General features: G+C 55.2%; 47 protein-coding genes, 2 tRNA genes and 1 pseudogene (2 of these 50 running past the window's edge). 32 read left to right on the top strand and 18 right to left on the bottom strand.

Annotated features, from left to right (window positions below; genetic code table 11):
- Window positions 1-3249, bottom strand: the 5' portion of a protein-coding gene (locus tag AACY09_RS08270) for a hybrid sensor histidine kinase/response regulator (protein WP_339487221.1). The gene continues 228 nt to the left of window position 1, outside the view; only the first 3249 of its 3477 coding nucleotides appear in the window; it begins with the start codon at window positions 3247-3249; the stop codon falls past the left edge of the window.
- 272 nt (window positions 3250-3521) lie between these two features.
- On the opposite strand from AACY09_RS08270, the gene AACY09_RS08265 reads away from it, so the two are divergent.
- From AACY09_RS08265 to AACY09_RS08245, 5 genes are all read left to right on the top strand, one after another.
- Window positions 3522-4094 (top strand): GNAT family N-acetyltransferase, encoded by a 573-nt coding sequence (locus AACY09_RS08265; RefSeq protein ID WP_339487220.1) that lies wholly within the window; start codon window positions 3522-3524, stop codon window positions 4092-4094.
- A gap of 4 nt (window positions 4095-4098) precedes the next feature.
- A complete protein-coding gene (locus tag AACY09_RS08260; RefSeq protein ID WP_339487219.1) occupies window positions 4099-4938 on the top strand; it encodes a helix-turn-helix transcriptional regulator in 840 nt (279 codons plus the stop codon).
- A gap of 78 nt (window positions 4939-5016) precedes the next feature.
- On the top strand, window positions 5017-5727 hold the full coding sequence (locus AACY09_RS08255) for an AzlC family ABC transporter permease (RefSeq protein WP_339487218.1): 711 nt from the start codon (window positions 5017-5019) through the stop codon (window positions 5725-5727).
- Window positions 5727-6056 carry an AzlD domain-containing protein gene (locus tag AACY09_RS08250; protein ID WP_339487217.1) on the top strand — a complete coding sequence of 110 codons (330 nt, stop codon included), beginning with the start codon at window positions 5727-5729 and terminating at the stop codon, window positions 6054-6056. The genes AACY09_RS08255 and AACY09_RS08250 overlap by 1 nt, the downstream gene beginning before the upstream one ends.
- Window positions 6057-6245: 189 nt before the next feature.
- Window positions 6246-8120: an MFS transporter gene (locus AACY09_RS08245; protein WP_339487216.1), complete on the top strand. Its 1875-nt coding sequence runs from the start codon at window positions 6246-6248 to the stop codon at window positions 8118-8120.
- A gap of 56 nt (window positions 8121-8176) precedes the next feature.
- Here AACY09_RS08245 and sugE read toward each other — a convergent pair whose 3' ends face one another.
- The 3 genes from sugE to rdgC form a co-directional block, all read right to left on the bottom strand.
- Complete coding sequence (gene sugE, locus AACY09_RS08240) at window positions 8177-8491, bottom strand: quaternary ammonium compound efflux SMR transporter SugE (protein ID WP_339487215.1); 315 nt, start codon at window positions 8489-8491, stop codon at window positions 8177-8179.
- 152 nt (window positions 8492-8643) lie between these two features.
- Window positions 8644-9591 (bottom strand): bile acid:sodium symporter family protein, encoded by a 948-nt coding sequence (locus AACY09_RS08235; protein ID WP_339487214.1) that lies wholly within the window; start codon window positions 9589-9591, stop codon window positions 8644-8646.
- Window positions 9592-9726: 135 nt separating this feature from the next.
- Window positions 9727-10647: a recombination-associated protein RdgC gene (gene rdgC, locus AACY09_RS08230; protein ID WP_339487213.1), complete on the bottom strand. Its 921-nt coding sequence runs from the start codon at window positions 10645-10647 to the stop codon at window positions 9727-9729.
- 293 nt (window positions 10648-10940) lie between these two features.
- Between rdgC and AACY09_RS08225 the strand changes: the two genes are divergently transcribed.
- From AACY09_RS08225 to AACY09_RS08195, 7 genes are all read left to right on the top strand, one after another.
- Window positions 10941-11016: transfer RNA gene (locus AACY09_RS08225), tRNA-Val, on the top strand.
- A 22-nt stretch (window positions 11017-11038) separates the two neighbouring features.
- A tRNA-Asp gene (locus AACY09_RS08220) sits at window positions 11039-11115 on the top strand.
- A gap of 227 nt (window positions 11116-11342) precedes the next feature.
- Window positions 11343-12092 carry an FKBP-type peptidyl-prolyl cis-trans isomerase gene (locus tag AACY09_RS08215; RefSeq protein WP_339487212.1) on the top strand — a complete coding sequence of 250 codons (750 nt, stop codon included), beginning with the start codon at window positions 11343-11345 and terminating at the stop codon, window positions 12090-12092.
- 368 nt (window positions 12093-12460) lie between these two features.
- A complete protein-coding gene (locus AACY09_RS08210) occupies window positions 12461-12910 on the top strand; it encodes a YkvA family protein (protein ID WP_339487211.1) in 450 nt (149 codons plus the stop codon).
- A gap of 213 nt (window positions 12911-13123) precedes the next feature.
- The gene (locus tag AACY09_RS08205) at window positions 13124-13441 is read left to right on the top strand and encodes a helix-turn-helix domain-containing protein (protein ID WP_339487210.1); all 318 of its coding nucleotides are present in this window, start codon (window positions 13124-13126) and stop codon (window positions 13439-13441) included.
- Entirely contained in the window at window positions 13438-13803 is a 366-nt protein-coding gene (locus AACY09_RS08200; protein ID WP_339487209.1) for a hypothetical protein, read from the top strand. Before AACY09_RS08205 ends, AACY09_RS08200 begins: the two co-directional genes overlap by 4 nt.
- Window positions 13804-14271, top strand: a complete 468-nt coding sequence (locus AACY09_RS08195) for a sel1 repeat family protein (RefSeq protein ID WP_339487207.1) — start codon at window positions 13804-13806, stop codon at window positions 14269-14271.
- A 164-nt stretch (window positions 14272-14435) separates the two neighbouring features.
- Here AACY09_RS08195 and AACY09_RS08190 read toward each other — a convergent pair whose 3' ends face one another.
- The 3 genes from AACY09_RS08190 to AACY09_RS08180 all read right to left on the bottom strand — a co-directional run bounded on the left by AACY09_RS08190 (window position 14436) and on the right by AACY09_RS08180 (window position 19656).
- Entirely contained in the window at window positions 14436-15482 is a 1047-nt protein-coding gene (locus tag AACY09_RS08190; protein WP_339487853.1) for an FUSC family protein, read from the bottom strand.
- Window positions 15483-15659: 177 nt separating this feature from the next.
- Window positions 15660-17420: a bifunctional diguanylate cyclase/phosphodiesterase gene (locus AACY09_RS08185; RefSeq protein ID WP_339487206.1), complete on the bottom strand. Its 1761-nt coding sequence runs from the start codon at window positions 17418-17420 to the stop codon at window positions 15660-15662.
- A 154-nt stretch (window positions 17421-17574) separates the two neighbouring features.
- The gene (locus AACY09_RS08180) at window positions 17575-19656 is read right to left on the bottom strand and encodes a carboxy terminal-processing peptidase (protein WP_445323797.1); all 2082 of its coding nucleotides are present in this window, start codon (window positions 19654-19656) and stop codon (window positions 17575-17577) included.
- Window positions 19657-19783: 127 nt separating this feature from the next.
- On the opposite strand from AACY09_RS08180, the gene AACY09_RS08175 reads away from it, so the two are divergent.
- The 4 genes from AACY09_RS08175 to AACY09_RS08160 all read left to right on the top strand — a co-directional run bounded on the left by AACY09_RS08175 (window position 19784) and on the right by AACY09_RS08160 (window position 24472).
- Complete coding sequence (locus tag AACY09_RS08175) at window positions 19784-20749, top strand: zinc-binding dehydrogenase (RefSeq protein WP_339487204.1); 966 nt, start codon at window positions 19784-19786, stop codon at window positions 20747-20749.
- A 276-nt stretch (window positions 20750-21025) separates the two neighbouring features.
- Window positions 21026-21589 carry an alkyl hydroperoxide reductase subunit C gene (ahpC, locus tag AACY09_RS08170; protein ID WP_339487203.1) on the top strand — a complete coding sequence of 188 codons (564 nt, stop codon included), beginning with the start codon at window positions 21026-21028 and terminating at the stop codon, window positions 21587-21589.
- Between the two features lie 196 nt (window positions 21590-21785).
- Window positions 21786-23342, top strand: coding sequence for an alkyl hydroperoxide reductase subunit F (gene ahpF, locus AACY09_RS08165; protein ID WP_339487202.1), 1557 nt, complete (start codon window positions 21786-21788; stop codon window positions 23340-23342).
- A 335-nt stretch (window positions 23343-23677) separates the two neighbouring features.
- On the top strand, window positions 23678-24472 hold the full coding sequence (locus AACY09_RS08160) for an SDR family NAD(P)-dependent oxidoreductase (RefSeq protein WP_339487201.1): 795 nt from the start codon (window positions 23678-23680) through the stop codon (window positions 24470-24472).
- Between the two features lie 69 nt (window positions 24473-24541).
- On the opposite strand, the gene AACY09_RS08155 is transcribed toward AACY09_RS08160, so the two are convergent.
- Window positions 24542-25096, bottom strand: coding sequence for a TetR/AcrR family transcriptional regulator (locus tag AACY09_RS08155; RefSeq protein WP_339487200.1), 555 nt, complete (start codon window positions 25094-25096; stop codon window positions 24542-24544).
- Window positions 25097-25241: 145 nt separating this feature from the next.
- Window positions 25242-25781 carry a PaaI family thioesterase gene (locus AACY09_RS08150; RefSeq protein ID WP_339487199.1) on the bottom strand — a complete coding sequence of 180 codons (540 nt, stop codon included), beginning with the start codon at window positions 25779-25781 and terminating at the stop codon, window positions 25242-25244.
- Window positions 25782-25924: 143 nt separating this feature from the next.
- Between AACY09_RS08150 and AACY09_RS08145 the strand changes: the two genes are divergently transcribed.
- Complete coding sequence (locus AACY09_RS08145; RefSeq protein WP_339487198.1) at window positions 25925-27130, top strand: MFS transporter; 1206 nt, start codon at window positions 25925-25927, stop codon at window positions 27128-27130.
- 84 nt (window positions 27131-27214) lie between these two features.
- Here the strand turns inward: AACY09_RS08145 and AACY09_RS08140 are convergent, their stop codons facing one another.
- The gene (locus AACY09_RS08140) at window positions 27215-28648 is read right to left on the bottom strand and encodes a catalase (RefSeq protein ID WP_339487197.1); all 1434 of its coding nucleotides are present in this window, start codon (window positions 28646-28648) and stop codon (window positions 27215-27217) included.
- Window positions 28649-28914: 266 nt separating this feature from the next.
- Here AACY09_RS08140 and AACY09_RS08135 point away from each other — a divergent pair, with 266 nt between their 5' ends.
- From AACY09_RS08135 to AACY09_RS08115, 5 genes are all read left to right on the top strand, one after another.
- Window positions 28915-29595 carry a phosphatase domain-containing protein gene (locus AACY09_RS08135; RefSeq protein WP_339487196.1) on the top strand — a complete coding sequence of 227 codons (681 nt, stop codon included), beginning with the start codon at window positions 28915-28917 and terminating at the stop codon, window positions 29593-29595.
- 387 nt (window positions 29596-29982) lie between these two features.
- A complete protein-coding gene (locus AACY09_RS08130) occupies window positions 29983-30435 on the top strand; it encodes a (2Fe-2S)-binding protein (RefSeq protein WP_339487195.1) in 453 nt (150 codons plus the stop codon).
- Window positions 30436-30449: 14 nt separating this feature from the next.
- The gene (locus AACY09_RS08125; RefSeq protein WP_339487194.1) at window positions 30450-32633 is read left to right on the top strand and encodes a xanthine dehydrogenase family protein molybdopterin-binding subunit; all 2184 of its coding nucleotides are present in this window, start codon (window positions 30450-30452) and stop codon (window positions 32631-32633) included.
- A 10-nt stretch (window positions 32634-32643) separates the two neighbouring features.
- On the top strand, window positions 32644-33885 hold the full coding sequence (locus tag AACY09_RS08120; RefSeq protein ID WP_339487192.1) for a c-type cytochrome: 1242 nt from the start codon (window positions 32644-32646) through the stop codon (window positions 33883-33885).
- A 163-nt stretch (window positions 33886-34048) separates the two neighbouring features.
- The gene (locus tag AACY09_RS08115) at window positions 34049-35548 is read left to right on the top strand and encodes a flavin-containing monooxygenase (RefSeq protein ID WP_339487190.1); all 1500 of its coding nucleotides are present in this window, start codon (window positions 34049-34051) and stop codon (window positions 35546-35548) included.
- 36 nt (window positions 35549-35584) lie between these two features.
- Here AACY09_RS08115 and AACY09_RS08110 read toward each other — a convergent pair whose 3' ends face one another.
- Window positions 35585-36139, bottom strand: coding sequence for a UPF0149 family protein (locus tag AACY09_RS08110; RefSeq protein WP_339487189.1), 555 nt, complete (start codon window positions 36137-36139; stop codon window positions 35585-35587).
- Between the two features lie 377 nt (window positions 36140-36516).
- Between AACY09_RS08110 and AACY09_RS08105 the strand changes: the two genes are divergently transcribed.
- Window positions 36517-37185: a TIGR04211 family SH3 domain-containing protein gene (locus AACY09_RS08105; protein ID WP_339487187.1), complete on the top strand. Its 669-nt coding sequence runs from the start codon at window positions 36517-36519 to the stop codon at window positions 37183-37185.
- A gap of 97 nt (window positions 37186-37282) precedes the next feature.
- Here the strand turns inward: AACY09_RS08105 and AACY09_RS08100 are convergent, their stop codons facing one another.
- Window positions 37283-37741 carry a nuclear transport factor 2 family protein gene (locus tag AACY09_RS08100; RefSeq protein WP_339487185.1) on the bottom strand — a complete coding sequence of 153 codons (459 nt, stop codon included), beginning with the start codon at window positions 37739-37741 and terminating at the stop codon, window positions 37283-37285.
- 47 nt (window positions 37742-37788) lie between these two features.
- Window positions 37789-39342: a nitric oxide reductase transcriptional regulator NorR gene (gene norR / locus AACY09_RS08095; protein WP_339487852.1), complete on the bottom strand. Its 1554-nt coding sequence runs from the start codon at window positions 39340-39342 to the stop codon at window positions 37789-37791.
- 181 nt (window positions 39343-39523) lie between these two features.
- Here norR and hmpA point away from each other — a divergent pair, with 181 nt between their 5' ends.
- The gene (gene hmpA / locus AACY09_RS08090) at window positions 39524-40702 is read left to right on the top strand and encodes an NO-inducible flavohemoprotein (RefSeq protein WP_339487184.1); all 1179 of its coding nucleotides are present in this window, start codon (window positions 39524-39526) and stop codon (window positions 40700-40702) included.
- 81 nt (window positions 40703-40783) lie between these two features.
- Window positions 40784-41848 (top strand): NAD(P)H-dependent flavin oxidoreductase, encoded by a 1065-nt coding sequence (locus tag AACY09_RS08085; protein ID WP_339487183.1) that lies wholly within the window; start codon window positions 40784-40786, stop codon window positions 41846-41848.
- Window positions 41849-41944: 96 nt separating this feature from the next.
- Here AACY09_RS08085 and AACY09_RS08080 read toward each other — a convergent pair.
- Window positions 41945-42091, bottom strand: a pseudogene (locus AACY09_RS08080) (TolC family protein); the annotation flags it as partial.
- A 322-nt stretch (window positions 42092-42413) separates the two neighbouring features.
- Between AACY09_RS08080 and AACY09_RS08075 the strand changes: the two are divergent.
- The 6 genes from AACY09_RS08075 (at window position 42414) to AACY09_RS08045 (ending at window position 53860) form a co-directional block, all read left to right on the top strand.
- On the top strand, window positions 42414-44441 hold the full coding sequence (locus AACY09_RS08075; protein ID WP_339487182.1) for a mechanosensitive ion channel family protein: 2028 nt from the start codon (window positions 42414-42416) through the stop codon (window positions 44439-44441).
- Entirely contained in the window at window positions 44359-44826 is a 468-nt protein-coding gene (locus tag AACY09_RS08070) for a mechanosensitive ion channel family protein (RefSeq protein ID WP_339487181.1), read from the top strand. The genes AACY09_RS08075 and AACY09_RS08070 overlap by 83 nt, the downstream gene beginning before the upstream one ends.
- 510 nt (window positions 44827-45336) lie before the next feature.
- Window positions 45337-46461 carry a response regulator gene (locus tag AACY09_RS08060; protein WP_339487179.1) on the top strand — a complete coding sequence of 375 codons (1125 nt, stop codon included), beginning with the start codon at window positions 45337-45339 and terminating at the stop codon, window positions 46459-46461.
- Window positions 46462-46553: 92 nt separating this feature from the next.
- On the top strand, window positions 46554-48251 hold the full coding sequence (locus tag AACY09_RS08055; protein WP_339487177.1) for a two-component system response regulator: 1698 nt from the start codon (window positions 46554-46556) through the stop codon (window positions 48249-48251).
- 148 nt (window positions 48252-48399) lie between these two features.
- On the top strand, window positions 48400-52902 hold the full coding sequence (locus AACY09_RS08050) for a PAS domain S-box protein (RefSeq protein ID WP_445323810.1): 4503 nt from the start codon (window positions 48400-48402) through the stop codon (window positions 52900-52902).
- A gap of 10 nt (window positions 52903-52912) precedes the next feature.
- Window positions 52913-53860 (top strand): diguanylate cyclase domain-containing protein, encoded by a 948-nt coding sequence (locus AACY09_RS08045; protein ID WP_339487173.1) that lies wholly within the window; start codon window positions 52913-52915, stop codon window positions 53858-53860.
- Window positions 53861-54361: 501 nt separating this feature from the next.
- On the opposite strand, the gene AACY09_RS08040 is transcribed toward AACY09_RS08045, so the two are convergent.
- Entirely contained in the window at window positions 54362-54772 is a 411-nt protein-coding gene (locus tag AACY09_RS08040; protein WP_339487171.1) for a VOC family protein, read from the bottom strand.
- Between the two features lie 78 nt (window positions 54773-54850).
- Window positions 54851-55591, bottom strand: a complete 741-nt coding sequence (locus tag AACY09_RS08035; RefSeq protein ID WP_339487170.1) for an SDR family NAD(P)-dependent oxidoreductase — start codon at window positions 55589-55591, stop codon at window positions 54851-54853.
- 152 nt (window positions 55592-55743) lie between these two features.
- Between AACY09_RS08035 and AACY09_RS08030 the strand changes: the two genes are divergently transcribed.
- Window positions 55744-56346 carry a TetR/AcrR family transcriptional regulator gene (locus tag AACY09_RS08030; protein WP_339487168.1) on the top strand — a complete coding sequence of 201 codons (603 nt, stop codon included), beginning with the start codon at window positions 55744-55746 and terminating at the stop codon, window positions 56344-56346.
- A gap of 33 nt (window positions 56347-56379) precedes the next feature.
- Here the strand turns inward: AACY09_RS08030 and AACY09_RS08025 are convergent, their stop codons facing one another.
- On the bottom strand, window positions 56380-57357 hold the full coding sequence (locus tag AACY09_RS08025; protein ID WP_339487167.1) for a saccharopine dehydrogenase family protein: 978 nt from the start codon (window positions 57355-57357) through the stop codon (window positions 56380-56382).
- Window positions 57354-57671: the 3' portion of a VOC family protein gene (locus AACY09_RS08020; protein WP_339487166.1), read on the bottom strand. It continues 84 nt past the right edge of the window; the window shows 318 of its 402 coding nt (coding positions 85-402); its start codon lies off the right edge, out of view; its stop codon occupies window positions 57354-57356. Before AACY09_RS08020 ends, AACY09_RS08025 begins: the two co-directional genes overlap by 4 nt.

Genomic DNA, 57671 nt, shown 5'->3' with positions numbered 1-57671 from the left:
CGGATGCACATCTTCGCTCAGCAAGTGCTCACACTCCAGACGGTTGCGTGCCGTCCAAACCTGACAGCCCCAACGTGACAACAAGCTGTGCATGCCCACCAGAATGCTGTCTTCGTTATCGATGCACAGCACGTGGGAGCCTGGCAGCAATGCATTGTTCGGTTCAGCCCCATTGGCTGCGGGTTTGTGCAGCGGTGTCCGCGCCAGTGGAACGGTGACGCTGAATACGCTGCCTTTGCCGGGCCAGGAGCGCACTTCAAGCGAATGGTTAAGTACCCGACACAAGCCGTCGGCAATCGCCAAGCCCAAGCCCAAACCTTTTTCGGCACGGGTTTGGTGGCTGTCCAGGCGTTTGAACTCTTCGAATATCTCTTTGCGTTTGTTCTCGGGAATACCGGGGCCACGGTCCCAGACCTCAAGGCGTAAATGGCCCGGGATATGGCGCACGCCGAGAATCACCGGCCCTTGTGCGTATCGGAAGGCGTTGGTCAGGAAGTTCTGCAGCACCCGGCGTAACAAGCGGATGTCGCTGTCGATGCGCTGACGACTGCCGCGCAAGCGGAAATCGATGCCTTGCTCGGCGGCGAGCACCTTGAATTCGGCGCCCAGGGTGTCGAACAGGCTGCTGAGCGGGAATGGGTTGCAGTCCGGCGTAATGCGGCCGCTTTCCAGGCGCGAGATGTCCAGCAGGTCGGTGATCAACTCTTCTGCAGAGCGCAATGAGGTGTCGAGATGACGTACCAGTTCCTGCGCTTCTTGAGGCAGCGCCTCATCTTGATGGGACAGTGCAGCGGAAAACAAACGTGCGGCATTCAGGGGTTGCATCAAGTCATGACTCACCGCCGCGAGGAAGCGGGTTTTAGACTGATTGGCAGACTCGGCGTTGCCTTTTGCATCAGTCAGCGCAACATTGAGTTGCGACAATTCATGGGTGCGTTCGCTGACCCGTTGTTCGAGGCCTTCGTTAGCTTCTTTAAGAGCCTGCTCGGCTTCGCGGAATTCGGTAATGTCAGTGAAACTCATGACAAAGCCGCCGCCCGGCATTGGATTGCCGATCAACTCGATCACCCGGCCGTTGGGGAACATGCGCTCAGAGGTGTGCGGCGCGCCTTGGCGCATCCAGTACAAGCGTTTGCTGACGTTGGCTTCGATGCCGCCTTCGCGGAATAGGCCACGCTCCGCGTTGTAGCGGATAATATCGGCGATGGGCCGGCCAACGGAAATCAAATCCTCTGGGTATTCGAACAGCTCGATATAACGGTGATTCCACGCCACCAGCCGTAATGATTGATCGACTACGCTGATGCCTTGAGTAATGTTTTCAATCGCGCCCTGCAGCAAGGCACGGTTGAACTGCAGCACCTCAGAGGCTTCATCGACGATGCGCACCACATCTTCAACCTGCATGTCTCGGCCTTCAATGGCCGCTTTAACCACCGCACGGGTGGATGAGGCGCCGAGTACACCGGCCAACAAGCGCTCGGTGTGAGCGATCCATTCACTGTTGGCTTGGTGGTTGGGGTTGAACTCCAGTTCCTGGCGTGCCGCAAAGCGCATAAAGCTTTGCTTGGCACGCTCTTCGCCAACAAAGCGGCTGGCCAACAGCAGGAGATCGTTCACCTGCACGGCGAGGCTATTGCGCGCACCGAGTTTGCTGCCCAGGTCATGGCCAATAAAGCGACCGGCTTGCCAATGTTCGGATACCCGGGTTCGAGAGAAGTACGAGACCCACGCGAATAGCAACATATTGCCGGCCAGCGACAACACCACGCCACGGGTCAATGCATCAACTTCGAAGCCAATAGGTGCGTAGAGTAAAGTGTGCAGGCCGGGAACGCGCTCCAGCGACCAGCCCAGACTGCCAATGATCAGCGGGATGACCAAGGTGTAGAACCAAATGATAGCGCCAACCAGAAGCCCGGCGAACACGCCGCGGCGATTGGCTTGTTTCCACACTAAAGCGCCAAACATGGCCGGCGCCAACTGACCAATAGCGGCGAATGACACCTGGCCAATGGTTGCAAGACTTGCGTTAGACCCCAGTAGTCGATAGCAGACATAGGCAAGTAATAGAATGAGCACAATGCTTACGCGGCGCGCCGTCAGCATCCAATGACGGAATGCCTCGTAAGGCCGCTCGGTGCTGTTGCGGTGCAAAAGCCAAGGCAAGAGCATGTCATTTGAAATCATAGTCGACAAGGCAACCGAGGCAACAATAACCATGCCGGTTGCGGCCGAGGCGCCACCAATGAAGGCGAGCATTGCCAGCGCGGGATGAGCTTCTGCAAGCGGCAGGCTGATCACGAATGAGTCAGGGGTTACGCCCTGTGTCAGGAGCATCTGCCCGGCGAGCGCGATCGGCACCACGAACATTGCCGCAAGCACCAGATAGGCCGGGAATACCCAGCGTGCCAAGCGAATGTCCTGAGGCTCAATATTCTCAACCACGGTGACGTGGAATTGGCGTGGCAAGCAAACAATCGCGATCATCGCCAGACAGGTTTGCACCAGCATTGCTGGCCAGTTGACTGCTACTTGCCAGAAGTCAGTCAGCTCCGTGGAGTTCTTCGCCTGGGTGAAAACATCGGCAAAACCGTCGAACAGACCGAAGGTGACAAAGGCGCCCACCGAGAGAAAGGCCAGCAGCTTGATCAGTGATTCAAAGGCGATGGCCAGCACCATACCGCGGTGGTGCTCGGTGGCATCCAAATTGCGCGTACCGAACAAGATGGTGAACAGGGCCAATACCAGCGAAACAATCAGCGCGGTGTCTTGCGCCCGGGTGCCTGTGGAGTTGGGTACGGAGCCCACTAACAGGTTTACCCCGAGCACAATCCCTTTGAGCTGCAAGGCAATATAGGGCAGCACGCCGACCAGGCAGATGAGGGCAACCGCTATGGCTAGGCCTTGGGACTTGCCATAGCGCGCGGCAATGAAGTCAGCAATGGAGGTGATGTTTTCCTGCTTGCTGATCAACACCATTTTTTGCAGCACCCAAGGTGCGAACAGCAGCAGCAGGGTGGGGCCGATATAAATCGGCAAGAATGACCACAGTTGTTCGGCCGACTGGCCCACCGCGCCGAAGAAGGTCCAACTGGTGCAGTAGACTGTCAATGATAAGCTGTACACCCAGGCGCGAATTTTCGGCGACAAGGGTTTGCGGCGTCTGTCGCCATAAAAAGCGATCGCAAACAGGACAGCCATGTAAGTAAGGGCAACAGCAGCGATCAGCCCGCCAGACAACGACATGCAGACTCCAACAGCAAACTAAGTAGAAATAACTCGGTCTTATCTTTGCTAACCGATGTTTATAATATTTTTGGCGTTTCAGCACCCAGCACGCTACATCAATGCAGCAGTTGGCTGCAGTACTTCGAGCATACCGACAGTGTCGCAGCAAAGTCGGCAAACGTCAGTTGCGACCTTGGTCGCAGACAGCTTGCAAGGCGATAAATCAGCGCTTGAGGTGTGTGAAGTGGTTATGCTTGATTTGTTGCTGAATCAGCACGTAGAGGAGTCTTATGTTCAAGCCGCAATTAGTAACCCTGCAGCGGGGTGCCTTGCGCATCGAGCCAATGGTTGATGCGGATATTCCTGCGCTCGTCGAGCTGGCGGAAGCCAATCGCCGGGAGTTGGTGTACGTGGATGGTGCGCAGCGGCTTGACTGGTATCGTCAGGGTCTTGCCGATCAGCGTGAGGGCAGGGCCTTGCCCTTTGTCATTCGCCTCAGCGATCAATTGGTCGGCACCACGCGTTTTGCTGATTTTCTGCCCAAGTTGCCCGCAACCGAGATTGGTTGGACCTGGCTGGATCAAGCCCAGCACGGCACTGGTCTCAACAGCATGATCAAGTACCTGATGCTGCGCCATGCATTTGAAAGCTGGCGAATGGTCCGCGTGCAGCTCAAAACTGCGGCGAGTAACTTACGCTCGCAAGCGGCGATTGAAAAAATCGGCGCTGAGCGAGAAGGCATTCTGCATAATCATCGTCGTCTGGCAGATGGGCGATTGGATGACACCGTGCTCTACAGCATTACGGATCAACAGTGGCCCGCCATCAAGCAGCAGTTGGAGGCGCGATTCAGCGCAATGTGAAGGAATGGGTGAGGTCCGCGAGCAAACACGGTTTTGGCAGGCCAATGGCTTGGCTGATGTCGAACTTCTGCATGCGCGCTATGTGCAGCAGCGTTTTGCTCCCCATGTTCATGAAGGCTTTGTGTTTACCGTTATCCAAAACGGCGCGCAACAATTCAGGCACCGCGGCAGTGACCATTTAGCGCCACAAGGCAGTATGGTGCTGATCAACCCGGATGAAGTACACACCGGCTCCAAGGCCCATGACGATGGCTGGCGCTATCGAGCCTTTTATCCGGATAACCGGCAGGTGCTTGGTGTGCTGCGCGAACTTGATCTCGCCGGCGGTGGCCTGCCAAGCTTCGCCGTTAGCGTGCTCCAGGACCCGCAACTGCACAGTGCATTTACCAATCTGCATCGGCTGCTGGAAGGCGGCGCCGATGCATTGCAGCAACAAACCGTCTGGCGTGAAGCCGTCTTGTTGTTGTTCCAGCGTTACGCCAAAGTCGCCGAGCCTCGTGCTCCGGGGCGTGAAACCCGTGCGGTGGAGCAAGCCAAGGAATTGCTCAGCAGCCAGCTAGTTGCGCCGCCATCTCTTGAGGCATTGGCCGCCGCGGTAAACCTGTCCCCCTTTCATTTCGCCCGGGTCTTTCGCCGGGCAACTGGCTTGCCGCCCCATGCGTGGTTAAAGCAGCGGCGGTTGAGTCAGGCTCGCGTCCTGCTTAAAGAGGGGTGTATGCCGCTGCAAGTGGCCATGCAGTTGGGCTTTGCTGATCAAAGCCATTTGAGTCGCCAATTCAAACAGGTCTTTGGCGTTGCCCCCGGGGCGTATCGCATGGCAAACGGGCAGCAATCGCACTTTTAGCAAACCTTTTAACTGAGCAATATCGTTCAAGCTGCGCGTCGGTGGTTACGCTAGTCTGGCGGGTCAAGGAGATCGGTTATGACCCGTGTGCAGGAATTTTATCAAGGTGTTCGCGACATGCTGCCCATGCTGTTGGGCGCCATGCCGTTTGGCATTATCTATGGCAGCCTCGCGGCTACTGCAGGGTTGAGTCCATGGCAGACCGTGGCGATGTCGGTGTTTGTCTTCGCCGGCTCTGCGCAGTTTATTGCCATAAGCTTGCTCGGCAGCGGTGTGGGTATTGGCGTAATTCTGCTGACGACCTTTGTGGTTAACCTGCGCCATGCGCTGTACAGCGCCAGTTTGCAGCCATTTGTCCGCCACTTGCCGACGCGCTGGCGCATGAGTTTGGCCTTCTGGCTGACAGATGAAGCCTTTGCGGTGGTCCAGCACCGTTATGCGCTGGACGATGAATCATCCAACAAGCACTGGTATTTTCTTGGCGCGTCATTGGCGATGTACAGCAACTGGCTGCTGTGCACGGTGATTGGGTTGTTCTTTGGTCAGACCGTGCCGAACCTCGCTGATTGGGGGCTGGATTTCGCCATGCTCGCAACATTTATCGGTATCGTGGTGCCAATGCTGCGCAATAGCCCGCAAGTGGCCGCAGCCTTGGTGGCGGCGGCGGTTGCACTGGCCTGCCACGAACTCCCTTATAAATTGGGTTTGATGGCTGCAGCCTTTAGCGGAATTGTGGTCGGTGTATTGCTTGAGCGGCGCAATGCGGTGCTTGAAGAGGGGTTAGTCTGATGGACAATTGGTTGCTGATTTTCGGCATGTTGGTCATTACCTACAGTATCCGTTACAGCTTGTTTGCCATGCCCAACTTGAGCTTTCCGCCGTTGATACGCCAAGGCCTGCACTATGTGCCGACTGCGGTGCTGACTGCGATTGTGGTGCCCGGCATGCTGTTGCCTGATGGTCAGCATTGGCAGTTATCACTGAGCAATGTTTACCTGCTAGCGGGTGTGATCACCATCGCTATCGCCGCCTTGACCCGGCATCTTCTGGCGACTATCGGCGGTGGCCTGTTGGTATTTTTCCTGTTGCGATGGGCAATGGGGCAGTTGCCGATTTAGAACAGGTTCCCCTTGCCGGGCATGGGCAGTGCGAATATCCATGGCCGCAGCTGGGGTTGAAAAAGACGGCATCGACCCGATCAGGCTGAGTTTTTTTATTAATCGTCTGCAAATAACAGTTTTGGGTGTGGCTTTCGACGGATGTCTTGCAGTCAAATGCATAACGAATCCGCAACAGGTACATGGACGATGACCCAACAATCGCAGTTTGCGTTGCTCGGCACTAAGCGGTTCTTGCCGTTTTTTTTGACTCAGTTGCTCGGCGCTTTTAACGACAATATCTTCAAGCAGTCGTTGATTCTGGCCATTCTCTTCAAACTCACTGTCAGCGCTGACCGCGATTTACTGGTCAACCTGTGCGCGCTGCTGTTCATTCTGCCGTTTTTTCTGTTTTCTGCATTGGGTGGACAATTCGGTGAGAAATTCGATAAAGACTGGCTGATCCGCAAAATCAAGTTTGCTGAAATCATCATCATGCTCGCTGGCGCCGCCGGAGTGCTTGTGGGCAGTTTGCCGTTGATGTTGCTGGTGCTGTTTGCGATGGGCACGCAGTCCGCGCTATTTGGTCCGGTCAAGTACTCGATTCTGCCGCAGCACTTGCAGGAGCGTGAACTGATTGGCGGTAACGCGCTGGTTGAGATGGGCACCTTTCTGGCCATCTTGGCGGGTACCATCGGCGCCGGTGTAATCATGGCAAGCAGCAGCTACTCGAGCATTGTTGCAGGCTCAGTGGTGACTGTTGCAGTACTCGGCTATTTGACCAGCTGCAAGATTCCTAAAGGTCCGGCAGCCTTGCCTGACTTGAAGATGGACTGGAATATCTTCCGTCAGTCCTGGGCTACGATGAAAATCGGCCTGGGCCAAACCCCCGCCGTATCTCGCTCACTGCTGGGTAACTCTTGGTTCTGGTTTCTCGGCGCGGTGTACCTGACGCAAATTCCGGCCTACGCGAAAAACTGGCTGTACGGCGATGAAAGCGTGGTTACCCTGATTCTCACGGTGTTTTCACTGGGCATTGGCTTGGGCTCGATGCTCTGCGAGAAAATGTCGGGTGAGAAGGTTGAGATCGGTCTGGTGCCCTTCGGCTCAATTGGCCTGACCCTATTCGGCATTCTGCTCTGGTGGGTCTCGGGCGACTTCCCGCAAGGCGCACAGCCCCATGATTGGCTCGGCGTGATGAGCCACGCTCAAGCCTGGGCGATCATGGGTTCGATCATGGGTATTGGCCTTTTCGGCGGGTTTTATATTGTGCCGCTGTATGCGCTGATTCAGTCGCGCAGTGTTGAAAGCGAGCGGGCGCGGGTGATCGCCGCCAACAATATTCTCAATGCGCTGTTTATGGTGATTTCGGCGATTGTCTCCATTGCGTTTCTGACCTTGGCCAAGCTGTCGATCCCGCAGTTGTTTTTGGTCATTTCGCTGATGAACATTGCGGTCAACAGTTACATCTTCAAGATTGTTCCTGAGTTCAGCATGCGCTTCATGATCTGGCTGCTCAGTCATTCCATGTACCGGGTTGAGCACAAGAATCTGCAGGTGATTCCGGACGAAGGCGCGGCTTTGCTGGTCTGCAATCATGTGTCCTTTGTTGACGCCTTATTGGTTGGTGGCGCTATCCGCCGGCCCGTGCGCTTCGTGATGTACTACAAAATCTACAACCTGCCGGTGCTGAACTTTATATTCCGCACGGCGGGTACTGTGCCGATTGCCGGGCGAGGTGAAGACCTGCTGATCTACGACGCCGCGTTTAAGCAGATTGCCCAATACCTGCGTAATGGCGAGGTGGTGTGCATCTTTCCTGAAGGCAAGCTCACCACCGACGGTGAGATGAATGAGTTCAAGGCCGGTGTCGAGCACATACTAGAGCAAACCCCGGTGCCGGTGATTCCGATGGCGTTGCAAGGTTTGTGGGGCAGCTTTTTCAGTCGTGATCCGAGCAAGCGGCTGCTGCGGCGCTTGTGGTCGCGTGTGTGTCTGGTTGCCGGTGAGCCGATTGCTGCGGATGAGGCTCGCCGCGCTTACTTGCAGGAGCAAGTTGCCGGGCTACGAGGCGATATTCGCTAAAGCTAAAAAGGGCTGCCAGCGCGACGGGTGTCGGAGCGCTGGCAGCAGGGGCGGACCTAGTTGCTGAGTTTTAAACCGAGCAAGCCGCAGACGATCAAGGCTACGCTGATTAAGCGCATCGGGGCCATGGATTCACCGAACAGAATAATGCCGGCCACCACTGTGCCGATAGCGCCGATCCCGGTCCAGATCGCATAGGCGGTGCCGAGCGGCAGGTCTTTCATTGCCATGCCAAGTAGCGCAAGGCTTATAGCCATGGCGCCGATGGTGAGTGCGGTAGGCAGTGGGCGGGTAAAGCCATCGGTGTATTTCAGGCCGACAGCCCAGCCAACTTCGAATAAACCGGCGAAAAACAGAATGATCCAAGACATAGAAACCTCCAGACGATTAATAAGCGTCGCTGGGGCCGTCCCCGAACAATAGGCATTTGGTTTGAGGTCGTCCTCAATAGCCAGATAGTCTAACCCAGTTTACCCAGACAGTGCGGCGAGGCAAATCGCCGCAATATCCAAATGTTGCCAGATTACTGGCCTTTGTCAGGCGCGTCGTCTTTCATGCGTCGATAAATACTGGCGACCAGAGGACCGGACAGATTGTGCCACACGCTGAACAGCGCGCTCGGCACCGCTGCCAGGGGTGAAAAATGTGCGCTGGCCAGTGCAGCACCGAGTCCGGAGTTTTGCATGCCCACTTCAATCGACATGGTTTTGCGTTGGGCCAAAGGCATGCCCATCATGCGTCCGGCAAGGTAACCAAGCGCCAAGCCGATACCGTTGTGCAGGATCACCACCGCCATGATCAGCAAGCCAGACTCGGCTATTTTGGCCTGGCTGGCGGCTACCACTGCAGCCACAATCGCCACAATGCTGACCACCGAAATCAGCGGTAGGACATCCACCGCCAGTTTGACCCGGTCACCGAGCAGCCGCTGGACAACAATGCCGAGAATTATCGGCAGCAGAACCATTTTCAGGATTGAGACAAACATCGCTACAAAGGACACCGGCAGCCAAGCCGAGGCGAGTAGCCATATCAGGGCAGGGGTAACGAGTGGAGCGAGGAGGGTGGTCACCGCGGTGATCGCCACCGACAACGCGACATCGCCACGGGCGAACCAGGTCATGACATTTGAGGCGGTGCCGCCTGGGCAGCAGCCGACCAAAATCACCCCGACTGCGATTTCGGGGGGCAGGCTGAGCAGTTTGCACAGCAACCATGCCAGGCACGGCATGATCACGAATTGAGCGATGACGCCGGCAAACACACGCACTGGGCGGCGGGCGACTTCGCGAAAATCTTCGGTTTTCAGGGTCAGGCCCATGCCGAACATAATCAAACCAAGCAGTGGCACAATCCAGGCGGTGAGCGGTAAAAATACGCTTGGCAGCATAAAGGCCAAGACCGCGAATAACAGTACCCACAAGGCAAAGGTATTGCCGACAAAACGGCTCAGGCTGATTAGTGCACGCATGTTGTTGATCCATTAAAAGGCGGTGTGGTGGCCGATGCGCGAGGCATGGCCGCTCTTATTCATTGGAGACTGGCTGAATCGGATATTACTGTCGCTGGGATGGGTCCCTTGGACGCATCCCGGCGATCTGTTGCCTTAGAGACCTTGTGGGGTGTCTTCGCCGCCCAGCGCTTCAAACAGCGCGGGCAGGAACTCAACGAAGGTCAACATCATCAGGGTGAAGCTGGCGTCGAGTTGACCGAGGTTGTCGTCACCGCCGTCTTGTTCCGCTTGCTCTTGTAGCAGGTCCTCAAAGCGCAGGCGTTTAACTGTCAGCTTGTCATCGAGAACGAATGACAGCTTTTCCTGCCAGGCCAGCGACAACTGCGTCACCTGCTTGCCTGACTCCATGTGCAGCTGAATTTCATCGCTGGTCAGGTCCTGACGCTTGACCCGCACCACGCCGCCATCTTCATGGGTGTCGCGCAGTTCGCACTCATCCAGTACATAGAAGTCGTCGGCACTTTTCTGGGTTTTGACCCAGTCGGTCATGGTTGCAGTCGGAGCGATTTTGACTGCCAGTGGGCGAACAGGCAATGAGCCTATCGCTTCACGCAATGTCGATAGCAGGTCTTCAGCGCGCTTAGGGCTGGATGCATCAACCAGAATAAGGCCCTGGGCTGGAGCAATAGCGGCGAAGGTTGCAGACTTGCGAATAAAGGCGCGGGGCAGGAAGGCCTGAACGATCTCATCTTTAATCTGGTCGCGTTCCTTCTTGTAGACCTTGCGCATTTGCTCCGCTTCAATCTCATCGACCTTGTCCTTAACGGCGTCGCGGACAACGCTGCCAGGCAGGATACGTTCTTCTTTGCGTGCGGCAATCAGCAGGAAACCTTGGCTGCTGTGAACCAATGGCGCGTCGGCACCTTTGCCAAAGGGTGCAACAAAACCGTAAGTGGTCAGTTCCTGACTAGCACATGGGCGCGCCGGTTTGGCAGCCAATGCAGCTTCAAGCGCATCTGCGTCAAACGGCACATCTTGGGTGAGGCGATAAACCAGCAGGTTACGAAACCACATAGCAGGGTGACTCTCCATTAACGCAAAGCCGCCATTATTCCCGCCTAATCGTCTCAGGCCAACCCTGAGTCATGGATTCACTGCAAAAGAAGGGGGCGACAGTGCAAATCTAAAAAGTGAAAGGGTAACGTCGGTAAAGCAGTCCCTTGGGCAACGTTTTAACGCAGGAGTGCCTGTTGCGGTAGTTTTTCAGAGCATATCTAAGCCTTTGCTAAATAAATAAAATTTATTTAGCAAAGGGGCTTGCCAAGGTGCGATTGGCTCTCTAGAATGCGCCCCACTTCGAGAGTGAAGGGTGATTAGCTCAGCTGGGAGAGCATCTGCCTTACAAGCAGAGGGTCGGCGGTTCGATCCCGTCATCACCCACCAAACTCGCTTTTTGAAGTTACGCGCAGCGGTAGTTCAGTTGGTTAGAATACCGGCCTGTCACGCCGGGGGTCGCGGGTTCGAGTCCCGTCCGCTGCGCCATTTTTCCCCCCTCGCTTCATTCGCTACAAATACCCTCGCTGAAATACTTCTAATTGTTTTTCCTCTGTTCGCCCTCATATTGTTTGTTTTCGTCGAAATTCGAGCTAAATAGCTGAACTTATAGGCATTTTCCTACTCCTATCCTGGTAGCCAGTGATCGTCGTGGCCTGCTAAGCTCGCGCTTTCACTCGAATGCCCTTAGGGCGTGCACCGAACAAGGAATAAGCATGAAACAGCATCGTTTAGCAGCTGCGGTAGCCCTGGTCGGGCTGGTGCTCGCTGGTTGTGATTCGCAAACCAACAGCGTTGAACTGAAAACCCCAGCGCAAAAAGCTTCTTACGGCATCGGCCTGAACATGGGCAGAAGCCTGGCTCAAGAAGGTATGGACGATCTTGATTCGAAAGCAGTAGCCCAAGGCATTGAAGACGCAATCGGCAAGAAAGAGCCGCGTCTGAAAGATGACGAGTTGGTCAAGGCATTTGCCTCACTGCAAAAGCGTTCCGAAGAGCGCCTGGCGAAGCTCAGCGATGAGTCTAAAGCAGCCGGTAAGAAATTCCTCGACGAGAACGGCAAGCGCGACGGCGTCGTGACTACTGACTCTGGTCTGCAGTACGAAGTTATCAAGAAGTCTGACGGTGCCCAGCCGAAGCCAACCGATATCGTCACCGTTCACTACGAAGGCAAGCTGACTGACGGCACTGTTTTCGACAGCTCGATTGAGCGGGGTAGCCCGATTGATCTGCCCGTTAACGGCGTAATCCCTGGTTGGGTTGAAGGTTTGCAATTGATGCACGTTGGCGAGAAGGTCAAACTGTACATCCCTAGCGATCTTGCTTACGGCGCGCAAAGCCCAAGCCCGGCCATTCCAGCGAATTCGGTATTGGTATTCGATCTGGAACTGATCGCGATCAAAGATCCGAAAGCGGCTGCAGATGCACCGGCTGAGGCAGCTCCTGAGGCTGATAAAGCCGAGTAATTCATACTCGCTTGACCAACGCCCCGTTTCGACGGGGCGTTGTCGTTTCTGCAGGTCATAAACAGAACCAAAAAGCGACTCTCCGGTCTGAAAATGAGGAAGATCTGCATTGACTGTTACGGTTATGCACAAATGCGGAAAGATTCTTCTTTAGCAATTTTACAGCGCTTTAAAAAAACCTTTGATTTATATAACTTATTGAATTTAAAGGAATATATTTGCTGAGCAAAAAATGCCCGATCTGTAGAGAAACCGCATGAGCTGGGCGTTTGGTAAGCTAATCCAGTATTTGTTCACAAGGTTATCCACAGCTTTGGTGGATAACCCGTGCCAGCCCTTATTCGACGCGGGCTAGCGAGGGAGTCCCGATGAAAACACCACGCAATTTTTCACGCTACCTGAAGCTTGCGCAAAATTTTTTAGGCAACGGAAGGCTGCCAGCACTCTTGGCTGCCACGACTAAAAAAATTGCCAAAAGAGGTCCGGCGCTGAGCGGTTTGAAGGACGATCTAGCCCTGCTGCAGAGTCTCTGCATTGCTTGGTGGCGTGGTGAATATCGCGCTATCAGTCATGAGGCGTTACTGGCGTTTGTGGGGGCATTGTTATACTTCGTAACACCGATTGATGCGTTACCGGATTGGATTCTCGGTATCGGATTTGTTGATGACATCGCGGTACTGGCTTGGGTGATGCGCAAATGGTCAGACGAGTTGCGCATGTTCCGCCTCTGGCAATCCCAGCAACCTGCCGAAAAGCTCAAGCGCATTGAGCAAATACCTGAAACCACAGTGTTGGAAATGGAAGAGCTCAAGCCTTGAGTTGCCTAATCTTTTCAGACTAATCAATGGACTGCCGGCGATTCAATCGCTGCAAACTTGCGCTGATCACGCTTATTCCACCCGTGGACTGCTAAGCTATTGATAAGCAGATGCAAATAAGAGACAGATGCCGCGCTTTTGAATGAGCATCTGTACAGAGCATTTGTAGTCTGTACAGAGCATTTGTAGTAGTCACGGGGTGGAGAATTGAACATGAGTTTGCAAGTTATCTCACGTGACGGTGAGCCTGAGTACGCGGTCATCCCATGGGCGCAATATCAAGCGCTGTTGCAAGCAGCTGGAGCCGTGCAAAGCGTCGCTGAGCCTGAGTCTGATGAAGTCCCCGCTTTGAGTAGATTGAGCGCCCTGCGAGAAGCCAAGGGCCTGGATGTCGATGCTCTGGCGCGTGCGGTTGGAATCAGCCCGCATTACCTGAAAATGATTGAAGGTGGTGAACGTGAGCCTGATGCTGCGATTCAGCGGGCACTTGCTTGGAATCTGGGTGTTGAGGGCTGGGAGTCTGACTCTTGAGTGTGCGCATTACTCGACAACACTATGATGCTCTGTTGAGCGCTCTGGATGATGCTCGGCGCCAGCGCCACTTACTGACCTACCGTGCATTGATCGAGCGTTTGGCATTGCCTGCGCCCGCCATGCAAACACTGACTGCAGCCCTTGAGCATCTGGCCGCCCTCGATGCTCAGGCGGATCGTCCTCTGCGCAGCTCGCTGGTTATTAGCCAGGGTGCTAGTCGCCTTCCGCGCACCGGCTATTTCGATTGTGTCGCCCGCTTGGGTCGCTTCACTGGCCCTACCGATGGGGTTGCAGCTGCATCTTGGCATGCTGCTGAGGTGGTTCGGGTATTTGAGTTTGATTACCCCTCGGAGCAATAAATGCTGCATAAATTGCGTGCTCAACTGAGTTACTGGATTGCCCGACGCTTGTTTCACTGGCCTTGGCTGGTTAAACAGCCAAGGGGCTGGCAGTGGCTCGAAGGGCAGTTCGCGCGAATGGCCAATCTGGGTGATGTGCAAGCGCAGAGTTTCTATGGGCATATCCTGCTGTATCGTGGCCAAGGTCTTGGGGCGAGGGAAGAGGGCCTGCGCTTGCTGCGCTTAGCGGCCACTGCGGGCGATGCCAAGGCGGCTTATCAGGTCGGTGCGTTGGCGCTCAAGGGTGACACGCGCCAAGCCCCCGATGCGAGCCAGGCGGCACATTGGTGGGCATTGGCCGCAGCGGCCGGGCATCCGTTGGCTGCACAGCGTTTGTCCGAGTTATACCGAGATGGGGCTCCGGGTCTTCCGGCCGATTCAGTGCAAGCAGAACATTTCGCGATGCGCGCAGAGTCGCTCGGCCTTTAATATCGTCCCGCTGCCCGTGGGGCGATTTAGGCTCTTTTTATCCACCATTTGCCGCCGAAAAATCCCGCGGGACGTATGCCATCTCCAGCCTTTTGGCGTCTGATCCTTGGTGGCCAAGCTTCGCGTTGACCACCCGCCCGCATAAGCCTCCGGGTTTCGGCCTTTTAGTGGGCTTTCCAGCGCTTGGCCGTATCCGCAAGTTGTTGGCGCATGGTTTCCAAGGTGGCGGACATCTCAAATGTCAGCAGCACATATCCGCCCATGCCAGAGGCCGCAGCGGCTTCAAGTGCGAGCATTTTTTCCGGTTTGTGGCCGGGGTCCGCGAGCATCTTTGCTGAGCCAAGACGCAGGGCGCGAGCCATGCCGATCAACAGTCCCCTGATGCGTTTGTTTTCCGGTGCCAAGGTCGATTCAAGTAGCGCCAAGCCTTTGCTGTCATCGGCTTCTGGGCGAGTGTGCGCGAGGATCTCCAGGGTGCTAATGCACATGCGCAAGCTGCGCTGAATCGCGTCGAGCCGGGTCATCGATACATGCATTTCTTTTGATGCAGAAGGCATCAGCGAGCGCTGTTCAACCATGCGTTTATTCAAACGGCTAAGCAGTTTTTGGTGTTCGTCATCGGTTACCGACAGGCCGCTGATGATGCGCCGGTGTATGGTCGCGCAGTCGCGCAGGGCGCCCGATAGGTTGTAGCGCCACGAGTAGAAGGCATAAAGCGGTAGGGCAAATGAAAACACCAGCGCCAAGGCAATGCCGATAAGGATATTGATTCCGCGCCAGATACCATCGCTGACCGGGTTTTCGCCATGGCCCGCCACCACAAACAAGGTGATTGCCGCGAGCAGGGCGGTGTAGCCGCCTTTGCCAATGGCGTGATAGGCAAAGAAGCCGCAGCAGATCGACATCAAAACGTAGGTCAGGCCGGGCACATCCATATAGTTGTGCTGGAATACCAAGAGCAAGCCAAGCCCTGCGCCAATCAGTGTGCCGACGGCGCGCTCGGCCGCTTTTCTGCGGATATTGCCGTGGTGCTGCAGGCCGCCAATCACCACCAGCATGGTCACCGAGGCCCATTCGCCATGGGGTAGGTTGAAGCCGGTGGTCAGCAGGATCGACGTCAGCAACCCCACTGAAATGCGCGCTGAATGAATCAGTCGGGCATTGCGATAGCGTCTATAGGGGTCTGTTATGGGTCTGGCGATTTTGCGCATCAATGCGCTGATAAAGGATGTGCGCACGTTACCGGCCTTGGTAGAGAGTGTGTCGCTGGCCGCCGATACCGACAGTCAGGCTTGCTACGACAATCTTAACGCAAGGCGTGAATCTGGCGCAGCGAGCGTGTGACTAATTGCTCGGCCTAAGGTTCTCTGCGCACTGCATTTGAGGCTTCAGGCAGAGATTTTTTCTGCGTCTATCAGGTGCAAGCTGTAGCCGGGAATTGCCTTGGCGTGATGCTTGGCTTCTGAGGCCAGAGCCGCAAGTTGGCTGGCATCCATATCCGCGCTGTGTTGCGGGTTGATCTGCACAATGCCGATTGAGATCGACAGCAGTGCAAACTCCTGGCGTTTGCCGTGGCGGTCGTGGGACACAAAGCAGCCGGCATTTAAATCTTCTTCACGGTAAAAACGTCGGCATTGATTCTGGAAGGTTTCGAATACACGGCTTAGTTGGGCCCGCCAATGCTCTGAACTCAAGACCAGGAGAAAATCATCACCGCCGATGTGCCCCACAAAATCGCGCGTGGGGTCGACGCATTCGCTCAGGCACTGCGCAAGGTATAGCAGCACCTCATCGCCTTTGGCGTAGCCATAAAGATCGTTGAAGGGTTTGAAGTTATCGATATCTACGTAACACACCACGGCGGGTCTTGCTTGCTGCAGCAGGCGGGTCAGGCATTGTTGGATGGGGACGTTGCCGGGAAGCATGGTTAGTGGATTGGCGTGTTTGGCTTGTTGGATTTTTAACTCGGTAATTAACTTGAGCACATCGATAACCCGGCCCAGCCCTTGGTAGCGGCCGTTGAGGGTGATAATAAAATCCTCTTCGATACGTTGCCGCGCACGGCTGGTCAGCAGGCGGCTGACCTTTTGCAGTGACTGGCTAACTTCAACGCTGAGAAAATCGCTGCTCATCAGCCGGCTAATCGGTTTGCGGGCGAAGAGTTCGGCGGCAAAGGGTTTAAGCAGCGCATCGGCGAAGGCTTGGCGGTGGACTATCCCCACAGGTTGCTGCTCCTCATTGAGCACCGCAAGCGAATTGAGGTTGGGTTGCAGGCGGAAGGCTTCAAGCACTGTCGCTGTTGAAGTGTCCATTGTCACTGCCGGTTGTTCGTTGAGCAGGGCACAGAGGTCACCACCTTCCTCATTGAGCGTCGCTGGGGAGTTATGCAGCTTAGGCAGCAGGCTGCGGGTATCGCGCGGCGGCTGCTCTTGTGGGCGGCAAAGCAGATACCCCTGAAGCAGGTCGACGCCCATCTCGCACAGCACCGCGAGTTCTTCTTCGAGTTCGATGCCTTCGGCAATCACTGTTGCTCGGGAGGCCTGGGCCATTTTAAGGATCGAGCCCACGAACTCACGCTTGACTGAATCCAGGTGAATGCCGTCGATAAAATGGCGATCAATTTTTACGTAATCAGGTCGTAATTCGGACCATAAGCGCAGGCTTGAATAACCCGCGCCAAGGTCATCCAGGGCAATGGAAAAACCCATGGCACGATAGTGATGCAGCGCGGTATCGAGCAATGCAAAGTCATCGGTAGGGGTTTGCTCCGTGAGCTCGATCACCACGTTGTTGGGCGAGATGCCAAAGGCCTGGAGCAACTGCAGGGTGCGCCCAGGGCGATGGTTTGGTTCCAGCAATGAGTCAGGTGAGACGTTCAGGAACAGCTTGCCTTCAAGCTTCTGTTCGCTGAAATGCTGGCAGGCGCTTTTACGGCAAGCCATTTCCAGTTCGCTGAGGCGACCGGCTTGGCGCGCTACGCTGAACAGGTTTACCGGTGAATGCAGGACGCTATTGGACGGGCCGCGGGTCAGCGCCTCGTAACCGATAATGCGTCGTTCAGACAGCGAGACTATAGGCTGAAAAAGGCTATGTAGGTCGCCGTGAGCTAGGATGTTGTCCAAGGCGCTCAACTGCTCGGTGACGGTCATTTGGAATCTCAGAGTCAGAAAAAACAAAGGGCTGATAGTGATATCAGCCCTTTATTTTGCGACAAATTAATGACTCTTTAATGACAGCTCGACGTGCTGCTCAGTGCAGTCTCACACCTGCCCAGGCTCAGTATCGAGCCGGGGCAGGTGCAGATCACTTCTTGGCGACCGCTGAACTCAGGTTCAGGTAGTCGAGCAGGATCTGCCCGGCTTCGCTGAGGAAGGCATCATCTTCGGGCTTGGTTTTCTTGTCCGGGTCCGGAGTGGCGTCTTCATCAACCTCTTTGAGTTTGGTCAGCAGCTCTTCGCCTTTAGCTTTGCGCAGGCTGTTTTCGATGGACAATTGCTCGCCCTCGATTTGCTTGTGCTGAGCGCGGCGAGTGACTTCATTGAGGCTGACTTCGGTTTCTTTCATGAGCTTTTGCGCAAGTGCCAAGTTATCCCGGGCGAAGGTGAAGTCAGGATTGTGCGCCGTCCGCGCTTCATAGTGCTCCTTGAGGCGCGCCAGGTAAGGCTTGAACGGATCACGCTCTGGTTTGATCGCCGGGCTGATGGTGTCCCAAGGCATGGCTTCTGGCAGGGCGCTTTCGCCAATTTCTTTGGTGTCCATCACGTCAGGATAGGCAATGTCAGGCAGTACACCTTGATGCTGGGTGCTTTGGCCTGAAACCCGGTAGAACTTGGCCAGGGTCAGCTTCAATTCGCCGTGGTTGAGCGGCTGAATGGTTTGCACTGTGCCTTTGCCGAAGGTCTGGCCACCGATGATCAGGGCGCGGTGATAATCCTGCATGGCGCCGGCGAAAATCTCCGAGGCCGAAGCGGACAGGCGATTTACGAGCAGTACCATTGGCCCTTTGTAGAAGATGCCAGGGTTTTCATCATTGAGTACATCAACCCGGCCGTCGCTGTTACGCACCAGCACCGTTGGGCCCTGGTCGATAAACAGGCCGGTCAGTTCGGTGGCTTCTTGCAGAGAACCGCCGCCGTTGTTGCGCAGGTCCATGACCACACCATCGACTTTCTCTTTCTTCAGCTCGGTCAGGATGCGCTTGACGTCGCGGGTCGTGCTCTTGTAGTTCGGGTCACCGGCGCGGAAGGCTTTGAAGTCGAGGTAAAACGCAGGGACTTCAATGACACCGAGCTTGTAGTCACGACCGTCATGCTTGAGCTTGAGAATCGACTTTTGCACCGCTTGATCTTCAAGTTTCACCGCTTCACGGGTGATAGTGACGACTTTGCTGGTCTGGTCATTCGGTGCATTGCTTGCCGGAATCACGTCGAGGCGCACCTTCGAGCCTTTCGGGCCGCGAATCAGCTTGACCACTTCGTCCAAACGCCAGCCGATGACATCAACCATTTCGTCATCGCCCTGGGCGACGCCGATGATTTTGTCAGCAGGCTTGATTTGCTTGCTCTTCTCGGCCGGACCTGCAGGGACCAGTCGCACGACCTTGACGTTGTCGTTATCGCTTTGCAGTACAGCACCAATGCCTTCGAGTGACAGGCTCATATTGATGTCGAAGTTTTCCGCGTTATCCGGTGACAGATAAGAGGTGTGCGGATCATAGGACATCGCAAAGGCGTTGATGTAAGTCTGGAAGATATCTTCGCTGCGGGTCTGATCAAGGCGGGACAACTGGCGCTTGTAGCGTTTGACCAGCGTTTCCTGGATCGTCTTGGTGTCTTTGCCGGCAATCTTCTGGCGCAACACTTCGTCTTTGACTTGGCGACGCCACAAGTCTTCAAGCGCGGCTTCGTCTTTAACCCACGGCGACTTTTCACGGTCGAGGGTGAGTTCTTCATTGACGCTGAAGTCGATCTTGTCTACGCCTTTGTTGAGCATGGTCAAGGCGTAGTTAAGACGGCTTTTCAAGCGCTCAAGATGGCGTTTGTACATGACAAAGCCCGGCTCAAGATTGCCGCTTTTGAGAAAGTCATCGAACTGATCTTTCCACTTGTCGAACTCGGCGATATCGGCGTCAGTAAAATAACTGCGCTGAGGATCGAGCATCTTCAAGTAGCCGGCGTAGATGATTTCCGAACGGGCATCATCGAGCGGTGGCTTGCTGTAGTGGTGGCGCTTTAGCAGCTCCACTACGTTGAGACTTGCAATGACTTGTTCGCGATCAGGCGTCAAATAGTCCCAGCTGTGATCGCTGGTGGTCTTTGCTGCCAAAGGCAATGCACTCAGTCCGAGTGCAAGGGCGAGGGTGGCGCTGATAAATGAACGCTTCATGCTGATTCGACGTAGGGGCTGTTGATAAAGCATATTAGGCCATCGTTAAGGGCGCCGAGTTCCACCGGCGCAATGCAAAAGCCCGACAGTCGTGCCGGGCTCGGTTCAAATGCACTATGGAGGCAGCGTGAAGGCATTGCAAGGCGTTGAAGGTCGTACTGAGTGGTTAGAGCTCACAAGCCCATCCTGTGATATGGGGGAAATTCGTATAAAAGTGGCGGCTGCAGGGCTCAACAGAGCGGACTTGCTGCAGCGAGCAGGGCTGTATCCGCCACCGCCTGGAGCCAGCGTCGCGCTTGGGCTTGAGTGCTCTGGGATAGTGGTTGAAGTCGGGGCAGGCAGCGACTGGCAGGTGGGCGACAGGGTGTGCGCACTGCTGACTGGCGGCGGTATGGCTGAAGAAGTGGTGGTGGATGCGCGACATGCCTTGCCTGTGCCGGAAGGTCTCTCGTTGCATGAGGCCGCCGCTATACCGGAGGTGTACGCCACCGCATGGCTGAACTTATTTCAGTTAGCTGGGCTCAAGCCGGGTGAAAAGGTGCTGCTGCACGCAGGCGCCAGTGGTGTGGGATCGGCGGCAATCCAGTTGTGTAAAGCCTTTGGTAACCCGTGCTGGGTGAGTGTCGGCTCGGCCGATCGCCTGGCTTATTGCGAGGGGTTGGGTGCGCAAGGCGGTGTTTTGCGCGGTGAAGAAGGACCGCATGCGCTGCGCGACTTTGCCCCTTTTGATGTGATTCTTGACCCGGTCGGCGGTAAATACGCTGCGCTCAACCTGCAATTGTTGGGGCTGGACGGGCGCTGGGTAAACATTGGCTTGATGGGTGGGCGCAAGGCTGAACTCGATATGGCGCTGCTGTTGAGCAAGCGGGTACAGTTTATTGGTTCGACCTTGCGTAGCCGTGATGATCAGTTCAAGGCCGACCTGATGAGTGACCTGCTGCAGCAAGTCTGGCCGTTGTTTTCCGAAGGGCGGCTTAGCCCGCAACTGGTAAAGAGCTTCCCGGTAAAAGATGCCGACGCTGCATTCGCCGAGCTTGCGGGCAATCAGGTCAATGGCAAGCTGGTTTTAGTGATAGACGAAAGTTTGTCCTAAGCCCAGTTGGAGCCTGTTATGGCTGATCAAAAGGATATAGATCGCGCTGCTGTGCGGTGCTGAAGGGCGTTCTTTTGCATCTATTGGCTGGGGCAGGCTGGGTCAGCTGCGTTTTTGGCAATCGAAAGTGCAGCTTATCTCTATGTATTTAAAGGGATTTATCTTAGTTCGATTGAGTAAGTCAATCAGCGCTATGGGGTCAATCAATAAGACCTTTCAGGCATCCATGGGTAACCTTGGCAGGGTAAATTTTTAACCCTCCCAAGGAGTTCATCGATGTCGTATATCAATAGCGAAGTTAAGCCGTTCAACGCCACTGCCTATCACCAGGGTCAATTCGTGGACGTGAGCGAAGCCAATCTGAAAGGCAAGTGGTCGGTGGTGTTCTTCTACCCAGCCGACTTCACTTTTGTCTGCCCAACCGAGCTGGGCGACCTGGCTGATAACTACGCAGAGTTCCAGAAGCTGAACGTTGAAATTTACGGCGTGTCGACTGACACCCACTTCACGCACAAAGCTTGGCACGACACCTCTGACACCATCGGCAAGATCCAGTACCCGCTGATCGGTGATCCAACAGGCACCATCACCCGTAACTTCGGTGTGATGATCGAAGAAGCCGGTCTGGCTGATCGCGGTACTTTTGTCATCGACCCAGAAGGCAAAATCCAGATCGTTGAAGTTAACGCCGGCGGTATCGGTCGTGACGCCCAAGAACTGCTGCGCAAAGTGAAAGCCGCTCAGTACGTTGCTGCTCATCCGGGTGAAGTTTGCCCAGCTAAATGGAAAGAAGGCGAAGCCACTCTGGCTCCATCGCTGGATCTGGTCGGCAAAATCTAAACCGGCCTTGAAAGTTGCCAGCTAACAGCTAACAGCTGGCACTTTCAACCGCAGGTTGATGATGGCTGAGGTGTATAGGCACCTAGGTTGTCAGCTGGCATAGGTTTTCGACAGAACGTCGACACCGCTATAAGCGCCTGGGCGCGATCCGTCCGGGCGTTTTTGTCTCTGAAATTTGTAAAAGGGAAGTCAAATCATGTTGGACGCCAATCTGAAAACCCAGTTGAAGGCTTATCTGGAAAAGGTCACCCAGCCGTTCGAGATCGTCGCGTCCCTTGATGACAGCGATAAATCCCGCGAACTGCATGGCTTGCTGGAAGATATCCGCAGCCTTAGCGACAAGATCACTTTAAAAACTGACGGTGCAGATGCACGCACGCCGTCGTTCTCTTTAAACCGTCCTGGCGCTGATATCGGCTTGCGCTTTGCCGGTATCCCTATGGGACACGAATTTACATCCTTGGTATTGGCGCTGTTGCAGGTCGGTGGACATCCATCGAAGCTGGCCGCCGACGTCATTGAGCAAATCAAAGCGATCGAGGGCGAGTTTGCTTTCGAAACCTATTATTCACTGTCATGCCAGAACTGTCCGGATGTGGTGCAGGCGCTGAACTTGATGGCGGTGCTTAACCCGAATATTCGTCATGTGGCGATCGACGGCGCGCTGTTTCAGGCCGAGGTCGAAGACCGTCAGATCATGTCAGTGCCGAGCATCTACCTCAATGGTGAGCTGTTTTCTCAAGGGCGGATGGATGCCGAGCAGATTCTGGCAAAGATCGACACCGGTGCGGCGGCCCGCGATGCTGAAAAACTCAGCAGCAAGGATGCTTTCGATGTATTGATTGTTGGCGGTGGCCCAGCAGGCGCTGCGGCTGCGATATATGCGGCGCGTAAAGGTATTCGTACCGGCGTTGCTGCTGAGCGTTTTGGCGGCCAGGTGCTGGATACCATGGCCATCGAGAACTTTATTTCGGTGCAAGAAACCGATGGCCCGAAAATGGCCCGTGCCTTGGAAGAGCACGTTAAGCAGTATGACGTCGATATCATGAACCTGCAGCGCGCCAGTGCCCTGATTCCGGCCAGCGCCTTAGGTGGTTTGCATGAGGTCAAGTTCGACAGCGGCGCATCGCTCAAAGCCAAAACGGTGATTCTCGCGACCGGCGCACGCTGGAGGGAGATGAATGTACCCGGCGAGCAACAGTACCGTGGCCGCGGTGTAGCCTATTGCCCGCACTGCGATGGCCCATTGTTCAAAGGCAAGCGGGTGGCGGTGATCGGCGGTGGCAACTCCGGGGTTGAGGCAGCGATTGATCTGGCCGGTATCGTTGCCCATGTCACCTTGATTGAGTTCGATAGCCAACTGCGCGCCGACGCCGTGTTGCAGAAAAAACTCGCCAGTCTGGCCAACGTGACAGTGATCAAAAGCGCGTTGACCACCGAGGTGTTGGGTGATGGGCAGAAGGTCAGCGCGCTGGTCTATAAAGACCGCAATAGCGATGAGCTGGTGACGGTTGAGCTGGAGGGTATTTTCGTGCAGATCGGTCTGCTGCCAAACAGTGACTGGCTCAAAGGCGCGATCGAGTTGTCGCCCCGTGGTGAGATCATTGTTGACGCTAAAGGCCAGAGCAACGTGCCGGGGATATTTGCTGCAGGCGATGTCACCACCGTGCCTTACAAGCAAATCGTTATCGCTGTGGGCGAGGGTGCCAAAGCGTCGCTGAGTGCGTTCGATCACCTGATTCGAAGCAATTAAACCAGCGCTGGCAACAACATCGCAGGCGGGTAACCAGAAATGGTTGCCCGCCTTTTTTGTGGCTGGCGTCTCTGGCTTTGTGGCTGGCGCCTTGGGCGTGGGCTTGGCGCTATTGAGTCCATGCATCCACTTATCGCGCAGGGCTTCTGCGGGTTCAGTCTCAGCTAATCTTCTGCTGCAGTTGCAATAGGTGCACCGATTTCGCAAATCGGATTTGCCCTTGGTTAATTAAAATTATAGACGTCATATAAATATAGAATTATGGTCGTAATATAATTTGCGAGATAGTCATCTCACCGGCTCAATCGCAGCCATATCCTTCTGAGGACGCAGCAATGAATCAACTTACAAATAAAGGAACAGCTTTGATCACTGGCGCATCCTCAGGGATAGGCGCTACCTACGCGCAACGCTTGGCCAAGCGCGGTTATGACGTGCTGCTGGTCGCGCGTGATCAATCGCGCCTTGAAGCGCTGGCAGCAACCCTGCGTAAAGACAACGGGGTGAAGGTTGAGGTGCTTAAAGCTGACCTGACCAACAGGACTGACTTGGACGTTGTTGCGCAGCGTATACGCGATGACCAGGCAATCAGCCTGTTGGTTAACAATGCCGGTGTCGCGATCAATGGCACCTTGGCGGAGGGTGACCCGGCCAAGGTCGATACTTTGATTCAATTGAATATTGTTGCTCTGACTCACCTTTCAGCTGTGGCGGCATCTACGTTCGGCGCCGCTGGGCGGGGAGCTATCATCAACCTTGCTTCGGTGGTTGCCCTGATTCCCGAGATGTTCAATGCGGTTTACAGCGCCAGCAAAGCCTATGTACTGAGCCTGACCCAAACAATGCAAGTTGAATTGGCCAAGCAAGGGGTACAGGTTCAAGCGGTATTGCCTGGGATTACCCGTACTGAAATTTGGGAGCGTTCAGGTATGGACGCAGCCGTTTTACCGCCCGAAATGATTATGGAGGTGGGTGAGATGGTAGATGCGGCGTTGGCAGGTTTCGACCAGGGTGAGCTTGTGACTATCCCATCGCTGCCAGACGTTGAGGATTGGCAAGGCATGGTGACTGCCCGGACCAGGCTGGGGCCGAATCTTTCGCGCAATCAGGCGGCGGCTCGTTATAAGTAATTAGTCGAAGGTAAAACGCCCCAAGCAATGTGCTTTGCTTGGGGCGTTTTTGCACCTGGCTGAGGCGGCTTAGACCTGACTCAACAGCTGTTGGCGCGCAGTTTTAAGCAAGCGCTCAGACAACTCAGGGTCTTTGACGCTACGTGCAAGCACCAGTGCTCCGACCAATGCCGAGAGCATGACAATGCTTTGTTCTGCGCCATCTTCAGCGGGTAAGCAGGCCTCGATGGCCGCGAGGCGATTGCGTACGATCTCATCGGTGACAGGGCTGGGTTGCCCCCGTTGGCCAAGCTCCGCAGACAGGGTCGGCAACGGGCAGCCCTCGCCAGGGCTGGCGCAATGGGCAGTGGACAGGTAAGTACGAATAAATGTGGCCAAGGGGTTTGCACCGGCAAACACATGCTCGGTGCTGGCATTCAGTTGCTCAGCACTATGGGCCAGCGCGGTCTCAACCAACTCATCCTTGGACTTGAAGTGCGCATAAAAGCCGCCATGGGTCAGCCCCAGGGTTTTCATCAGCGGCTGCAACCCGGTCGCGCCGACACCATCTCGGCGAAACAGGTGGCCCGCTTCATCGATAATGCGTTGGCGGGTTTTGGCCTTGTGATCATCTGAGTAGCGCATCGTTTGCCTCGCGGGTTATTGCATGCTGAGTGACATATTAAAGGACCCTGTGGTGTTCAGGTAATGCTTAATGATCAATTGACTCAAGGGGCATTACCTCTGTCTCGTGCTGCTTGCATCTATTGCATGCACGACGCTTTCCGGTTCAGTTCGGTGAGCCAAGAATCATGCAGGTGGTGGAACCGACGGCATAGAGGCGATCATCAACGTCATAGACACGGCCTTCGGCAATTGCTGTTGAACGGCCCAGATGTACGATCCGGCCTTCAGCACGTATCGGCCCAACCTTGTGGGTCAAGGCACGCACATAGCTGATGCGTAAATCGGTGGTGGTATAGCCTTGGCCGCGCTGTAAGCGGGTGTGGATCGCGCACCCCATGCAGGAGTCGAGCAGGGTCGCGGCATAGCCGCCATGCACCGTTCCCAGCGGGTTGTAGTGGCGAGCATCGGGCGAGCCCTGGAACAGGAAAAATCCCTCGGCCCATTCGATCGGTACAAAATCAATCAAGTGGCCAAACGGCGGGCAGGGCAGTTGCCCTTCGCCAATGCCGTTAAAGAATTCCGCCGGTGTCATTTCACTCACTTGCGCAAGGCTCATGCTGCCGGGCGCAGCGAGTTTGCTGCGGGCAATTTGCTCGGCATCTATCCAGCTTGCCAACTTTTCGTCTCTTGTTGCTGTGGTCATGGTGGGCTCTCCATTGTGAGATACAGGTTGATTGCTTTATTAAATTATAAGCGTAATCTAATAGTGTAAATTATAACCATCATATAAATAGGTCAACGGCTAATGAATGATTGGCCGACACCCGCGCCGAGCAGGAAACCGCTATGCACACGTCCGTTAAACCTACGCGTCAGCTCTTGGTCTTGTTGATGGCGCTTACCGCGCTGGGTGAAATATCCACTCAGCTGATTATTCCCAGTCTCTCGGCACTCGAATGGGTGATGGCGGCCAAGCCAGGAAGTAGTTTGTTGGCGTTGTCGGTATTTGTCGCGGCTTTCGGGCTCGGGCAGCTGATACTTGGCCCCTTGTCGGATCGTTTGGGAAGACGGCCGATTCTGTTGGCCGGATTGCTGGTGTATTTGGCTGCAACCAGTTGGATGCTGTTGGCGAACAGCATGGGTGAGTTTATCGGTGCGCGAGCGCTGCAAGGGCTTGGGGCTTGTTCGGCCTTGGTCATGGCGCGAGCGATCGTGCGTGATGTTTGGCAGGCTCAGGCAGGACCGGCGTTGGCCGTGACCGTAATCGGCATGCTCTGCGCCATTGTGGTTTCGCCCGCACTTGGTGGTTTACTGGTTCGTCTGGGTGGCTGGCAGGCGCCTATTTTATTGGGCTTTTTTATAGCGGGCGCCATGGTCTTGGTGGTGCTCGGCTTGTATCGGGAAAGCAATGCCGCGTTGGACCCGCACGCAGGCAGGCTGACAACGGTTGTCAGCAACTATCTGGACCTGCTCAAAGATCGCTCGTTTCGCGCTTTGGCCCTGACGCTGGCATTGACCTATGGCGCTATGTTTGCGGTTATCGCCGGCTCTTCTGCGGTGTACATAGGCCTGCTGGGCCTGAGTCCAAGTCAATACGGCATTACCCTGAGCGCGATTGTTGCGGCGTTGATTGGTGGCGCATTATTTACTCGGCGCAACATCACTCGGCTGGGGCCACACAAAATTGTAAGTATTGGGGTGACCTTGGTTGCGCTGGGTGGGATTGCGACCCTGGTGACGCATCAAGTTTTGGGTCTGTCGGTGCTCGGGCTTTCGCTGCCGCAGGTTTTAGTGACCCTTGGTGGTGGTATGGTTTTACCGGCTTCTGTTGCTGGCGCGGTGATGCCCAATGCGCACAGGGCAGGGCTTGCGGCAGGTTTTATGGGCTTTGCGCAAATGGCTGGAGCAACTGTCAGCGGTATACTCCTGAGCACGCTGCAAGACGGTAGTGCCTGGGCTATGGTTTTTCTTAATGCCAGCTTCGCGTTTGTTGCGTGGTCAATATTTCATCTGCTGCAACCGCAGCGCCGTTCTGTTAGCGCTTTGCCGTGACGGCAGGTGATCAAGTCGTGGTTTGTCGCTTACAAAAAAGCCCGCCAGGTTTAGCCTGACGGGCTTTTTCAGGACGCAGATATTTTACAGACCCAGTGCCTTGGCAACGCCGGCACCGTAGGCAGGGTCAGCCTTGGCGCAGTTATCGGCGTGACGCTGCTTGATTTCATCAGGTACTCCGTCCATGGCGCGTCCAGTGTTATCAAACAGAGCTTGCTGCTGCTCGGGGCTCATCAGGCGGAACAGATCGCCAGGTTGCTCGTAATGGTCGACATCAACCCGGTGATCCCAGGCTTTGGCGTCGCCATCGAGCGGCAGTGGTGGCTCTGGTTGATCTTGATGATCGGCCCATTCACCCATGCTGTTAGGCCAGTAGGCGATTTTCGAGCCTTGGTTGCCATCGGTGCGCATGGTGCCGTCGCGGTGGTAGCTCTGGTGCGGGCATATCGGCGCATTGACGGGGATGTGGTTGAAGTTGACACCCAGGCGATAGCGCTGTGCATCGCCATAGGAGAACAGGCGCGCTTGTAGCATCTTGTCTGGGGAGAAACCAATGCCCGGTACGATATTGGCAGGCGAAAAAGCGGCTTGTTCAACCTCGGCAAAGTGATTTTCCGAGTTGCGGTTTAGCTGCATCACCCCGACATCGATCAATGGATAGTCGCCATGTGGCCAGACCTTGGTCAGGTCGAACGGGTTATGTTTGTGATGGCGTGCCTGCTCTTCGGTCATCACCTGAATGCAAAGCTTCCAGGACGGGAAGTCGCCTTCCTCAATACTGTCGTAGAGGTCACGCATGTTGCTTTCGCGGTCTTTGCTGACCACGGTCTCAGCTTCTGCATCCGTCAGGTTGTGGATGCCTTGCAGGCAGCGGAAATGAAATTTAACCCACACACGCTCATTGGCTGCGTTGAGCATGCTGAAGGTGTGGCTGCCAAAGCCGTGCATATGTCTGAAGCTTTTCGGAATACCACGGTCGCTCATGACGATGGTGACTTGGTGCAGTGCTTCAGGCAGCAGGCTCCAGAAGTCCCAGTTGCTGGTAGGGCTGCGCATACCAGTACGCGGGTCGCGCTTGATGGCATGGTTTAGATCAGGGAAGCGCATGGGGTCGCGAAAGAAGAATACAGGGGTGTTGTTGCCAACAATGTCCAAATTGCCTTCTTCGGTATAAAACTTCACGGCGAAGCCACGGATATCGCGCTCAGCATCTGCCGCACCGCGCTCGCCGGCAACTGTTGAAAATCGCACAAACAATGGTGTCTCTTTGCCCACAGTGGAAAACATCGCCGCGCGGGTGTATTGGCTGATGTCATTGGTCACAGTGAAGGTGCCGTGAGCGCCGGAACCTTTGGCATGCATACGCCGCTCCGGGATCACTTCACGGTCGAAATGCGCCAGCTTCTCTATCAGCCAGATATCTTGCAGTAACGCCGGGCCGCGTGGTCCAGCGGTTTGTATGTTGAGATTGTCGACAACGTGGGCACCGGTGGCATGGGTCAGCTTTTTCTCGGTCATTGTTGAGTTCCTGGTTATTGATTTAGCTTTGTAGATTGAGACTCTGGCGCGGCGGCTGTGTTCTTCAGAGGCTCCTTGTGTGGCGGTGATCTTTAATGCTCAGGCTAATGAGCGCAGTGCATGTCTTCTACTGTCTATTGGTATATGTCATTAGCCTAGACTGTGTTTGTGGCTGAAGGTTACGTCTGGCGATTTCTTCACATCCATTTCATGCGGTTTTCACATACAGGGGAATACCTTTGGGCGACTGATTACAGGAGTCGCTTGTGTTATTACCTCGCCGCAAAATCATTCTGGGTGTAGCTGCCATTGGTATAGCCGTTACGGCTTATGCCGGTATTGACCTGGGTTCGGTAAAGGCACTAAACACCAGCTCAATCAGCGCGCAGCATCAACAGCAATGGGCCGTGCCGGTGGACAAGGGGTTTAATCTCTATCAGATGTCACCCAATCTGTACCGCAGTGCACTGCCGGATAGCGATGATCTGGCGAGCCTGAAAGCTGCCAATGTCACGACTGTGGTGAGCTTTATCAAAGATGATGACAAACAATGGATCGGCAGCGCTCAGATGAGCACGGTGAGCATTCCCTTGCATGCTGATCGGGTTACCGATGCTGATGTCATTCGGGTGTTGCATGTGCTCGAAGAAGGGCAAAAACACGGTTCAGTGCTGATGCATTGCAAGCATGGTCGTGACCGCACCGGCTTGATGGCGGCGATGTATCGCATGGTGATCCAGGGCTGGAGCAAGCCTGAGGCCATCAATGAAATGCGCAGGGGTGGCTACGGTGATCCGCAGCAAATGGAAGATGCGCTGGCGTATGTTGAGCAAGCTGACCCGGTGAAGATTCGTGCCGCCTATGAGGCTGGCGAGTGCAGCACAACCATGCTCTCGACCTGCTATGCCAAGCGTTGGGTACAAAATCTGTTGGCGGTTAATTTATAGCCGCTTGCTGATGCCATTGTTGATGCTCATTTCTGGGTGCGGGCACGCTGTTCTGTACCTCGTCGCGTGGCTCGTTTTGAGTAATGGGCAGCACCGCCCACATCGCTTTTGCCCTAAGTCTGGATTTCTACGTGAAATCAATAGACGACTGGTCTATTCTGTTCGTGCTTCTCTACGTTGTTTCCCTCTACTTTGATCGGTGACGCTGCCTTGCGCGGCGAGCCTATATTTTAGCGTACCTTAGTCACTGGCTTGAATTGGGTGGCGGACGGTGCTGCGCTGCTTTAAGTCTGTTTCTCAGCTGGGTTGAAGGGTTGAGAAAGGGCGTCTTTTTACTAGCCTGAGATGAACAGAGTCAGGCATTGGCTAATTTTATGTGAGGTCGCGATGCACACACTTTCGATCAATGGACATGAACAACAGGTTGATGTGCCCGGTGACATGCCACTGCTTTGGGTTTTGCGGGACGTGCTGGGGATGACTGGCACCAAGTTCGGTTGCGGCATTGCCCAATGTGGCGTCTGCACGGTGCATGTTGATGGCAACGCGGTACGTTCTTGTGTACTGCCGGTTAGCGCCGCTGAAGGGCACGTCATCACCACTATCGAGGGTGTGGGTGAAACCGAAATCGGCAAGAAAGTTCAGGCGTCCTGGCTTGAACATGAGGTGGTGCAGTGTGGTTATTGCCAGTCGGGCCAGGTGATGGCCGCAGTGGCTTTGCTGGAAAAGCAGCCTGGCGCCGATGACACGGCCATTGATGCGGCCATGGCTGGCAATCTTTGCCGCTGCGCAACCTACACCCGTATTCGCGCGGCCATCAAAAGCGTCAGTCAGGCTTAAGGAGAGATTTATTTATGGACAATCCAGGCTTTAAGTCATCCCGTCGACGCTTTTTGCAAGGCAGTACGCTGGCCATGGGCGGGCTGGTACTAAGCACGTGGTTACCGCCGCTGGTGGCGCGTAGTGCCGCTGCAGATGCTGTAGCCGGCGGCCGGCTTGGTGAGCAACAAGCCGGCGGTTACGGCGCTTATGTACGGGTTGGTCATGACGGTCGGGTAACCGTTATTTCGCCAAAGATCGAAATGGGCCAGGGCACCCACACCGGCATCGCCATGATGGTGGCTGAAGAACTCGAAGTCAGCCTTGATCAGGTTGATGTGGTGGATGCACCGCCTAACGCCGAACTTTATACCGACTCATTGCTGCAGTTTCAGGCAACCGGCGGCTCGACCTCAACGCGCAGCTCTTGGGAACCGTTACGCCAAGCCGGCGCGACGGCGCGAACCTTGTTGATTCAAGCTGCAGCCATAGGCTGGAAAGTAGCGCCAAGCCAATGCCATGCGGAAAACGCAGTGGTGCTTGGTCCCAATGGTTTGCGCGCAGGCTATGGCGAGTTGGTCGATGCGGCCAGTGCCTTGCCGATACCGACTGAGGTGGCCCTTAAAAAGCCCGAGCAGTTCAAGATTCTTGGCAAGCCATTGCAGCGCGTTGACACGCCGAACAAGGTCAATGGCAAGGCCAAGTTCACCATTGACCTCAGTATTCCAGGCATGCAGATCGCCTCGACCCTGACCTGTCCGGTGCTCGGTGGCACCTTGCGCAGCGTTGATGACAGCGCCGCACGTAAAGTGGTTGGCGTGCGCGATGTGATCAAGTTGGATAACGCAGTCGCGGTCATTGCCAGCAACTACTGGGCCTGTCAGCAGGGGCTCAATGCACTGAAAGTCGAGTGGGATTTGGGGGCAAACGCTTCGACTAGCTCGGCACAACTCGACAAAGCCCTGCAGGATGCCAGCAGCCGCGACGGCGTTATCGCCCATAAGTCTGGAGATATCGCGCAGAGCCTGAAGTCTTCGGCCAGCCAGTTCGAAGCGGTTTACGAGCAGCCGTTTTTGTCACATTCACCGCTTGAGCCCATGACCTGTGTAGCCCACGTTCGTCCTGATGGCTGCGATCTCTGGGTCGGCACACAGGTTCCGGTGTTTGCCCAGCAGACCGCTGCGCAAATCACCGGCTTGTCCCCTGAAAAAATTACCGTGCACAACCAGTTGATTGGCGGAGCCTTTGGCCGTCGTCTGGATTTTGACTTCATCACCCAGGCCGTCGCCATCGCCAAGCAGGTCAGCTACCCGATCAAGATGATCTGGAGCCGTGAAGAGGACATGACCCATGACATGTACCGTCCTCATTATGTTGACCGCTTGAATGCAGCCTTGGACGCCGACCACAACCTGCTGGGTTGGGAGCATCGTATTGCCGGTGCCTCTGTGCTGGCGCGTTACGCTGGCAGCCTGCCGGAAAACGGCGTTGATTCTGACGCAGTAGAAGTGGCGATTGAGCCGGTCTATGCCATGGATAACCTGCAGGTGCGTTATATCCGTGAAGAGCCGAAAACCATTCCAGTGTCTTGGTGGCGTGGCGTTGGCCCGCTGCGCAGTACCTATGCCCTTGAAAGCTTTATCGATGAGCTGGCGCACAATGCCAACGCCGATCCGGTGGCATACCGTCTCAAGCTGATGCACGACCAGCCTCGCGCGCAAGCGGTGCTGAAATCCCTGGCTGAAAAGGCTGACTGGAAAACCGCACTACCTGCGGGCCAAGGCCGTGGCGTTGCTGTGGGTCATGTATTCGGTAGCTTTGTCGCGACCCTTGTCGAGTTGCAAATGGAGGGCGAGAAGGGCGTGCGTATCAAGCGACTGATCAGTGTGGTCGATTGTGGGTTTGCGACTAACCCAACCTCGGTAATAGCGCAGATGGAAGGTGGCACGTTGTTTGGGCTGTCGGCTGCCTTTTTCAACGAAATATTGATTGAACAAGGTCAGGTTCAACAAACTAACTTCCATAATTATCGACAGTTACGGATCAGTGAAGCACCTGGGGTCGAAGTGCATCTGCTGCCAAGCCTCGAAGCGCCGGGCGGCGTCGGCGAGGCAGGTACCGCGATTATTGCCCCGGCGTTGGTCAACGCACTGCATGCCGCGTCTGGTAAGCGTTTGCGTCGTTTACCCTTGACCCGCGCTGGTTACTTCATTGTTTAGGGATGAATTCATGAAATATTTGAAAAACACCCTGGTGCTTCTAGGTCTATTCGCTATAGCCGGTAGCGCTGCGGCCGCTGCAGTCACCCATGCTGACCCGGCGCTAGTGAAAAAGGGCGCGTACCTGGCCAAGGCGGCGGATTGCGTTGCCTGTCACACCACCGAAAAGGGCAAGCCGTTTGCTGGCGGCGTCGAATTTGAGCTGCCATTTGGTTCGCTGTTTTCGCCCAATATCACCGCAGATGTCGATACCGGGATTGGTGCCTGGACCGATGATGACTTCGTCAGTGCCATGCAAGAAGGTGTAGGACGGGACGGTAAGCACTATTACCCGGCATTCCCGTACACCTCCTACACCTTGATGCCGAAAGATGAAATATTGGCGATCAAGGCTTACTTGTTTAGTTTGCCTGCGGTCAAACAAGCGCCGATTGAAAATAGCCTGTCCTTCCCGTTCAATCAGCGCTGGGGCATGTTCTTCTGGAATGCGCTATTCCTTGATAACCAGCGTTACGAGCCAGACAGCAAGCAATCTGCTGAGTGGAATCGCGGTGCTTATCTGGTTCAAGGGCCCGGCCACTGTGGTGAGTGCCACACGCCGCGCACGATGTTCCAGTCACTCGATGCGGATCAGCAATTGGCTGGGGCGCCGATTCAGGGTTGGCAGGCCTACAACATCAGCTCTGATCCGCTGCACGGAATTGGCGCCTGGTCGATTGAAAACCTCACGCACTACATGGCCACGGGCTACGCCTCTGGTTACGGGTTTGCCGGCGGGCCAATGGCTGCAGTGGTCAAACACAGCTTGAGCCAGCTCACCGGCGAAGACCAAAAAGCGATTGCGGTTTACCTGAAGAGCACACCGGCGAAAAGCACCGGTGTTGCTCGCGCGGTGACCGATGACTTGAGTGTCAGGGCCGTGGTTGCCAAGGATCTTGGCAGCAAGATTTTCGCTGACGCCTGCGCTGCATGCCACCGCTGGGACGGCGAGGGCAATCAGAGCCCGGCCGCTAAGTTGGCGGGGCTGAAAACCGTTAATGATCCTACCGGGGCCAATTTGCTCGGGGTCTTGCTCAACGGCCACATGACAGCAGGTGCACCGGTTGATCGGCGCATGCCAAACTTTGCCAAAGGTTACAATGATCAGGAACTCGCTGCGGTCAGCAGCTTCGTGCTTAAACACTTTGGTCAGAGTGGCGCCGTGGTTACCCCTGAAGCCGTCGCCGAACGGCGCAAGGTTAAAAGTCACTAACCGCAGACTCGGTATTTCGGCCAACAATTGAAACGCCAGGCTTCTATCCCAGAAGCCTGGCGTTTTTTTGCCTTGATAAGGGTATTTATCAAAGACTAAAACCAAGCAGCTGCTTGGTGCTATTGTTTGGGTTCTTCAAGGGTTCAGCGAGAGAACAAAAATAATGGCTCATGAACATCATTGTGTCGTGATTATTGGTGCAGGTTTATCAGGCATTGGCATGGCCTGCCATCTGGCCCGAGATTGCCCGGAATATGGTTTCAGTATTCTCGAGCGGGGCGACAACATTGGCGGCACCTGGGATCTTTTCCGCTATCCAGGCATTCGCTCCGACTCGGATATGTTCAGCTTCGGTTATCAGTTCCGCCCATGGAATGCACTGAAAGTGCTGGCCGATGGGCCGTCAATTCGTCAGTACATCAGTGAAACCGCTGAGGAATATGGAATTTCGCAGCATATCCAGTTTGGTTGTGACGTGATTGCGGCTGACTGGTCGAGCACTGAACAGCGCTGGCGGTTAACGGTGCAAGCCAAGGCCGGCGGTCCGAGCCGCACCATAACCTGCGACTTCTTGATTTCGTGCACCGGTTATTACAACCATCGCAGCGGCTATTTGCCGGATTTTGCAGGGATCGAGCAGTTCAACGGCCAGTGTATTCATCCGCAGCATTGGCCAGATAATCTCGACTATGCCGGTAAGTCGGTGGTGGTGATCGGCAGTGGTGCAACCGCCGTTACCCTGGTTCCGGCGATGGCTGAAAGCACTGCGCATATCACGCTGTTACAGCGTTCGCCCGCCTATATATTTTCGGTGCCGGGCCGGGACCAACTTAGTGCTTTGCTGCAGCGTTTTCTCCCCGAATCCTGGGTCTACAAAATGGCCCGTAAGCGCAATATCGCCGTGCAACGCTGGATGTTCAAGGCAGCCAAACGCTGGCCAAACAAAGTCCGCAGTCTATTGCTCAAAGGGGTGCGTAAGCAGCTGCCGGATGGCTTCGATATGAGCCACTTCAGCCCGCGCTATAACCCGTGGGATGAGCGTTTGTGTGCGGTGCCAGATGGCGACTTATTCAAGGCAATCAGCAGTGGCAAAGCGTCGATAGTGACGGATCAAATAGAGACCTTCACCGAGCACGGTATTCGCCTCACGTCGGGCAAGCAACTCAATGCCGACATCATCATTACCGCAACGGGGCTGCAGGTACAGGTGCTAGGCGGCTTGGCCTTAAGCATTGACGGCAAGCCTTGCGTGGTCAATCAACAGCTCACCTACAAGGGCGTGATGATGGAGGGCGTGCCGAATATGGGTTGGATATTCGGTTATACCAATGCCTCCTGGACACTCAAGGCGGATATCGCGGCCCGTTACTTTTGCCGTCTGCTCAAGCATATGGCTGAACAACAACATAAAACAGCGGTCGCCCACGATGCTGAAGGTTGCGCAGTGGAGGAGTCGATTATGGGCGCTCTGCAGTCGGGGTATGTGCAGCGCGCCAATGAAGTGCTGCCGCGCCAAGGCTCGAAGCTGCCCTGGCGATTACTCAACGACTACGCTCGGGACGCCCGTATGTTGCTTGATGAGCCAATAGCAGATCCTTACTTACAGTTTGGACCGGCCAGCTCCGTCCGATCCTCGGTAACGGCTGAGGCGCAAGTCAATTGAGGTAACAGCGAATGTCGGACTTGGCGCAGCGATTGCTCAGCGTTGGGCAACCCAGTAATTGTGAATCGCCAAGGCTGCCGGTTCAATTGCCGCCACATTCTGCTGATGCAAGGCCGTATCGAGATCAGCCGGCAGCTCGAAATTGTCTTGTTCAGCACAAAGGCTGATGACTTGGAACTTGGCGGTCAGCGGCGCAGGCAGGTCTGGCCAGTTACCCAGCGAAACGCCACGCAGGTAGCCAAAACACCATTCTTCAGCCAGCGTCAGCGGCTGGCCTTGATGCTCGGTTTGCTCAAAGCGCGGGGAAAATGCTTCTGGGTTCGCTATCAGTTGACTGGCCAGGGTATTCATGTGGCGAACGCATAATTGGATAAATTGTTTAGCTTCATCAGGACTGCTCCAATTCGGGGTTTGCCCGCCCCAGATTGCCGGAAACCAATCATTGATATCGACTTGTGCAGGCCCTGAAACCAACGCAGTGAAATAGCCATCCAACTCGGAGCAGTTGAGTACGCAATTATCATCACCGTATTGGAGCAGGGCACCTTCGAGAAAATCGAAGTCGGCAGCGTTGAGCGGTTGATCTTGCATCGCAATCTTCCTTCCATAAGCGGTCACTGCAGCTATGGCTGCGTGAAAATAGGCGCCTAGGATGGCGTTGTTAACGGGTTTTGGCCAGCCTCTACGGGCTGGAAATCAGGCTTTTTTCAAGCTTAAGAGTCTGGGTTTAAACGTCGATGAGACGGGCTTTGGCAAATCACTTACACCATCTATCCCCTCGCAGTGAACTCATCCCATTGAGCTGCTGTCTGTGTTTTGTCGGCCCGCCGGGTGGATGTTGGGGGGCAAGGCACCGTTTGGCCGCTCATATCATCACCAGCGCGTATTTCTGCACATTACTTGGCCGATCTTTTTTGCGTGCCCGTTTGCCGGGCTTCTTTTGAATGCCATGTGAAGATATTGCCCCCATGTCCCTATTTAGCCATTCCCGCGTTCGTATTTTTCCAACCAAGCGCAATGCGCTCAGCGCCTGTGTGCTCGGTGGTTTGCTGGTAGCGGGCGCACCCGTGCAGGCCGAAGAGGCTGCTTCCAACGCGCGCTGGGTCAGCGATAGCTTGAACACCTATGTACGCAGCGGGCCTACAGACGGTTACCGTATTGTTGGCACCCTCGCGTCCGGGCAGAAACTTGAACTACTGAAAACCCAGGGCGACTACAGCCAGGTACGCAGTGAAAATGGCGACAGCGTGTGGATTCCAACTCGCGACCTGCAAGATGTGCCGGGCCAAGCTCAACGCCTGCCGCAACTGGAACAAAAGGCTGCAGAGTTGACGTCTGAGTTGGCGGGTATTGATGACACCTGGAAGAGCCGTGTTCAGGGCATGCAGGAAACCATGGATGCGCGAAAAAAATTGATCGATGAACTACAAACTGCGCGCACCACCCAGGACACCGCCTTGAGCCAAGCCCGCTCAGAGCTGCGTGAGGCAAAGGCGCAACTGGGTAATGAGCAACAGCAGGTGCTGATGCGCTATATGGTGTACGGCGGCGGTATCGCCGGTGCCGGTTTGTTTGCGGGTCTGGTTTTGCCCTCTTTGCTGCGTGTTCGGCGCAAGCGTAATGATCAGTGGTTTTAAGCTGGTTCATTGATAACGGTGGATGAAAAAGGCATTGTTGCACCCTGCCAGACGTAGGGTGCAACAACGCGCAGCTTGTACACCCGAAGAACCGCTACTATTTACGTGAACCGCCATGCAGCTCGCGGTTTCCCCAACTGCGCAATGCTCGCTGGGTAATGCTGGCGATCTTTAATTGTCCGTCCACGTCCTGAAAGACAAATTCATACGCCCCGCATGAGTGATAGAAGTCATCAGCGGCTTCGCTTACTTGATCGGCGAATCGCAGAATCAAGTAATTGCACCGGGCGTTAATGCCCTCAGCGGTTTTCTCTAAGAGCAGGTTGGAAAAGCTGTGGTGCTTGTTCAAGCTGTCCACTGCATCTTTGCGGCGTTGCACGAAGTCTTGATTCGACATCAGGCTGGGTTGTTCACGCCCGGATGATGCGTAATCAATATGCACCTTCGCGGCTAAGCAGTCGGTCATTGCGGGCCAGTCACGTTGATCGAATGCCAGAAAGAAACGGCTTAGCCTGTCATTGATGGCCATAAATTCTGCTGGGCTTGGCATCGTCATCGGTGAATGCTCCTGGGTTATGTTTGCTGCAGTTGTTGGGGCCGTCATTATCTCAGGCCCAAGCGTTTGGCGAGCCGATTAAGGTTGGCGCGATCAATGCCAAGCTCGCGCGCCACCTCGGACCATTTGCCGTGGTGGCGGGTAAGGGCTTCGCTGATTAAGCTGCTTTGGTAGATATCGATCGATTCCTTGAGGTCGTGTCCACGTGCCGTTGAGCTGTTGTTGTGAGCAAAGGGAGGCGCGCTGCTTTGAGGTTGGGCATCGAGTCCCAGGGCAGTCAGCTCTATGGTTAATACCCGCGGGCGTTCGGGTCTGGCCTGTATGGCCTTGAGGGCGGCGCGGCTGATCAAATGTTCGAGTTCACGCACATTACCGGGCCAGGTATAGGCGAGTAATGCACCTTGGCTATCACTGCTTAAGCGCAAACTGCGTAAGCCGAGGCGTGCGCGATTCTGTTCGAGAAAGTAGCCTGCAAGCAGCAAGATATCGCGGCCGCGCTCGCGCAGCGCGGGTACATGCAGTGGGTACACACTGAGACGGTGGTAGAGGTCAGCGCGAAAACGTCCGCAGCGAACTTCTTCTGCAAGGTCGCGATTGGTGGCGGTGATGAGGCGCACATCAACGTGATGCTCGCGATCAGAACCGACGCGTTGCAACTGGCCACTCTGGAGCACGCGCAGTAGCTTGGCCTGCATGGCGAGCGGCAACTCACCGACTTCATCAAGAAATAATGTGCCGCCATCGGCTAACTCGAACTTGCCGCTGCGTTCATTCATTGCGCCCGAAAATGCGCCTTTGACGTGGCCAAACAATTCACTTTCGGCGAGGGTTTCTGGCAGCGCCGCGCAGTTAAGGCTGATCAGCGGTTTGCTGGCGCGGGGCGAGTGTTTGTGAATGGTTTCGGCGACGAGCTCTTTACCGACCCCGGTTTCGCCGGTGATCAACACGCTTAAGGGGCTGTTGGCGACAACCTCGATTTCTTTTTGCAGCTGACGGTGGCTGTGGCTTTGGCCGATCAGTTCGTGGTTGTGATTACCGCCTGCCGCACGCTTGTAAATCTCGGCCAGCTGGCGTTGATCTTCGGCGTTACGCGCGAGCAGATTGATGCGTTCGCTGGCCATCACTGTGGCTGCCGCGAGGCTGGCGAAGGCTTCTAGGTTGCTAAGGTCAACCGTGCCAAAACGCGCTGGGTCGAGCGAGTCCAGTGTAATCAGCCCCCAGATCTGGTCCTGCACGTAGAGCGCGCAGCCCAAACAATCATGAACCTCAAGGTGTCCGCCGTGGTTTTCCACCAAGCCGTCATAGGGGTCGGGGAGTTCACAATCAGTGGCAAACCGCAGTGGGCCACTGTTCTCAAGTAACGCCTTTAGACGGGGGTGCTCATCCACCCTAAAGCGCCGCCCCAATGTATCCGTACTCAGACCATTGACCGCTAAAGGGATCAATACCTGGTCTTCCAGCTTGAGCAGTGCCACTGCATCGCAGGGCAAAAGCTCACGTAATGCCAGCAGCAGACGCCGGTAGCGCTCATCGTCTGAAAGCTCCCGTGACAGGTCGGCAATCAGGGGAATCAGCGCCAATAACAGCGGATTTGTCAAAATGACTCCATTTGGTCTTTATGACTACAGTATAAGTGAGTCATAAAGACTACTTATATTTCAAGATACTGATTTTATTGAATAAATATTCTGGCATGAAAAGTGATTGGTTAACGGTAGTTGAACCTTATCACGCGGCTTCAACGCCGACCACTTTGTATACTTTACTCAAGGAAATGCCAGAATGACGCCAGAACAGCGCGCAATCGTTAAATCGACAGTGCCCTTGCTTGAAACCGGTGGAGAGGCGCTTACCCGGCATTTCTACGCATTGATGTTTACCGAGTATCCGCAGGTGCGATCTTTGTTCAATCAAACGCATCAGGCCAGCGGGGAGCAGCAGCGTGCGCTGGCCAATGGTGTATTGATGTACGCCAAGCACATCGATCGTCTTGAGGCGCTGGGCCCATTGGTTGGCCAGATTGTCAGCAAGCATGTGTCATTGAATATCTTGCCGGAGCATTACCCAATCGTCGGCACTTGCCTATTGCAGGCGATCCGCGAAGTCTTGGGTGCAGAGGTGGCGACTGATCAAGTGATTGAAGCGTGGGCGCAAGCCTATGGCCAACTGGCCGAAATTTTGATTAACGCCGAAGAAAGTGCCTACAGCCACAATGAACAAGCGGCTGGTGGCTGGCGTGGACGCCGCAGCTTTAAGGTGGCGCGCAGGGTTGTGGAGAGCGATGAAATAACCTCGTTTTACCTGGAGCCGGCCGATGGCGGTGCGGTGTTGGCTCATCAGCCCGGTCAATACATCTGCATGGTGTTGAACATTGATGGCGAAGAGGTACGGCGTAATTATTCGTTGTCAGCCTTGAGCAATGGCCAGACGTATCGCATCAGCGTCAAGCGCGAGCCACAGGGCAAGGTGTCTAATCATTTGCACGACCATGTGCATGAAGGCGATGAGATCGAACTGTTTGCACCGGCTGGTGAGTTCGTTTTGCGTGAGTCGCAAAAGCCACTCGCACTGATTACCGCAGGCGTGGGCATTACCCCGGCATTGGCGATGCTCGATGCGGCAAAAGCCAGTGGCAGGCCGATTCACTTTATTCACTGTGCGCGTAACGGTGCAGTGCACGCGTTCAAAGACTGGATCGACAGCCAGGTCGCTGCCCATCCTCAGTTGCAACGGTTCTTCTGTTACAGCGAGCCCGCTGCAGAGGATGAGAGTGATGCCAAGGGCTATCTCAGTCTGGAGCAATTGGCCCAGTGGCTGCCAGAGAATGTGGACTTGGATGCCTACTTTTTAGGACCAAAACCCTTTATGGCCCAAGTCAAAAAGCACCTGAGCGATATGGGCGTGCCAAACGATCAATGCCATTATGAGTTTTTTGGTCCGGCCAGCGCGCTTGAAGCCTGACGCTTAGCGCTGATCGCACACCACGCTTGAGGGCGCCAGTGCCCGGGCACTGGCATCTGCATTAAATTCATAGGGGGCACAATGACAACACTGACCCAACGATTAGGTATCGATCATCCGATCATTCAGGCGCCCATGGCGGGCACCTCAACGGCACAGCTGGCCGCGCAGGTCAGTAACGCAGGGGGATTGGGATCAATCGCGATTGCCGCCGTTGATGCCAGCACCGGGCAAAGGATGATTGCTGAGACCCGCGCACTGACATCGCGGCCATTCAATGTGAATGTTTTCTGTCACCAGCCGAGCCCGGCAAACGCAGGGGTTGAGCAGGCGTGGATCAAGCATTTAACCCCTTATTTTGCTGAGTTTGGTGCGGCAGCGCCGACGGCGTTGAAGGATATATACAGCAGCTTTTGCAGCAACGATGAACAGCTTCAGGTGCTGTTGGCTGAGCGGCCGGCGGTGGTGAGTTTTCACTTGGGGTTACCGCCGCAATCACGCATTGATGCGCTGAAAGCCGCGGGCATTACCTTGTTTGCCTCGGCCACAACCCTTGAAGAAGGTCTGTTGGTGCAAGAAGCGGGTATCGATGTGGTGGTCGCCCAAGGTATCGAAGCCGGCGGCCATCGTGGGGTGTTTAATCCAGAGCAGGATCAAGCGATCGGCACCACGGCGTTAGTACGTTTGCTGGCGACGCACACCCGACTGCCGGTGGTTGCGGCAGGCGGGATCATGGATGGTGCCGGTATCGCCTCAGTCATGGCACTGGGCGCCAGTGCGGCGCAGTTGGGTACGGCTTTTGTGTTGTGTCCCGAGAGCGCGGCAAATGCTGGCTACAGAAGCATGCTCGGCAGTGATCGCGCCCAGTCCACGCAAGTCACTACCGTGATCTCGGGACGTCCTGCGCGGGGCATGGTTAACCGTTTTATGCGCGAGGTTGGCGCCGCTGGGCATCCAGCCGTGCCGGGGTTTGGTATCGGCTATGACGCAGGCAAACAGCTGATCGCCGCAGCTGCGGCGGCCGGTAACCTGGAGTTTGCCGCCTACTGGGCGGGGCAGGGCGCAGCACTGGCGCGGGCATTGCCGGCCGCTGAGTTGTTTGCGTTGCTGGTTAAGGAATATCAGTCGGTGCTCAAAGACGGTTGATGGTCTGAACCTTCACCGTCGGTCAGGGTGGCTGTCGTCGGGTGTGACAACGCGAACGTGGCCACCATGGATCAAGTGCGAAATTGCAGTGATTTACGCGTCGATTCGGCCAAAATCGAACAGCCGCCAGCGCAAACCCAGCACGCCGGCGGCCTGACTGGCACCATTGGACACCGATGTTGCGCTGCCGATCAGCCCGCCCAGGGAGAGCTTGGGGTCATACTCGGCGATGGCGATGGCGATGGCGATGGCGACGCGATTCGCGCGTTCGACGCAGCGAGTAAGGCTTACCGGTGAAACCTCAACCTCTGGGGGGGTTGAAGATTTTTGCGGCGTAGTCAGTCCAACCTAATTCAGATGTGGTGTGTTACCTATTGCAGTTTGATTAGTCGAATATAGCTAGCCGAGTATTATTAAACTGCGCAAAGGCATTTTTTACGCTAGCTTTCTCATGGAAACCTCACATTTTTAATTGATTACGACTCGAAAAAATAATTTCGAACCAAGGACGAATCGAGCGATGTTTGAGATAGGAGTTCATATTGTCCCTTGGGCAGTGCGCCTGTTGAAAGCCGCCGTTCTGCTGCCCTTAGTCGCTTTCGCCGATTCTGAGTCCTTACCAACAAGCCTGATGGTATCCAACACAGCGTCAACGAAAGCTAGCGCAATTGCGGTAGCAGATATTCTCGGTCGCGCAGACGAGGATCAACAGCGTGTGGACTGGGCAAAACGGCTGTTACTGGCGCCAGATCCTGTCGAGCAATTGAGTCGCAAGCTCAATGACATTGCCCCTCCGGCTCTCATCCAGCAACAGGCTGTGGGAAATGATGTCTTGCATGAGTTCTCCGCCATGCGCCTCGAAAGCCTAGCGCGGCACTGGAAGTTCAATGCTCGGCTCTTAGAGCGCTGGCAGGCTCAAGCCCGCGTTGCATTCGCCCCCTATTCAAACAGTGCCCTTGTCTTGGCTCAGCGCCGTGCGGTCTGGGCGGCTACTCGCACCGAAGGCCTGCAGGACAACCTGCCGTCTGTTCTTCTCACCCGCATCGATAACGTACTCACGGAGATTGATGCCGTGGAGCCAGCCCTCGATAATGCGCTAACTCGGCAATTTGAGCTGTTACATCGCGCGAGTGAGCTCAACGCGAATATCCAAGGCGGCGAAAATGCCGTGGCTGCTGCACTCGATGAATTAGATCGTAGGTTACTGCAAGTTGATGCGCCGCCCATATGGAAGGGGCTCGAACTCAATAATGGTAGTCACTCCGCATGGACCGACATCAGTGATCGTTTAGACATAGAGTCGCAATTTGCGGTTGATTACAACGCGGCCAGTACCCGCAATCAGCAGGCATTAAAGGTGGTGCAGTTTCTTTTACTGCCCCTGATTCTCTGGTTGGTCGTGCGAAGCCGACATTCGCCGACATTAATGGCTGAACCTAGGAAAGTCAGCGGTCCATTGCGTCGGCCTTTCTCCGCATGGTTGCTTCTGTCGGTGCTTGGAGTTCTGGTGTTGGAGCCCGATGTGCCGCTATTGTCGCAGGAGCTCGCTCTGTTGATAGCGCTGGTGCCATTGCTTCGATTGCTACCCGCTGCCACTTTCCGCGTGTTAGGTATCTGGCCGTATGTTGCCGTTGTGTTGTATGGATTTGATCGCCTCGGTGTTGCCATCGTGGGTGATAACGGCATTTACAGGTTGTATCTGTTGATCATCAACGGTCTAGCTTTTGGGCTCACGCTTTGGCTACTTCGCCGGACTACCAACGCCGTACCAGCCCCGCAAAATCACTTACAACGAGCCATTCGCCCGATCGGATGGTCCGCCTCCATCCTGTTGGCCGTGGCGTTTGTCGCTAATGTCTTTGGCAACGTTTCAGTGGCCGAGACGCTGACAAGTGGCGTTATTGATAGCGGCTACATGGCCTTGCTGCTCTATGCCAGCGTAGCTGTCTGCTCGGAGTTGTTCCGGGCCGTATTGGCGCAACCGGAGCTTGCCCAACGTTATTTTGTGCGCAAGTATCAAACAGGGTTGCAGTCGGGTTTTACGCGGCTATTGGTTTTTGGAGCATCGCTAAGCTGGATGCTGTACAGCATGGATCAGTTTCGGGTCCTGCGGCCGCTGCACAGTTTGACTGAGACGGTACTGGACTTCGGCATCGAAGTGGGCGAAGTATCCATTGATCTTGGTGACTTGCTAGTGTTCCTGCTGTCTGTATGGCTGTCGCTGTGGGTTGCTCGTGCGGTACGCCGTTTTCTTCGTGGTGAACTGCCGAACCATGCTCGATTACCGCGGGGAGTAGGCAATAGCATTGCGTCTTTAAGCTATTACGCCGTTTTGATGCTTGGCCTGCTGCTGGCGCTATCGGCGGCTGGCTTTAAGGTCAGTCAACTGGCGCTGGTCTTTGGCGCGTTAAGTGTTGGTATCGGATTCGGGCTGCAAAATGTGGTGAACAACTTCGTCTCGGGCTTGGTGCTTATGTTTGAGCGGCCAATCCAACCTGGCGACATAGTCGATGCAGCTGGCAGCTGGCAGCTCGGGGACGGTGCGCGAGATAGGCCTGCGTGCCACGACCATTCGCACATTCGACGGCGCTGACGTGGTAGTACCCAACGGACTTTTGCTCAGCGGCAACCTGACCAACTGGACGATGTTCGATCACAGTCGACGCATCGAAATTTCCGTAGGCGTTGCCTATGGGTCAGATCCCGCGAAGGTCATGGCCGTGCTGAGTGCGGCTGTGCGTGGGACGCCGGGTGTTGCTGAGCTGCCTGAGACTACGGTAGTCATGACCGGTTATGGGGATAGCGCACTGAATTTTTCAGTTCGAGCATGGACGCGAGATATCAGTACTTGGGTGGGGCTGCGAGGCGAGATATTAACGCGGATGCTTCTCGCTTTAGAGCAAGAGGGGATCTCGATACCGTATCACCAAGTCGATGTGAACCTGCACACCGCAACAGAGTTGCGCTCACCTCGATGATGGCGAGGACATAGTGAATTCTCCCTGAGGCTTTACATGTCCGATAACAGTTTTAGGCCGCTTAGCAACAGTTACTAACGCGAGTCCATCATTATCCTTCCACATATGGAGGATAAGCCATGAATCCCACGACGCATTGCAAATGGCGGAGCAGACTGAGGTCTAACCATGCGTAGCGGCGGTCGAAGCTAGGCCGTCGCTTCCGGCCAATTGCGGTCACTGAGCGTATAGAAAATCCTAGGCGATACACCGTCTGAGTCACAGGCAGACTCTACATCCGCACTTATGCGTACCGGTTGTATTTGTCTGTGATGCTCGCTGTGATTTCGCGACAGATAAGCGGTTGGTCAATCAAACCGCAAATAACCCTAGACCTTGCTATTGGTGTATTGCTGAGTGCACTTTGGCTTCGCAAGCCAAAAGAGCCATCTGCTCCGAGTCAAGCTTAATAGGCCAAAGAGTCTCATGTGATATAACTCTCTGTGGATTTGCAGAGCTTGGGAGCGACAAATGCATGTCATGGTTGTTGATGATGACCCATGGATAGCCGATTTGTTGAAGCAGATCGTTCTGACCGTCCGGCCTGGTGTTCAAGTCAATTGCTTTGGCGATGTTCAAAGCGCTTTGGCTTCTTGGCAGCAGGTGAGCTATGCACTGGTACTGGCTGACTGGAATTTACCGGACGACTCCGGAATTCACATGTTGCAAAAAATTCGTGAGCAGGATCGTGCCACGCCCTTGGTGATGATTACCGGACGCGCTGATCGGCAGAGCGTAATGGAGATCAGACCACTAGGAATTAGTGCATTTATTACCAAACCATTTGATGTCCCCCATGTCGTGAAATTTATTGAGGGGCTACTCCCTCCGCTTGATCTATTACCTACGGCCGACATCCATCAAGAGGCGTTCAGCGTCTATTTGAATGGGCTGACCGACGATAATCTTGACTTACCCATGCTAGAAACCGTGAAAGAGAAGCTTCAGCTTGGCTACCGTGGGGAGGCACTTGATCTGCGCGAGTTGGCAGGCGATTGGCAGAGTGACCCCGCTCTGTGTGCGCATCTGATTGCGGTCTCCAACAGTGCCGCTTACATCAGCCAGGGTGCGCAATGCATCAGTTTGAATGACGCACTGCGGCGTTTGGGGGCACGCACCAGCGTAAACCTGGCAATGGGCTTTGCATTAAAACAGTGCTGTATCCAGGGCAATCTTATGCTCTCGGTATTGATGCAAGATCACTTGGACAGTGCCGCCCGTTTGGCCGAGCGAGTATCTGCGTTAGCCAAGCAATGTGGCCTGGAGCCAGCCCCGTTACAAACAGCCGCACTGTTGCATTGCATTGGTGAGCTGTGTGTGATCTATCAAGTGCAAAAATGGGAAGACCTAGGTAATGAGCTGGATGAGCTGCTACTGATGCAAGCGCTCAGCGACTTCGCAGCCCCCTTTGCAATCAAACTGAAATCCCGCTGGGGCGTGCCAAGGGTTTTGCGAGAACTGATAGGCGCTGTTTATGCATTGCCCCAGACCCAGGTGCGTCGTGATCAGGTCGTGATGCGTATCGCCACCGCCATAAACAACAACGAACCACCTGTTACCGTTGATCGGTTAATGCGCCTTGCAGGCCTTGCGTGAAGCTTTGACCAAGGCGCAGCAGCTGCGAGCCGGTCCAAGACTGAGCTAGGCTGGTTGAACATTGAGTACAATAGAACTGCCAGAGGCCGCACATGCGTAGTAAAGGGATTAACGTAGAGTCGGTTATCTTGATCGTCGAGGATCAAACCACGGACGCGCTTGCTCTGAGTGAGGCGATACGTGACCTAGGTGACGTGCACATAGCCAATGATGGCCCTTCAGCACTGGCGCTGGCCCGGCAATGCAAACCCGATCTGGTGCTACTCGATATCGAAATGTCAGGCATGAATGGCTTTGCCGTGTGCAAGGCCCTGAAAGCCGACCCTAAACTGTGCGATGCGGCAGTCATCTTCGTCACCTCGCATGCGCAGACCGACAACGAACTGCGCGCGCTGGAGTATGGCGGCATTCATTTCATTAGCAAACCACTCAACTTCCCATTGGCCAGAGCGCATATCAAGGCGCACTTGGCCTTGCGCAGTGCGGCCAAGAAACTCGCCAACCACGATGGCCTGACTGGGCTGCCAAACCGCACGCTGCTACAGGATCGTACCGACCAGGCCTTGCAAAAAGCGCGGCGCAGCGAAGTTCGGGTCGCGATGTTGCTGCTGGATCTGGATAACTTCAAAAGTATTAATGATTCAGTTGGCCATTCAACCGGTGATGCCCTGCTCAAAGAGGTGGCTGTGCGCTTGGTACAGGCTGCCCGCGCCTTGGATACGGTCAGTCGCCAGGGCGGTGATGAGTTCATCATCCTGCTGCCAGAGGTGAGTAGTTTTGAGCTGGTGGGCAATTTTGCCGAACGAATTCTGGAAACCATTGCTGAACCATTCGTGCTGCAAGGGGGTCGCTACGAGCTCAATGCGAGCATTGGTATCAGCCTTTTCCCAGATGACAGTGAGGATGTGGAGTCGCTGTACCGCCATGCCGATGCCGCCATGTACCAAGCCAAACTCGATGGGCGCAATCGGTTTCGCTTTTTTTCCGCCGATATCGAGAACAGCACCCGTGGCCGGCACTTACTCGAACAGCATATGCGTAGCGCCCTGGGAGAGGGCGCTTTTGAAGTGTTCTACCAAGCCAAGGTGTTAGCCAAAGATGCCGTAGTGGTGGGCATGGAAGCCCTTATCCGCTGGCGCAATAAAGATGGCAGCCTGATCTCTCCTCCTGAGTTTATTCCGCTGGCCGAGGCCACCGGCCTGATCATTCCGATTGGCAAATACGTCCTGCGCCAGGCCTGCCTGGATGCCCAGATGCTTATCGAGCAGGGCATGCCTGTTGTGGTCAGCGTGAATATCTCAGCCGTGCAATTTCTTGAAGAATCATTCTTGCAGATGGTGCAAGACATCCTGCTTGAGTCGCGGTTATTGCCTAAGTTTCTAGAGTTGGAAATTACCGAAGGGGTGTTGGCAAGGGACGTGCGAAACACCCAGAACGTGCTCTTGGCATTGCGCAAACAAGGCATACGCATTGCGATCGATGATTTTGGAACGGGCTACTCCAGCCTGGCGTATCTCAAGCGCTTCCCGGTTGATGTGTTGAAGATCGACCAGAGCTTTGTGCGTGACATGTTGGTTGATAAGAGCGATGCGGCGATTATTGAAGCTATTATCAAGCTGTCCCAGGCACTCGATCTGGAACTGGTAGCAGAGGGTGTAGAAACTCAAGAGCAGGCTGACGCCTTGCAACGCTATGGTTGCCAGATCATGCAAGGCTACCTGTACGCTCGTCCCGTGCCGTTTAATCAGTTCTGTGCTCTACTCGATTCCGGGGGCATGAAAATCATATAACCCTCTCGATAACGCCAAGCACCTCAGCGTCCATTGGTGTTGATACCTATAAATATGTAGGTCATGCCTTTGGGGGTAGTCGAGATGCTGTGGTCGTTAAATGCCGCCTTTACCTATTGATTGTTTTTGCAGTTGAGATGCCATGCGGATAAACAAAAAAATCGCCATGCTGCTCGCCAATCGCTGGGTCAGCATCAGCCTGCTGGTCGGTGTAATCATCAGTCTTACTGCCGGCCTCGGTGTTGCTCGTTTCAATCACCAGCAGGCTGAAGAGGCTGTAGCCGCTGTTGCCGAAACCACCGCTGATGCAGTAGCAAACCGCATCAAGCTTTACCAGTACGGTCTACGCGGCGCGCGCGGTGCGATTCAGACCATGAGCGAAAGCGCCATCAGCCGTGAGAGCTTTGAACGGTACAGTATTACCCGTAATGTTGATGTGGAGTTTCCCGGTGCGCGCGGTTTTGGTTTCATCCGCCGGGTGGCGCGACAAGATGAGGCGCAGTTTTTAGCCATGGCGCGGGCTGATGGGTGGCCTGATTTTACTATTCGCGAACTGGCGCCCCATGCCTCAGAGCGCTATGTCATCCAGTACATCAGCGAAGTGGAGCGCAATAAGGCCGCTGTTGGCCTGGATATCGCCTCTGAGGCCAACCGCAAACAGGCCGCACTTGCCGCCATGCGCAGCGGCGAGGTGCGTATTTCCGGGCCTATCACTCTGGTGCAGAGCATTGGTAAACCGTTGCAGTCTTTTCTGATTCTTATGCCGATCTACCGGGGCGGTTTTACCCCTGACACGGTCGAGGCACGAGAAGCGCAAGGCTTTGGCTGGAGCTATGCACCGCTTATTACTGATGAAGTACTAAAAGGCATACGGCCGCCGGAGCAGGCCGTCAGCCTTGTATTGCGTGATATCACCAACCCCGCTGACACTGTCGTGTTTTATCAGTCGGCAGATGACGGCTCACAGGACAGTGTGTTTTCCCATACTGCCGAGCGGGATGTGTACGGCCGGCGCTGGCAACTGCAGCTCGTCGCGAACCCTCTGTTCATTAGCAAACTGCATCAGCTTTCGCCCTTACTGGTAGTGAGCGCCGGGCTATTGCTCTCGGTGTTGTTGGCAAGCCTGGTCGGCGTGCTAGGTGTCAATCGCACACGGCAACAGCAAATCATCGCCGAGCAGAAGAAACTGGCGGCCATTGTTGAGAGTTCGGTTGATGGCATCATCGGCAAAGACCTCGGTGGCGTTGTCACTAGCTGGAATAAAGGCGCTGAGGCGCTATTTGGTTACAGTGCCGAAGAGGCCGTCGGCCGGCGCATTGTTGACTTGGTGGTGCCAGCGAACCTGCAGGCCGAAGAGTCAGTGATGTTGGCCACTATTCGGGAAGGTAAACAGGTAGCCAGCTTTAACACCCTACGCCAACATAAAAACCAACAGCTGATTCCTGTCTCAGTCACGGTGTCACCCATCCGCAACTCCAGTGGAGGGGTTACGGGCGCTTCCATAACGGTTCGGGATATTTCGCAACAAGTTGCTGCCGAGGAAAGAATTCACGAACTCAACAGCAGCCTAGAGGCTCAGGTTACTGAGCGTACTGCTGAGCTTCGTCGGCTCAATCTAGTGCTCGGGAATGTGCTGAGTTCGGCTTCCGAGGTGGCCATTATTGCCACTGACCGAGACGGGCTTATCCGTATTTTTAATACCGGTGCCGAGCGGATGCTGGGTTATCGCGCAGCGGAATTGGTCGACAAAGACACCCCGGCCAGCTTCCATCTGGTTGAAGAAGTGGCTGAGCGCTCAGTTGAGTTGTCGGCGCAGTATGAGCAGGCGATTGAGGGCTTCCGGGTATTTGTGCACAAGGCAGAGCTTGAGGGTGCGGAAACCCGAGAGTGGACCTATGTGCGTAAAGACGGCTCGTGCCTGCCGGTTTCCCTCGCAGTCACGGCCATGCGCGATGAGCAGGAGCAATGTACCGGATATCTAGGTATTGCCGTTGACCTGACGGAGCGTAAGACCTCTGAAAGCGCGTTTGTCTCGGCCCGCGATCAACTGTTGATGGCCGCTGATGTGGCCGAGTTGGGTATCTGGTCCTGGACCTTGGCGGACAACACCCTGAGCTGGAACGACCGGATGTTCGAGATGTATGGCCAGCCCCTCAGCCTGCGTGAAACGGGCTTGAGTTATGAGCATTGGCATTCTCGCGTGCACCCGGACGATGTTGAGATGGCCGCGAACATGCTGAGTCAGGCGGTCGCAGCAGGCACAGTGTATGACCCCGTTTTTCGCGTCTTGCGCCCTGATGGTAGCGAGTGCATCGTGCTAGCCGGCGCTCAGGTGGAGCGCGATGCTAATGGTGTAGCGCTGCGGGTGACTGGGATCAATCGCGATATCACCGCGCAGCGTCAACTGGAATCGCGCCTGCTGGATGCCAAGGAACAGGCTGATGCCTCCAGTGCAGCCAAGTCATCCTTCCTAGCCAATATGAGCCACGAAATCCGCACCCCCATGAATGCAGTGCTGGGCATGCTGCACCTAGTGCAGAACACCGAACTGAATGCGCGCCAACTGGACTACGTAAGCAAGGCCGAGATCGCGGCAAAATCACTGTTAGGGTTGCTCAACGATATTCTCGATTACTCCAAGATCGAAGCTGGCAAGTTGCTGCTTGATGCACATGCCTTTGAGTTAGAACCTTTGATGCGTGAATTGGCTGTGATTCTGTCAGGCAATCAGGGCGGCAAAGATGTCGAGGTCATGTTTGACTTGGACCCCCAGCTGCCGAATGCATTATTTGGCGATAGCCAGCGTTTACAGCAGGTGTTGATCAACCTGGCGGGCAATGCGCTCAAATTCACCCAGCAAGGCCAAGTGGTTGTCAGAACCGAGCAGCTGCAGAGGCGTGGCGATGAAGTACAGGTTCGCATTGAGGTCACTGATACCGGTATCGGCATCAGCCCTGATCAGCTTCAGCGTATTTTCGATGGCTTCACCCAGGCAGAGGCTTCTACCACTCGGCGTTTCGGCGGCACGGGGTTGGGGTTGGTAATCTCCAAGCGCTTGATCAACCTGATGGGCGGTGAGTTGCAGGTCAGCAGTGAAGTGGGTGTCGGCAGCCGTTTCTGGTTTGACATTAGCTTGGGTATAGATGAGGCGCAGCTATTACGCGCCCTTTGTCCTGGTGCTGATCAGCCGATGCGCTTGCTAGTGGCGGATGACAATGAAGTGGCGGGCTATCTGCTAGTGCGCATGGCACAGGCATTAGGCTGGCAGGCTGACCTGGTGTTGGATGGCCAGCAGGCAGTGGAACGGGTGCAACAGATGCACGCTGCCGGTCAGGGTTATGACGTGATTCTGATGGACTGGCGCATGCCAAGCATGGACGGCTTGAGCGCCGCACGCCTGATTCGCCAGCAGAATCAGGGGCAGCATGCCCCTATGGTCATCATGATTACAGCCTATGGGCGTGAGGTGTTGTCTGATGCACAGCAGGCGGGTGATGCGCCTTTTGCGGGTTTCCTTAGCAAGCCGATAACCCCCCTGCAGTTAGCCGATACAATCCAGCGGGTACTTATCGGCGAAGAGGCACCTCAGACATCGGTTGCCAGCCTTCGCGCCGCGCAGCCTAAGCGCTTGACTGGCCTTCACTTGCTGGTGGTAGAAGACAATATGCTCAACCGCCAAGTGGCCTTTGAACTGCTCCAAGGCGAGGGCGCTGAGGTCACGCTCGCTGAGGGCGGACTAGAAGGCGTGCAACAGGCCACCGAGTGCGACAAGGCGTTTGATGCGGTGCTGATGGATATCCAAATGCCTGATATCGACGGCCTGGAAGCCACCCGAAGGATTCGCTTAGATGCTAAGAGAGGAGTGGTGAAAATCATTGCCATGACCGCCAATGCTTCGAGCGCGGACGAGCAGGCTTGTTTAGCGGCAGGTATGGATGACCATCTTGGTAAACCCATTGATCTGGAAAAAATGGTCGCCACGTTATTGCGCCATACTGGGCGTACGGGGGCTGAGCCAGTAGCACGGATACAAACCGAGCCGCAGGACTCGGCGGTGGAGTCCACTGCCTCGATTAATCAACGCTTTGGCGGCAATCATCAGTTGATTCGCAATGTGCTTGGCAGTTTCGCCCCGGAACAGGCGAAGCAACTTGCACGCCTGCAGGAGCAGGTCGAGCAAGGCAATGCAGCCGGAGCCGCCGCCGTGCTGCATGCCATCAAAGGCAGCAGTGGTACCATGGGGGCGCGGGCGCTTTCACAGTTGGCGGGTGAGCTTGAGCAGCGTTTGCTGCACGAGGATGAAGCGAGTACTGCACAGTTACTGGCGGACGGTTCGTTTGTTGAAACGCTGCATGGGTTGTTGGTTGCGAGTGATGAGGCATTAAGAGCTGCGTTTGAGCTGCCACCGAGTAAAGCCCCCGCTAGCCAGGGCTCTGGTGTTCTGCCTAAGGGGGAATGGTGTGAGAAATTAACGGATATTTTGCAACTGCTGGAAGCGGGCAATATGCAGGCCATGGAGCGCAGCGAAGCGCTGCAGGAACTGACACCGCAAGAGTTTCGCGCCCAGTTCGACCTATTTGTTGATCAGGTGAAATCCTTGGATTTTGCTACGTCTGTGCTGACCGGGCAGGAACTATTGAATTCGCTCTGAGGAGTTATCGATGCAACACTGGCAAAAAGTCTCACAGACAAAGCCCAAGCTGCTTTTGGTTGATGACCAGCGCGTTAATATCCTGGTGCTGCATGAGCTATTCCGTGAAGCATGTGAAGTCTTCATGGCCACCAGCGGTGAGCAAGCCCTGCAGTTATGCCGAACGGTATCACCCGATCTGGTGCTTCTCGACGTGTGCATGGACGGGCTGGATGGCCACGAGGTGTGCCGTCGCCTGAAAGCAGACCCGCAAACCCATGATATCCCCATCATCTTCGTAACCGCTAAAGGGGACGAGGCGGATGAGGTGCACGGTTTGGAGCTCGGCGCAGTCGATTTCATCGTCAAACCGATCAACCCGATTATTGTCAAAGCGCGGGTCAATACACACCTCACGCTTAAACGGCAGAGTGACACCTTGCGCTCATTTGGGTTGCTTGATGGCCTGACCGGTGTGGCCAACCGGCGCAGGTTTGATGAGGCGCTTGCGCTCAGCTGGCGGCAGTGCCGACGTGAACAGAGATCGTTGGCCGTGATCATGATTGATGTCGATTACTTCAAACGTTACAACGACCATTATGGGCATCTGCAAGGCGATTCCTGTTTGCAGGCTGTAGCAAAAGCCCTGAGTGACGTGATCAAGCGCCCGCACGATTTGCTCGCGCGCTATGGTGGTGAAGAGTTTGCCTGTGTGCTGCCTAATACCCCACTGAGTGATGCCGTACAGATTGCCGAACGTATGCAGGCCAATGTAGAGGCGCTCTCGCTTGAGCATCTAGGGTCTGAAATCGGAAAGATAGTGACAGTTTCACTAGGTGTTGCCGCTATAACGGCACACCATGCTATCGAGCCACAGGCGCTGGTAGAGGAAGCAGACAGGCAGCTTTACCGAGCCAAACAAGCCGGACGCGCCCGCGTGTGCTCCGGCACTTTAGCTGCATCCTTGCCATCCGAGTAACGGTTTCAATGGTATCCAATAGTGAATCGTATTTGAGTGCATGGTGTTAAATCGCCTCTAACATCTGCCGAAGGGCCGCTTCTGGCCCAGAGTGTGTAAAAACGCTTCACCAAAATTGAAGTGTGTGAGCCTACGTTAAATTTGGAATTTATCGGCAAGTCAGCAAATAGAGTTTTCGCGTAGACGCACGATTTCAAGTCTTGGTTTGAGTACCTGTAACCGCTCAAAAACGTTTTTACACGGCCTCGGCCGTTCTCTGCCGGTGACGACAAGCAGGAGTCGGCCACAAGCAGCCATTAGCAACGCGACTAATTTCGATCCGAAAGGCCGACCGCGATTGGGCCAAACGTTCAAGTCACGTTAGCCGCTTTCTGAAAATTGACTACTGCGCTTTCTCAATATCTGTCCTGGTTTTCTGGCTGCCCAACTGAAAAATGACGACAGCGTTAATGACCGCCTGTCCTGGTAATGAACCAGTTGGGAAAGGTGCGAGACTAGGTATTAAGCCGGTTGCTGGCAAACAGCTTCTAGGTTAACCCCGTCAGGTGCGAGCACATAAGCCGCATAATAACTGGAGTGATAATGCGGCCTGATACCCGGCTTCCCATTGTCTTGTCCTCCAGCGGCTATTGCTGCTGCATAGAAAGCATCGACAGCCTCGCGACTTTGCGCAATCAGTGCCATGTGTGCCCCGTAGCTCGGAAGGGAGGCGGCGTGCAACCAGATAAATGGCTTTCCTTTATAACCGAATCCGAGCCGCCGCGGCGTTGAGACGGGAGGGTCGGCCTCAATCCTCATTAACAAGCTAATCCCTAACGGCCTCAGCGCTTGATCATAGAAAGTTTGCGCATGCGAGATATCCGAAACACCGATACCGACATGATCTATCGTCGAGTAAGCAAAGTCGCTCATCAGTTAACTCCGTAATTCGCCGATTGATCGGCAGGTTGCTCAGGCCTTCCTTAACAGGTTTGGTCGCTCCAAGCCCATTTAAACCTGAGATGCGCCGCCGTCTGCGAATAGCTCGATGCCGTTAATATAGCTCGATGCATCGCTCCCTAAGAACAGTGCAGCCTCACCGATCTCGTGCGCCTCACCAATGCGGCCGAGCGTGCTCTTCTCGCTGAAGGCATTGATCACTTGCTCCGCATTCTCGCCAAGCACATCGTGGAGGGACTGGGTATTCACTGGGCCAGGACTCAGCAAGTTTATACGCACGCCGGAGCCCTTTATGTCCAGAATCCAGCTGCGCACGAGCGCTCGTAACGCTGCCTTGGTGGCTCCGTAGACACCTAGGCCGGCACCGGGATTGAATGAAGCAGTAGAGCCGATAATGACTACGCTACCCCCTTTACCCATCAACGGGAGAGCTCCCTGAACGGTAAAGGTCGTGCCCTTGACGTTGGTCGCGAATAAGTTATCAAAGCCTGATTCAGTTATTGCTCCCAGGGGCTCGACTAAGCCTGTTCCCGCGTTGGCGATTAGCACATCAATACGACCGTGGATCTCGCGGATATGGCTAAATAGCTCAGCAAGCTCAACACCATTTGAGATATCCATCCGGAAGCCAGAGCTTTTCTGACCCAACATCCCAGTGGCTACATTGAGTTGATACTGCCGGCGTCCTGTGATGATTACAATGGCGCCCTGACTGGCGAACGCTTTCGCAATCGCGAAACCAAGACCAGAAGATCCACCGGTTACAAGCACAACTTTGTTTTTGAATTGCATGGAAAATGCCTCAGCGAGTAAGTATGTAGTGAATACTACATACGGCTGCGTTCACTCGCAATATATAGTTATCACTAAATAAATTCCTGATCGCAATTGATCCGGTCCCCACAGATCGTTAGAGTCTTTGAATCGACTACGCGAGATAGCTTATGAACGATAGACCCCGGCAGCGCCGACCCGCGTTCGACCGCGAGCAAGGTGTAGCCATTGCACAGGCACTGTTTCATCAACATGGTTTTGATGCGGTCAGCCTGTCCGACCTGACGGAGGCAATGAGCATAAAACCTCCAAGCTTCTACGCTGCCTATGGCAGCAAGGCTGCGCTGTTCGAGCGGGCGATGCATCGCTATGCTGCTGAAAACGCGCTGCCCGTGGACAAACTGCTGGCATCGGATCTGCCTGCCGCAGAAGCCCTAACCTCGCTGCTGGTTGCCGCCGCGAAGCAGTATGGGCAAGACAGTTTGTTGCGTGGATGTCTGATCACGGAGGGCATGCGCGCAGACGATCCTGTCGCCCGAAACATGGCCGAGACAATTGGCGAGGCCGGTATTCAAGCGCTTCGTGGTTACCTTGACCACGTTTGTCCAGGCTCCGCGCAAGCACTGGCTGACTATCTGATAATCACGATGCGTGGGATGTCGGCTGCGGCGTGCAGCGGTATGACTCCTAAGCGCTTAATGGAGGTGGCTCAGCTTGCCGGCAAACTGATTTCCCTTGAGCTCGCGGCGAACGATGTCGCTGCAGGCTCTTGAGCAACCATGCACTGCCGTTACAGTGCGGATGATTTAGAAATCAGTAATCGTCGTCCCGGCAATGCTTTCGGCGAAGTCGCCACCGAAGATGCGCGCAGGTGTTACAAAACCGGGCTTTCGCTCACCGCGCAATACACGGCGCGCTGCTTCAATGGCCGCCAACGGCGTGTATGTATACCCGTTCATTGTCTCGATCATGGATCGCGCGACGCTGCCTTGCGCCGATGTGACCTCTACCACCGCGCGAGCCCGATGGGCATCTCGCTCCTCAGCACTGGGACCATCAGGTAACAGCGACAGGTCTCCCTCCGGAAACGCATCGTCAGCGATATGCACAAACATCTCGATATTGGGGATGACTGTCGAATGCCAACCTGTCACCAGATCACCGAAAGACAGCGGCAGGCAATTCACCGCCCCGTCGCCGAAATCAAACTGCCGTGCTTGCGCATCAGGCGTCGCAATGAGCTTACCGTTGACCCTCGCCAACAAGCCTGCGCCGATGATTTCACTGACGCTCATCGCCGAACCACGGGACATCGAACCGGGAACCTGCAGGGCAATACTTAGTGCATTGGGGTTCAAAACCCGCTGAGCAACATGCATGGCTAGGCAGTCTGTCGGCACTACGTCCCAACCGACGCCGGGCAACAGCATCACGCCCGTCCCAGCAGCTTGAGAACCCAGTCGTTCTGCGAGCCGATAAACATTGATCTCGGCGGTGATGTCCAGGTAATCGACGCCAGCCTGGATACAGGCTCGCATCAGAGGCTCGGCAGTTTGCGCGAAAGGACCCGCGAAGTTCACCAGCACGTCTATGCCGTGCAACGCCTGCACTGCCTCAGAATCAGGTATGAATACTCGGTAAGCCACACCCAATTGCGCCGCAAGAACCGCCAGCCGGTCAGCATTGCGCCCGGCTATTTCGAAATTCAAGCCCAGTGCTTTTGCGCGCTCAGCGGCCATCCGACCGGTGTAACCTGTAGCGCCGTAGATCATTAATTTATTCATTTCACGTGCTGCCAATTCTTGTAAACAAATTCCAGACTGTAACCATCCGGGTCGAGGACATTCGCGGCGTAGTAGTTCGGGTCGTAATGCATCCGGGCACCCGGTGCGCCATTGTCGACAGCGCCCTGGCTCATAGCGGCGGCATACGCAGCCTCGACCTCGGCCTTGCTGCTGGCCACGAAACCAATGTGAACTGCTCGGCCCTCCACTACGCCCTCGCGTAGCCAGAAGAACATCCGGCCATTGGCGCCGAAGCCTTTAAGATCAGGATGTCCAGCGGGGCCATCCTTGCCGTTGTAGTCCAGGCGCGCGGT

The sequence above is a fragment of the Pseudomonas sp. EL_65y_Pfl2_R95 genome (genome assembly GCF_963971045.1).
Taxonomy (GTDB): Bacteria; Pseudomonadota; Gammaproteobacteria; order Pseudomonadales; family Pseudomonadaceae; genus Aquipseudomonas.
This window is presented reverse-complemented; position numbering and strand designations above follow the sequence as displayed.

Excerpts from the sequence above, each read along its gene's own strand:
- AACY09_RS08265 (WP_339487220.1), top strand. The coding sequence starts at position 3,522 with ATGTTCAAGCCGCAATTAGTAACCCTGCAGCGGGGTGCCTTGCGCATC.
- AACY09_RS08260 (WP_339487219.1), top strand. The coding sequence starts at position 4,099 with ATGGGTGAGGTCCGCGAGCAAACACGGTTTTGGCAGGCCAATGGCTTG.
- AACY09_RS08255 (WP_339487218.1), top strand. The coding sequence starts at position 5,017 with ATGACCCGTGTGCAGGAATTTTATCAAGGTGTTCGCGACATGCTGCCC.
- AACY09_RS08250 (WP_339487217.1), top strand. The coding sequence starts at position 5,727 with ATGGACAATTGGTTGCTGATTTTCGGCATGTTGGTCATTACCTACAGT.
- AACY09_RS08245 (WP_339487216.1), top strand. The coding sequence starts at position 6,246 with ATGACCCAACAATCGCAGTTTGCGTTGCTCGGCACTAAGCGGTTCTTG.
- sugE (WP_339487215.1), bottom strand. The coding sequence starts at position 8,491 with ATGTCTTGGATCATTCTGTTTTTCGCCGGTTTATTCGAAGTTGGCTGG.
- AACY09_RS08235 (WP_339487214.1), bottom strand. The coding sequence starts at position 9,591 with ATGCGTGCACTAATCAGCCTGAGCCGTTTTGTCGGCAATACCTTTGCC.
- rdgC (WP_339487213.1), bottom strand. The coding sequence starts at position 10,647 with ATGTGGTTTCGTAACCTGCTGGTTTATCGCCTCACCCAAGATGTGCCG.
- AACY09_RS08215 (WP_339487212.1), top strand. The coding sequence starts at position 11,343 with ATGAAACAGCATCGTTTAGCAGCTGCGGTAGCCCTGGTCGGGCTGGTG.
- AACY09_RS08210 (WP_339487211.1), top strand. The coding sequence starts at position 12,461 with ATGAAAACACCACGCAATTTTTCACGCTACCTGAAGCTTGCGCAAAAT.
- AACY09_RS08205 (WP_339487210.1), top strand. The coding sequence starts at position 13,124 with ATGAGTTTGCAAGTTATCTCACGTGACGGTGAGCCTGAGTACGCGGTC.
- AACY09_RS08195 (WP_339487207.1), top strand. The coding sequence starts at position 13,804 with ATGCTGCATAAATTGCGTGCTCAACTGAGTTACTGGATTGCCCGACGC.
- AACY09_RS08190 (WP_339487853.1), bottom strand. The coding sequence starts at position 15,482 with ATGCGCAAAATCGCCAGACCCATAACAGACCCCTATAGACGCTATCGC.
- AACY09_RS08185 (WP_339487206.1), bottom strand. The coding sequence starts at position 17,420 with ATGACCGTCACCGAGCAGTTGAGCGCCTTGGACAACATCCTAGCTCAC.
- AACY09_RS08180 (WP_445323797.1), bottom strand. The coding sequence starts at position 19,656 with ATGAAGCGTTCATTTATCAGCGCCACCCTCGCCCTTGCACTCGGACTG.
- ahpC (WP_339487203.1), top strand. The coding sequence starts at position 21,026 with ATGTCGTATATCAATAGCGAAGTTAAGCCGTTCAACGCCACTGCCTAT.
- ahpF (WP_339487202.1), top strand. The coding sequence starts at position 21,786 with ATGTTGGACGCCAATCTGAAAACCCAGTTGAAGGCTTATCTGGAAAAG.
- AACY09_RS08160 (WP_339487201.1), top strand. The coding sequence starts at position 23,678 with ATGAATCAACTTACAAATAAAGGAACAGCTTTGATCACTGGCGCATCC.
- AACY09_RS08155 (WP_339487200.1), bottom strand. The coding sequence starts at position 25,096 with ATGCGCTACTCAGATGATCACAAGGCCAAAACCCGCCAACGCATTATC.
- AACY09_RS08150 (WP_339487199.1), bottom strand. The coding sequence starts at position 25,781 with ATGACCACAGCAACAAGAGACGAAAAGTTGGCAAGCTGGATAGATGCC.
- AACY09_RS08145 (WP_339487198.1), top strand. The coding sequence starts at position 25,925 with ATGCACACGTCCGTTAAACCTACGCGTCAGCTCTTGGTCTTGTTGATG.
- AACY09_RS08140 (WP_339487197.1), bottom strand. The coding sequence starts at position 28,648 with ATGACCGAGAAAAAGCTGACCCATGCCACCGGTGCCCACGTTGTCGAC.
- AACY09_RS08130 (WP_339487195.1), top strand. The coding sequence starts at position 29,983 with ATGCACACACTTTCGATCAATGGACATGAACAACAGGTTGATGTGCCC.
- AACY09_RS08125 (WP_339487194.1), top strand. The coding sequence starts at position 30,450 with ATGGACAATCCAGGCTTTAAGTCATCCCGTCGACGCTTTTTGCAAGGC.
- AACY09_RS08120 (WP_339487192.1), top strand. The coding sequence starts at position 32,644 with ATGAAATATTTGAAAAACACCCTGGTGCTTCTAGGTCTATTCGCTATA.
- AACY09_RS08115 (WP_339487190.1), top strand. The coding sequence starts at position 34,049 with ATGGCTCATGAACATCATTGTGTCGTGATTATTGGTGCAGGTTTATCA.
- AACY09_RS08110 (WP_339487189.1), bottom strand. The coding sequence starts at position 36,139 with ATGCAAGATCAACCGCTCAACGCTGCCGACTTCGATTTTCTCGAAGGT.
- AACY09_RS08105 (WP_339487187.1), top strand. The coding sequence starts at position 36,517 with ATGTCCCTATTTAGCCATTCCCGCGTTCGTATTTTTCCAACCAAGCGC.
- AACY09_RS08100 (WP_339487185.1), bottom strand. The coding sequence starts at position 37,741 with ATGACGATGCCAAGCCCAGCAGAATTTATGGCCATCAATGACAGGCTA.
- hmpA (WP_339487184.1), top strand. The coding sequence starts at position 39,524 with ATGACGCCAGAACAGCGCGCAATCGTTAAATCGACAGTGCCCTTGCTT.
- AACY09_RS08085 (WP_339487183.1), top strand. The coding sequence starts at position 40,784 with ATGACAACACTGACCCAACGATTAGGTATCGATCATCCGATCATTCAG.
- AACY09_RS08070 (WP_339487181.1), top strand. The coding sequence starts at position 44,359 with ATGCAGCTGGCAGCTGGCAGCTCGGGGACGGTGCGCGAGATAGGCCTG.
- AACY09_RS08060 (WP_339487179.1), top strand. The coding sequence starts at position 45,337 with ATGCATGTCATGGTTGTTGATGATGACCCATGGATAGCCGATTTGTTG.
- AACY09_RS08055 (WP_339487177.1), top strand. The coding sequence starts at position 46,554 with ATGCGTAGTAAAGGGATTAACGTAGAGTCGGTTATCTTGATCGTCGAG.
- AACY09_RS08045 (WP_339487173.1), top strand. The coding sequence starts at position 52,913 with ATGCAACACTGGCAAAAAGTCTCACAGACAAAGCCCAAGCTGCTTTTG.
- AACY09_RS08040 (WP_339487171.1), bottom strand. The coding sequence starts at position 54,772 with ATGAGCGACTTTGCTTACTCGACGATAGATCATGTCGGTATCGGTGTT.
- AACY09_RS08035 (WP_339487170.1), bottom strand. The coding sequence starts at position 55,591 with ATGCAATTCAAAAACAAAGTTGTGCTTGTAACCGGTGGATCTTCTGGT.
- AACY09_RS08030 (WP_339487168.1), top strand. The coding sequence starts at position 55,744 with ATGAACGATAGACCCCGGCAGCGCCGACCCGCGTTCGACCGCGAGCAA.
- AACY09_RS08025 (WP_339487167.1), bottom strand. The coding sequence starts at position 57,357 with ATGAATAAATTAATGATCTACGGCGCTACAGGTTACACCGGTCGGATG.